This is a genomic window from Streptomyces sp. NPDC127197 (genome assembly GCF_042672405.1).
GTDB lineage: Bacteria > Actinomycetota > Actinomycetes > Streptomycetales > Streptomycetaceae > Streptomyces > Streptomyces flavusporus.
The window spans coordinates 1-55478 of sequence record NZ_JBHXVG010000021.1; the positions used below are offsets into that span (position 1 = coordinate 1).

Below are 55478 nucleotides of genomic sequence, written 5' to 3' on the forward strand. Positions count from 1 at the left end.
GGGTGTGTGCTTGGGGGGTCCGTGGGGGGGGGTGGGGGGGCCGGTTTCGGGGCTTAGGGGGGGGCGGGGGTGGGTTTCGGTCCGGTTCGGCTGGGGGGGGCCCCCCCCGGCGCGGCGGGCGCCCCCAGTGACGTACGGGCTAAGGAACCCTCACCCACTGCGCCTCGGACGGCGTCCCCTCGTCATCGGCCACGAACAGCATGTACCACCCCGCCTGCACCAGGTTCCGGTTCTCCGGCACCGTCACGGTGACCTTGTTGCCGGACGTCTTGAAGTCCAGCGCGATCGACCGCTGGTCGACATCCGTCACGTGCGTCGAAGCGCTGGGCCGGATCAGCCGCACCTTCTTGATCGACGACGCATGCTGCGAGGTGAACGTGCCCGTCTCACCGCGTTCGATGGTCTGCGGCCCGCCGGACAGCGAGGGGCGCGCGTCGCGGAAGAGATACGGCGGGCTGTAGATCTCGATCCGCTGCTCGAACTTCCCCGGCTTGGTGTTCGCCTTGTCACTGAAGAGGGAGTCCGAACCGAAGAACATCACCCGGCCGTCGGGCAGGAGCAGCGAGCCCGAGTGGTAGTTACGGCCTACCAAGGGGTCGGCGACCCGGTCGAGTTCGTTGCTCTCCGGGTCGTACAGCCGCGCCTCGAGGATGTTGGAGTCGCTGCGCCCGCGGTAGTCCTCCGAACCGCCGGCGACCAGCACGCTGTCGTCCGGGAGGACCGAGGCCTGCGGATAGCGGGTGCCCTTGCCCAGCGACGGCCCGTCCACGAACCGCGGGTTGTCGGCCTTCAGATCGACGATCCGGGTCTTTTCACTCGACAGCTTGGACTCACCGACGCCACCACCGCCGATCACCATGTACTTCTCGTCCTGCGCCGGCGGCAACAGCACGGTGTTCGCGGTCTCCAGCATGTTCGCGTCGCTCATGCCGGGCACCTTGGTGAACTTGTTGGTGTCCACGTCCCAGACGCCGGGATCACGCCCCACGTCGTCCGGCCCGTATCCCGCGTTCGCTCCCGAGTAGAAGACCTTGCCGTTCTGCATCAGGAACAGCGCCGGGTACGTCGGGAACTGCCGGACCTTGTCGGTGTAGGTCCACTTCTTGGTCTCGGGGTCGTAGATCTCGTTCTTGCCCGGCACCAGCTGGCCGATGTCGTCGAGGCCGGAGACGCTGAGGATCTTCCCGTCGCTCAGGGTGGTGAGCGTCGGGTACCAGCGGGCCTCCTTCATCGGGTCGACCTTGATGTACTTCTCGGCGACCGGGTCGAACTCGTAGGCGTCCCGGATCCCCTGGAAGTCCTTCTTGTCCAGGGCGAGCTTCTGCGCGATGCCGTACGTGTTGCGCGCGTCGGCGCCGGTCAGGCCCTGGACGGTGTAGTTGTCCTGGGTGCCGGTCTCGTACTTCGCGCCCTCCTTGGCGGCCTCGACATAGATCCGGCCGACGCCCGGGTCGTTGCCCAGGAACTTGCCGGTCTCCTTGTCGAACTGCTTCTTGGCACGCGGAACGAGGACCGGGTCCTTGGAGACGAAGGTCTTGCCGTTCTCCTTGCCGGTGAACTTGGTGCCCGCGGGCAGGGTGATCGGCTTGTCCGGGTTCTCGTTGTAGACGATCATCAGGCCGCCGGCCTTCTTCACGTCACCCTTGAGTTTCTCGTACCGCTTGGTGCCGCCCGCGATCAGCAGGTTGCCGTTGGCGAGCTGGGTGTGGCCGGTGCAGAACAGGTCGTTGGGCGTCGGCACCTTCTTGATGGTGTTCTTGACCGGGTCCCAGATCCGGGTGTCGAACTTCTTCGCGTCGAAGTTGTCCTGGTTGTTGCCGGACCCGGCCACCAGCAGGATCTTGCCGGTGCGCAGCAGCGCCGCGTGGATGGTGTTGAGGCGGTACTCCTCCGGGAACTCGACGATCTTCCAGTGGCCGTTGTCCGCTTTGTACTCGGGTCTGTTGATCTGGTACTGGTGGTACTTCTCGGTCCCGACCCGGTAGAGCCATGGCCCGTTCATCCCGGCCAGCGCGATTACCACCGCCGTGCCTATCGCGAGTCGACGGGCGCGGCGGCGGCCGGCACGGTCGTTCATTCCTTACGTCCCCCAAGTCCACCAAGGGCGATCTGCATGGTCTGGTCGTTGCCCTCGTTCGAGGCCGCCCAACTGGGCCGCTGCTGCGGGGCGTGCGGCGCGTACGGAGCGGGCACTCCGTGCGCCGGCGTCGGTGTGGGTACCGCGTCCTGCGGCTCCGGCGCGGCCGGGGCGGCGGGCTTCTTCTTCTCCTGCCGCAGCTGCCAGCGCCAGGCGAAGATCGGCGTGGCGGTGATCAGCATCGCGAACGACGCCCAGATGATCATCGCGGGATGGGAGTTGCCGAAGTAGAAGCCGGCCGCGATCGAGGCACCGAAGATCAGGATGAAGTACCAGTGGTACCGGAAGGTCCCGAACCACCGGTCCGGGCTCGCCGAGTCGCCCTTGGGCGTGACCACGAACTTGCTCTTGCGACGCAGCACCGAGTCGATCAGCGCCTTGGCGTAGAGCGGCGCCGACAGCGCGGACATCACCATGCCGGCCACACCGCCGGAGCCCTCCGGCTCGTGCGGTGAGACGTTGTGGCGGCGGTTCCAGACGTACAGACCGATCTGCAGGGCGGAGGCGTTGCCGTAGAGCATCAGCCAGATCGTCGGGTCGATGTTCACACCCGAGGCGCCCAGACCCAGGAACAGCGCACAACTCAGCGCCGCGAGGATCCAGTTGAGGGCCGACATCGGGTAGAAGATGATCATCATCGTGTAGTTGAAGAGCTTGCTCGGCGGCAGCGAGTACCAGCCCTTCCAGTACTGCTTGAGGATCGTCTCGTACGTCCCTCGCGACCAGCGCATCTGCTGGGTGAAGAAGTCCGTCCAGGCGCTGGGGCCCTCACCGACCGCGAGCACGTCCGGGGTGTAGACCGAGCGCCACTTCTTCCCCGTGGCCGGGTTCTTGTGCCGGTGGATCTCGAAACCGGTCGCCATGTCCTCGGTGATCGAGTCGTACAGACCGCCGATCTGCTTCAGCGCCTTGATCCGCACCGCGTTGGAGGTGCCGACGAACATCGGGGCGCCGTAGCGGTTGCCGGCGCGCTGGATCAGCGCGTGGAAGAGGAACTGCTGGGACTCGGCGGCCTTGGTGACGAACGTGTCGTAGTTGCCGTAAACCTGCGGGCCGATCACGAAGCCGACGTCCGGGTCGCGGAAGAAGCCCAGCATCCGCTCCAGGTAGTTCGGCAGCGGTACGTGGTCGGTGTCGACGGACGCGAAGAAGTCGTAGTCGTCGCCGTGTGCGTCGAGCCAGGCGTTGTAGTTGCCGTGCTTGGTCTTGGCGCGGTGCGGGCCCTTGGCCTGGTTCCACTTCGCGATGCCCTTGCGGGAGAAGTGGTGCACGCCGAGCCGGGCGCAGACCTCCTTGACCTCCGGGTCGTCGCCCTCGTCGAGCAGCCACACGTGCAACAGGCCCCGGTGGCGCAGCTTCACGGCCGCCTCCAGGGTCTTCGTCACCATCTCCAGCGGCTCCTTGCCGGGCACGAAGGAGGTGAGGAAGGCCACTCTCGTGCCGGTCTCCGGAACCACCGGGATCGGGTCGCGGGCGACCAGCGTGGCGTGCGCGTTGGACAGCACGTTCATGCAGCGGAAGAACTCGATCAGACCGATCGAGACCAGCATCACGATGTCCAGCGCGGGCAGGAAGTCGTAGGCCGGGTAGTCGCGTTCGGTCCAGTGCTCGGGCTGCAGCAGCCAGGCCAGCAGCACCAGCGAGAGCAGCGGTGCCGCGGCGAGCATCAGGGCCACGCGTATCCGGTGCGGCTCCTGCGAGATCAGGGAGCGGTACTGCACCCGGTACGGCTTGTTCGGATCGGGCTGGGTGAGGGGGCCCGCCAACCGGCTGTAGTGCTCGTAGTCGTACCTCGGCAGCGTCTTCTTGATCCGGCGGAAGGTCCCCGTGTTGCCGGTCCGGTGCGAAGGCACCCTGAGCTGGGTGGTTTGTGACGGGTCGAAGTTCTGCCGGGCGCCCGTCGGCGTCGACGTCATGAGTCATCCCCCCACACGCGGTTCAGCGCGTGTCTGTCGGTTCCTTTCGCCTGCTCAGGGCCCCCTCGGCCGTCACAGACGTGTCAGTGGTGCGCCGCAGTCACCACGTCATCCACACTCTATAGACATGGAACTACGACGTTCCGGTTGCATGATGCCCCCCTCGGCATCGCTTCACGAACGGGGCCCCTCTCCCCGCAGCACCGGCAACCGGTTTCGTGCCCCCCAATTGGCGCGTATCCGCAGCCTCTTGCAAACCAGGGTTCTACGCCGTTCAGCATGATCGCAAGATGCGATACACGGTATTTACCGGCTATACGCGCTCATTGGGACGCAAGTTGGCGTCCGTTGGTGCGCTTGAGGCCAGTCGTGCACGAATGTTGCCGAAGTGGTCCCTTATGGCCTCCTCCGCTCGGATCGAGTCACCGGACCGCACCGCGTCCAGGATCTCCCGATGCTGCCGGCAGGTGACCCTCGGGTCCTGCGGCACCTCCACGAGATCCCTGCTCACGCGGTGGAAGGCGTCCCAGAACGCCTCGAGCACCTCGCTCAGCAGCACATTGTCCAGCCCCCGGTAGAGGGTGGCGTGAAAGGCACGGTCGGTCTCGGCGAGGCCGGCGCCCTGCGCGGCCTGCTCATCCATACGGTCCACGAGGACGTCCAGTTCAACGAGGTCCGCCTGCGGGAGCCGGCCCGCGAGCCGGGAGACCAGTCCCGTCTCCACCGCCTCGCGCAGCTCGAGCAGCTGAAGCAGGGAGTCCTCCCCGCGGTAGTGCCCGGTGACCGTGCGGAACGCGAGGCCCTCGATCATCGGGGCGAACGACATCCGGCCGACGTAGGTGCCGAAGCCGTGCCGTATCTCCACGATCCCCATCGCCTGGAGCCCTTTCAGGGCCTCCCGCACCGAGTTCCGGCTCGCGCCGAGGAACTCCATCAGCTCGGGCTCGGTCGGCAGCGGGGACCCGGAGGTCAGCCGGCGGTCGACGATGAGCTTCTTGATCCTCTCCTGGAGGTCACGCGCTGCCATGGCCAGAGGGTAACCGGCCAAATGAGGGGAGGCCCCTCTTCCGGTCACGCAAAAGGCCCCTCGCTGCTGCGAGAGGCCTTCCGGTCGGTGCGCCGCCAGGGACTCGAACCCCGGACCCGCTGATTAAGAGTCAGCTGCTCTAACCAACTGAGCTAGCGGCGCGTGCTGACGTCGTTAACTCTACATGACGTTCCGGGGTGCTCCTGACCACCGGTTTCCGGCCGGCCCCGGCCCTCCGGAGGGCCCTGTACATCATTCGGACCGTCAACATGCGCACCCCGAAGACAGTTGTGAAACTGATCAACGTGCACAGGCCTGGATATTTCCATCTGGAGTGTGAGGGGAATCGCATGGAGACTCCGGTATTCGAGGAATTCGATCCCACGAGCGACTGCGACTGCCCCGGCTGCGCCCACTGGCGCCGCTTCCCCCGCGTATCGCCGCATTCCACCGTCGGCCGCCCGGCCGCAACCCGTGCGCTGGCCGTCGCCGCCATGGCCTCGGCGGCGCTCGGCGTGAGCCATGCCGTCCCCGCCCCGGCCGCCCCCCACGCCCCCCATCGACCCGGCGTTCCCGCAGGTGAAGCGCCCGACACCCCCCAGGGCGGCAGGGCCCCGCTGCACGGCCCGGGCGGGGCACCGACCAAGCCGGCGGGCGCCGCCCCGCTGCCCGAGATCACCCGCGCGGAGATCATCAACCGCGCCAAGAAATGGGTCGCGGAGAAAGTGCCGTACAGCATGACCGACTACTGGACCGACGGTTACCGGCAGGACTGCTCGGGCTTTGTCTCGATGGCCTGGAAGCTGCCGGGAAACGAGTGGACCGGCTCCCTCCACGAGTTCGGGGTGCGGATCACCAAGGAGGAACTCCAGCCCGGCGACATGCTGCTGTTCCACAACCCGGACAACCCCCAGAACGGCTCGCACGTGGTCCTTTTCGGTGGCTGGACGGACTACACCCACACGTACTACATCGCCTACGAGTCGACCCGCCCGCATGCCCCCAGGCAGACCACGCCGTACGCCTACTGGAACAACTCCGACCGTTATGTCCCCTATCGCTACAAGGGCGTCAAGGCGGACGTGACCGGTGTGGAGGAGACCGCGGCGCCGCAGGACACCGCCGTGCCGCAGGACACCGCCGTGCCGCAGGGCACCAAGGGAGAGGGCAAGGCCGTCCACGCCGGAGCGGCCGGTCCGCTCGCGCCCGCCCCGCGGGTCCCGGCCTACCCCGGCCGGGGCATGTTCCGGCCGGGGGCGGACAACGCGCATGTCACGCTGCTCGGGAAACAGCTCGTGAGGAAAGGGTTCGGCAAGCACTACGCCGGCACCGGGCCGGGACCGCGTTGGGGCGAGGCGGACCAGCGGAACGTCGAGGCCTTCCAGCGCTCCCAGGGCTGGCGGGGCGGGGCGGCGGACGGCTACCCGGGGCCGGAGACCTGGCGGCGGCTCTTTTCCTGACCACCTGTACCACCTGCTGCACCACCTGTTCTGACGCATCTGGCGCGGAGGCTGGAGACACACATGACCACGACCACTCCCCAGCCGCCCGGGTCCGGCGGCGCCGACGGGGCCCCGGCCCGGCCCGCCCGGGTGATCCAGAACGAGACGACCACCGAGATCCCCGTCCATCTGCTGTTCCGCGACGACCCCGACCCGGTGTCCGTGCCGCTCAGGCCGACCGTGGTGAACCGCCGCCAGGGCACGGGCGAGCAGCCGCGGCTGCGCCGCCCGGCGCCCGCGCAGGCCCGCCCGGTGGCACAGGTCGACCCCGACCTGGTGGAACGGCCCGCGCGGGCGCTGCCCGGGGCGGTCGGGGTGCTCGCCGGTGCCGCCGGGCTGGCCGGGTGCGCGGTCACCTCCTGGTGGGCGGGCACGCTGCCGCCGTCCGCGGCGCAGGCGCTGGGGCTGCCGGCGTTCGCGGGGGCCGGGCTCGGGCCGGCGCAGTGGGCGGCGTACGCCGGGGCTGGGGCGCTCGGCCTGTTCGGTTTCGGGGGGCTGTCCCGGGGCCGCACCGGGCGGGCCTGGGTGCTCGATCTGTTCGGCCGCTACCGGGGGACCGTGCGGCGCACCGGCCTGATGTGGGTCAACCCGCTGTTGCTGCGCCGCCGGGCCGATGTGCGGCTACGGCACTGGCGCAGCGAGCCGATGCCCGCGGCCGACCGGAGCGGGGTGGCGCTGCGGGTGGTGGTCCTGGTGGTGTGGCGGGTGCGGGACACCGCGCGGGCCGTGCTGGGCGTGGAGGACCACGAGACGTATCTGCGTGAGTGCGTGGAGGCGGGGCTCCTGCGGGTGCCGGTGGAGATGCCGGCCGGTGCGCGGGCCGACGTGGAGGCGGCCACGGACGCACTGACCCGGCTGGTGGCGGCGGACGTGGCGCCGGTCGGGCTGGAGATCTTCTCGGTGCAGCCGGTGCGGATCGAGTACGCCCCTGAGGTCGCCGCCGCGATGCACCGCCGCCGGATCGCCGCGCTGGACGCACAGCACCGGGCGAGCGTGCTGACGTCGGTGGTCGACTCGGTGGAGGACACGGTGACGCGGCTGACCATGCGCGGGCTGGTGGAGCTGGACGACTACGAACGCAAGGTGCTGGTCAAGGACTTGACGGTGGCGTTCTGTGCGGGGCGGGGAGAAACAGGTCCGTGATTGGTATGGACACGTCTTTGATATGGACACAATCAACTAACGGCAATACGCTCAGACTTGGTCTAGACCTGCAAGCTCACTGAACTTCCCCCACGTTCTCCAGGAGCGGCAGTATGCGTAAAAAGACCAAGTTGTCCGCCGCGATGGTAGGTCTGGCGACCACCGGCGCCCTCGTGCTCTCCTCCGGCGGCGCCAGCGGCCACGGCTACACCGACCTGCCCATCAGCCGGCAGAAGCTCTGCCAGAACGGCACGGTGACCAACTGCGGCCCCATCCAGTGGGAGCCGCAGAGCGTCGAGGGCCCGAAGGGCTTCCCGGCCGCCGGCCCGGCCGACGGGCAGATATGCAACGCAGGACTGAGCCAGTTCGCCCAGCTCAGCGCACCGCGGACACCGTCCGGCGCCGCCTGGCCCGCCACCAAGGTGAACGGCGGTCAGAGCTACACCTTCCGCTGGCAGTTCACCGCCATGCACGCCACGACCGACTTCAAGTACTACATCACCAAGCCGGGCTGGAACCAGAACCACAACCTGGCCCGCTCCGACCTCAACCTGACCCCGTTCCTCACGGTCCCCTACGGCGGTCAGCGCCCGCCGCAGACCCTCTCGCACAGCGGCACGCTGCCGTCCGGGCTCAGCGGTCGGCATGTGATCGTCGCGGTGTGGACGATCGCTGACACGGCCAACGCGTTCTACGCCTGCTCGGACGTCACCTTCTGATCCCCGAGCATCTCTGAGGCTCCCTTGAGCCAACAGCACGGCCGGCGTGGGTAGGTTCCTCCCACGCCGGCCGGACCGGGTCGGCGTACTGACCTCGGGGGAGTGTGATGGACGCGCTGTTCTATGTCGTGCCCGGACTGATCATGGGCGTGGCCCTCTTCATGGCGTACCGCGTGGTGCGCCGCTCGCTGCAGCTCAGGAGCGCCTGGACCAGCGGCCTGACGGCCGAGGCGCGCTGTCTGCGGATGTTCACGACGACGCAGGGCGGCAGTCATGACACCTCCGTGCGTACGACGCTGCACCATGTGTACGAGTTCACGGCCCGCGACGGCCGCCTGATCAGGTTCGAGGAGGAGGACGGCCCGGCGACGGTCGTCGAGGGCGACATCGTGACCGTGTACTACGCGGAGGGCCGGGAGCTCGTCGCCACGGCCCGTCGGCCGAGCCCGGTCAGGAACGCGGCGGGCACGCTGGGAGTCCTGGCGTTCCTCGGGGTGATCGTCGTGTTCTGCGTCGGCTTCATGGCCTCGTTCAGCACGGCCCTCCATGTCTGAACGCGCGGCGCGGCCGCGCGGAAACGACGATGGCGGGTCCTGTTCGCGCTTTCTGCGAACAGGACCCGCCATCGTCATCGTGCGCCGCCAGGGACTCGAACCCCGGACCCGCTGATTAAGAGTCAGCTGCTCTAACCAACTGAGCTAGCGGCGCATGACTCCCGCCGTCCGCTCTCGCGGTCGGCGACACAGAAAATACTACCTGGTCCAGAAGGGTGCTCCGGACCAGTGGCCCGGAGCTAGGACCTGCCCGGCGGATCAGGTCGCAGGACAGGCCCTAGATCGCCAGCGACAGCAGTACCGGCGCCGCGTTGCGGTTCAGGGTGTCCGCGGCCTCGCGCAGGCGGTGGGCGCGCTCGACGGGCAGGGACAGGGCCAGGCAGCCCACCGAGGAGCCGGCCGTGATCGGGACGGCCGCGCAGACCGTGCCGACCGCGTATTCCTGCAGGTCCAGCACGGGCACCGTGGGCGGCTGGGCCTCCAGCCGGGACAGCAGCAGCTTGTCGCTGGTGATGGTGCGCGAGGTGAGGCGGGCCATCTTGTGGCGGGAGAGGTGCTCGCGACGGCTGTTGTGGTCGAGCTGGCCGAGCAGGCTCTTGCCGACCGCCGTGGCATGGGCGGAGTAGCGGAAGTCGACCCACTCGTTGACCGCCGGAGTGGCGGGGCCGTCCGCGTACTGGGTGACCTTGACCTCTCCGTCGACGTACCGGCTGATGTAGACGGCGGCGCCGACGGAGTCGCGCAGTCGGTCGAGGGTCCGCTGGAGCTGCTCGTGCAGGGCTTCCTCGCGGTTCTGGGCGGAGCCGAGGCGGGCGAGGGCGACGCCCGTCACGTACGCGCCGTCGGTGACCTGCTCGACGTAACCCTCGCGGCGCAGCATCCGCAGGAGGCCGGTGAGCCGCTCCGCGCCGAGGCCGGTGTGGCGGGCTATCTCGGTGTCGGTGACACCGGAGGTGTGCCGTGCCACCGTCTCCAGGACGCGCAGGGCGTCCTGAGCCGAGTGGTACGGCGCGGTCGGCTCGTGCGTCAGCGCCACGGTGTATCCCCCCTGCGCTTACTGTCTGGCCGTAAGTCCGGACGGCGGATCCCCTCCACGATAGCCGTCAAGGGGCTGGTGGTGAGCGGTAGTTGACGAGATTACGACCCCCTCAGCAGGGGCGTAGGCGGTTGGCATATGCCAGTGGCAGTCTCCTCAGAGCACCGCTCCGAGGAACTCCCTGGTCCGCTCGTGGTCCGGATCGCCGAAGATCTTCTCCGGGGTGCCGGACTCGATGACCTTGCCCTTGTCGAACATCATCACCCGGTCCGAGATGTCCCGGGCGAAGTTCATCTCGTGGGTCACGCAGAGCATGGTGATGTCCGTGGTGTGCGCGATGTCCCTGAGCACGTCGAGAACGCCGTGCACCAGCTCCGGGTCCAGGGCCGAGGTCACCTCGTCCAGCAGCAGGATCTCCGGCCGCATGGCCAGCGCACGGGCGATCGCCACCCGCTGCTGCTGACCGCCGGACAGCTGCGTCGGATGCGCGGTGGCCTTCTCCTCCAGGCCCACCAGCTGCAGCAGGTCCCGGGCGCGTTCCTCGGCCTCGGCGCGGTCGAGGCCGAGCACGTTGACCGGGGCCTCGGTGATGTTCTGCAGCACGTTCATGTTCGGGAACAGGTTGAACTGCTGGAAGACCATCCCGATCTTCTTGCGGATCTCCCGCTGGTGCTTCTCGTTGGCGGGCCTGAGGGAGCCGTTCGGTCCCGGCACATGGGTCAGGGACTGCCCGTCCACCATGATCACGCCATCGCTGACCTGCTCCAGGGTCATCAGCAGCCGCAGGATGGTGGTCTTGCCGGAGCCGCTGGGGCCGATCAGGGTGACGTGCTGTCCGCGGTCGACGGTGAAGTCCAGGTGGTCGAGGACCACATGGTCGCCGTACCGCTTGACCACCTGGTCGAACTCCACCAGGTGGCCGGATACGGCGGTGTCGGCCACGGACGGCTCGGGATTCGTCTTCTGCAGGGGGTCAGTGGCCAAGGCGCTTCTCCAGCTTTCTCATCAGCAGCGAGGTCGGGTAGCTCGCCGCCAGGAAGATCAGGCCCGCGAGCGTGAAGGTCTCGGCGTAGACGAAGTGGGTCGCGCCGTACTCCCGGGCCTCGGCGACCATCTCCGAGACCGTGATGACGGCCAGGAAGGGGGTCTCCTTGAACATCGAAATCGCGTAGTTGCCCAGCGCGGGCAGGACGTTGCGCACCGCCTGCGGCAGGATCACGGCCTGCCAGGTGCGGCGCGGCGACATCGACAGCGCCCGGCAGGCCTCCCACTGGCCCTTCGGTACGGCGTCGATGCCCGCCCGGTACACCTCCGACAGGTACGAGGCGTAGTGGATGCCGAGCACCGTGATACCGATGGTCAGCGGCTCGACCGTGTTGAACACCGCGTACGCGCCGGCCAGCTGCACCAGCAGCGGGGTGGACCGGACGAACTCGGTGACCGCCCGCACCGGCACCGTCACCAGCCGGCTGGGCGCCCGCCCGGCCATCGCGACGATCAGCCCGAGCACGGCGGCCACCAGGGTGCCGAGCACCGTGGCCAGCAGCGTGGTCTTGAAGCCCTCCCACAGCAGCGGCAGCGAGTCGCCTACGGAGGCCCAGTCCCAGTTGTAGTTCACAGGGAGCCTCCCGCGGTCGTCCCGGCCGCCTGGGCGGGCTGCGCACTACGGCTGCGCAGCAGCCCGCGCATGCCGGTGTGCTGTCCCAGCCGGGCCTTGGCGTGCCGCTCGAGGGCGTTCATCAGCAGCGTCAGCGCGTAGGCGAGGACGAAGTACATCACCAGCAGCGTCAGATACGCCCAGGTCGTCTCGCCCGTGCGGTCCCGCATCTGCTGGACCACGGTCGTCAGGTCGGCGGCCGAGATCAGCCAGAGCAGCGGCGTGCACTTCAGCAACTGGATCAGCAGGTTGGTGAACGACGGGATCATCTGCACCCACGCCTGTGGCAGGATCACCCGGCGCATCCGCTGCGCCGGTGTCATGTTCAGCGCGACGGCCGCCTCCCACTGCGCCTTCGGTACGGCGTTCAGCGCGCCGCGCACGACCTCGGAGCCGTAGGCCCCGTAGTTCATGCCGAACGCCACGACGCCGCAGAACAGCGGGGTCAGTTCGTATCCGAACAGGAGCGGAAACGCGTAGTACAGCCAGAACAGCTGGACGTACAGCGAGGTGCCGCGGAAGAACTCCACGACGACCCGTGACACCCCCCGCACGAGCACGGACCCGCTGCGCGCCATGAAGCCGAACACGAACGCCAGGGCGAGCGCCACGGCCGAGCCGAGGACCGTCGCCGCCAGTGTCGTGCCCAGCCCGGACCAGACGTCCGGCAGATGGTCGAAGAAGTATGTGAAGAAGTCACCCATGGGCAGCCGGGTCCCGTCAGCCCTTGCACAGGTCGGCGGTCTTCAGGTCCGCCGGCGGGATGGTGTCCTTGCCGAAGCCGTACTCGCCGATCAGCTGCACATAGCGGTCCGGATCCGAAGTGATCTTCTTCAGCTCCCTGTTGAAGGCGTCCCGCAGGTCCTCGCTGCCCTGGCGGAAGACGGCGCCGCCCGGGCTGTACTGCTTGACGCCGTCGAGCTCCGGGATGAACGAGTCGGTGACCTCCAGGCCCGAGTTGTTCTTGGCGAGCCAGTTCAGGGAGATACCGGTGAGCAGGAACGCGTCGATCCGGCCGCCCTTGACCGCGTCCGCGCCGTCCTGCGGCTTCTGCAGCGTCTTGATGTCGCCGTCGGCGATACCGGCGCCGGTGGCGTAGTTCTTCTCGACCGCACCCGACATCACGCCGATGGTCGCCCCGGCCTTCTTCACCGACGCCAGGTCGGTCAGGTTCTCGGGGTTGCCCTTCTTCACCATCAGCGCGGTGGGCGAGATGAACTCCGGCTCCGAGAACAGCGCCCGCTCACAGCGCTCCGGGATGATCGCCATGCCGGCACTGATCACGTCGTACTTGCCGGCCTGCAGCCCGGGGATCAGACCGTCCCACTCGGAGAACGTCGGCCGCAGTTCGTCCACGCCGAGGGCCTTGAAGATCTCCCGGTGCAGGGTGGGCGCCTCGCCCTTGAGCTTCCCGTCCTCCTCGTAGCCGTAGGGGGCCTCGTTGGCGTAGGCCACCCGTACGTAGCCCTGCTCCTTGAGCTTGTCCAGGGTCGAGCCCTCGCCGGAGCTGCCGGCGTCCGTCTTGCTGCACGCGGCGAGGAGTCCGGGGACGGTCAACACGCCGCCCACGGCCGCGGTTCTGGTGAGGAAGCCCCTGCGGGACAGGTTCGGGAACTCGGTCATGGACGTGCAACCTCCAGAGTCGTGCCTGACATGCGGCCGCGGCCAGTGGAGGCGCCTGCCCGATCGGCGGGGGGTATGCAGTGCCACGGCGCGATGTGATGCAACGGTGACCGGAGCGTGACCGGTCCGTTTTCGAGAGTGGGCGGGTGTGAGACCCGTGCGGCCGGGGAGGGAACAGGGCATGGCCGACCGTTATGTGGAAATCTCCCTCGCCGAGCGCGACGTCCGCTGCACCGCGCAACTCCTCGACGACCGCGCCCCGATCACCTGCGCCGCCGTCTGGGATGCCCTGCCGCTCGCCGGTGACGTCTACCACGCGAAGTACGCCCGCAACGAGATCTACGCGCTCTTCACGCCCTTCGCCGCCGCCGAACCGCCCCTGGAGAACCCGACGGTGACCCCGATCCCGGGCGACCTGTGCTACTTCTCCTTCGCCGGTTCGGAGTTGGGGACCCGGGCGTACGGCTACGACCGCGAGGTGCGCGCGGGAACCACGCTGGTGGACCTCGCCCTGTTCTACGAGCGCAACAACCTCCTCCTCAACGGGGACGTGGGGTGGGTGCCGGGCATCGTGTGGGGGCAGGTCGTCGAGGGTCTTGAGGCCATGGCGGAGGCGTGCAACGACCTGTGGCGCACCGGTGCGGCGGGGGAGACGCTCAGCTTCCGCCGCGCGTGACCCCCGCCTCGTACAGCGCATGGGCCGCGCGCAGCACGAGGTCGTCGCGGTGGCGGGCGGCCACCAGCTGCATTCCCACCGGCAGCCCGTCCCCGTCCGCCCCCACCGGGACCGTCGCGGCCGGCTGCTGCGTCATGTTGAACGGGTACGTGAACGGCGTCCACCCCGTCCAGCGCCGGTGGCCCGAGCCCTTCGGTACCTCGGCGTCCGCCTCGAACGCCGTGATCGGCACGGTCGGGGTGACGAGGAGGTCGTAGGAGGTGTGGAAGCGGCCCATCCGGCGGCCCAGCTCCATACGGACGTCCACCGCGGCCAGATAGTCCAGCGCCGAAAGGCTTTCACCGACCGCGCAGATCTCCCGCAGCCCCGGGTCGAGCAACCCCCGCTGGTGCGGCCCGAGATGCTGGATCACCCGGGCCGCCCCGGTGAACCACAGGGTGTGGAAGGCGTCCACCGGGTCGGTGAGGTCGGGGTCGGTCTCCGTGACGTACGCGCCGAGGTCGGCGAGCCGCTCCACCGCCCGCCGTACCGCCGTCGTGACGGCCGGACGCACCGCGACCTGGCCGCCCAGGGACGGCGAGTAGGCCACCCGCAGCCCGTGCACCCCGCCCCGCAGTCCCGCGGTGAAGGATCCGGGCGGCGGGCCGAGCGCCGACCAGTCGCGCTCGTCGGGTACGCCGATGACGTCCAGGAGCAGCGCCGCGTCGGCGGCGTCCCGGGTCATCGGCCCCACGTGCGCCAGCGTGCCGAAGGCGCTCGCGGGGTAGAGCGGGACGCGGCCGTACGTCGGTTTCAGCGCGAAGATCCCGCAGAACGCCGCCGGGATACGGACACTGCCCCCGCCGTCCGTGCCCAGCGCCAGCGGCCCCGCGCCGAGCGCCACGGCGGCCGCCGCGCCCCCGCTCGATCCGCCGGCGGTGCGGGAGAGGTCGTGCGGGTTGCGGGTCACCCCGGTCAGCGGGGAGTCCGTGACGCCCTTCCAGCCGTACTCGGGTGTCGTGGTCTTGCCGAGGAACACCGCGCCGGCCTCGCGCAGCCGGGCGACGGAGGGCGCGTCCTCGTCCCAGCGGCCCTCCGGGTCGATGGTCCGCGAGCCGCGCAGGGTCGGGGTGCCGCGCAGCAGCAGCAGGTCCTTGACCGTGACCGGGACCCCGTCCACCGCTCCGGCCGGTTCCCCGCGCCGCCAGCGCTGCGCCGACTCCGCTGCCCGGGCGAGGGCGTCCTCGGCGGTGAGGCGGACGAAGGCGTTCACCTCCGGCTGGATCCGCTCGGCCCGCTCCAGTGCCGCGCGGGTCGCCTCCACGGGGCTGAACTCGCCCTTGCGGTAGCCGTCGACGAGTTGTACGGCGGTCAGTTCGGTGAGCTCGGTCTGGGTCATCCACCCTCCCGGGGCGTCAGTGTCCGGGTACGTATCCGCGCTTCTTGTCGACCACGTTCGGCAGCGGTCTGCCCGCCTCCCATCGCTCGTACAGCTCCACGAACTGGGCGCCCAGCTCGTCCCGCCAGCCGACCGTGTCGCCGCTCATGTGCGGGGACACGATCAGGCCCGGCGCCTGCCACAACGGGCTGTCCGCCGGAAGGGGTTCGTCCGTGAAGACGTCCAGCGCGGCGCCCGCGATCCAGCGCTTGGCCAGTGCCTCGGCCAGCGCGTCCTCGTCGACCAGCTGCCCGCGCCCGACGTTGACGAACCGGGCGGAGGGCTGCATCACCCCGAACCGCCGGGCGTCGAACATGCCCTGCGTCTGCTCCGTCAGCGGCGCGGCCGCGATCACCCAGTCGGCGCGGGAGAGTAGCCGGTCCAGGTCGTCGGGGCCGTGGACGCCGGTGCGCGGAGTGCGGCCGACCAGCGCGGTCGTGATGTCCAGCGCCTTGAGCGTACGGGCGATCGCGCGGCCGATCGGGCCGGAGCCGACGACGCAGGCCCGGGTCCCGGCGACCTTCCGGGACTCGCGGTGCCGCCAGGTCCGCTCCCGCTGCAGCTCCCAGGTGCGGGGCAGGTCCTTGGCCATCGCCAGGACGAGCGCGGCGACGTACTCGGCGATCGGCTGGTCGAAGATGCCGCGCGCGTTCGTGACCACGGTGTCCGAGGTGACGAGCTCGGGGCACAGCAGATGGTCCACGCCCGCGCTCGCCGTGTGCACCCAGCGCGGCCGCGGGCCGCCGCCCGGCCAGGCCTCCCGGACCGCGCGCGAGGTGAAGTCCCACACCAGCAGCACATCGGCGTGCGGCAGCCGCTCCGCGAGCCCTGGCTCGTCGGTGTGCTCGATCCTGGCGCGGCCCGTGAGACGCCCGAGGCGGGGGAGCGGATCGGCGTCCAGGACGAGCAGGGTGGGAGTGCCGGTGGGCGGGGGAGCGACGGTCATGCGGAAGCCGTTTCTCGGGGCGAAAGGGAGGGATTGGCGGCCGTCTGACATGCGAGGTTTGACCACGCTCGCACCCGAACCTACCTTCGTCAACACGGGCGTGTGTGCGGTCCGTTGCTCACCCCTTTTCCCCGCGTGAGGGCGGTGCCTGCCATGGACGTCTCCTTTCTCGGCGGACCAGGTCCACAGCGCGGCGTCGGCGTCGTCGCCCCCTTCGACTTCGCGCTGGACCGGGAGCTGTGGCGCTGGGTGCCGGACGAGGTGTCGCTGCACCTGACCCGGACGCCGTTCGTGCCGGTCGAGGTCAGTCTCGACCTGGCGCGCCTGGTGAGCGAGCACGAGACGCTGGGCGACGCGGTGCGCACGCTGAACGCGATCACGCCCGAGGTCGTCGCCTACGCCTGCACCTCGGGCAGCTTCGTCGGCGGGATCGCCGGCGAGCGGGCGATGTGCGAGGCGATGACCCGGGCGGGCGCGGTGCCCTCCGTCACCACCTCGGGCGCACTGCTGGAGGCGCTCGGGGAGCTGGGCGTGCGCCGGGTGGCCCTGGTGACGCCGTACACCGTGTCGGTGACCCGGTCGCTGCAGAAATACGTCGCCGAGGCGGGCGTCAAGGTCACCGGATGCGCGTTCATGGGGCTGACGCGGGACATCTGGAAGGTCCCCTACTGCGACGTGGCCGACATGGCGCGGCAGGCGGTGCGCCGGCGGGCCGGCGCGGAGGCCCTGTTCATCGCCTGCACCAATCTCCCGACGTACGACGTGATTCCCCAGCTGGAGGCCGAACTGCGGATGCCGGTCCTCTCGGCCAACCAGGTGACCGTGTGGGCGGCACTGCGCCGGCTGGGTACCTGGGCGGTGGGGCCGTATCAGGCGCTGATCGATCCGGCGGCACGCACCGGTCCCGTACTGCCTGAGGCAGGTGCCGGTCCCGTACTGCCCGAACCCGTACTGCCCGAAGAAGAACAGCAGCAGGAAGGCTCGACATGACCGCACTCGGATTTCTCTACCCGGGCCACTCCGCCGAGGACGACTATCCACGCATCGAGCAGCTGCTGGGGAGCGACATCCGGGTCGACCTCGTCCACACCGACATCGGTGAGGACGCCCACCGGGTGGATGCGCTGCGCGAGATGGGATCGGCCGAGCGGCTCGCGGCGGGCGTCGAGGAGCTGCGCCTCGCGGGCGCCGAGGCGGTGGTGTGGGCCTGCACCAGCGGCAGCTTCGTGTACGGCTGGGAGGGCGCCCACGAGCAGGTACGCACCCTGGCCCGCCGCGCCGGCATGCCGGCCTCCTCGACCGCCTTCGCCTTCGTGCACGCCGTGCAGGAGCTCGGCGTACACCGGGTCGCGGTCGGGGCGACCTACCCGGACGACGTGGCGTCGCTGTTCGCGGACTTTCTGCGGGCGGGCGGTGCGGAGGTGGTCGCGGTCCGCAGTTCCGGCATCATCACCGCCGCCGAGGTCGGCACCTGGGGGGAGGCGGAGCTGCTCGCCCTGGCCCGCGCAGCCGACCACACCGACGCGGAGGCGGTACTGCTCCCCGACACGGCCCTGCACACCGCCGCCCACATCCCGGCCCTGGAGAAGGAGCTCGCCAAGCCCGTCCTCACCGCCAACCAGGTCACCGTCTGGGAGGCCCTGCGCCTGACCGACCGCCGGGTGAACGCGCCGGAGCTGGGGTCTCTGTTCACCAAGGAGCCGATCGTCCAGGTGTGACGAATACATGCACAGGAATAGATGGAGACGTCCGTCTGTTGACGCCAGGAGGACCTGAGGACAGCGCAACACACAAGGAGGACCCCCGTGGCGGCAGACGAGATCCGCGGTACCAGCCAGGGCACCGCCCCCGTGCCCCTCTCCGTACTGGACCTGGTCACCGTGGGTGCCGGCCGGACCGCCACCGATGCCCTGCGCACCAGCGTCGCGATCTCCCGTCTCGCGGAGTCCCGTGGCTTCCACCGGTACTGGGTCGCCGAGCACCACTCCATGCCGGGCGTCGCCTCGTCCTCCCCCGCCGTGATCCTCGCCCACCTCGCCGCCCACACCGACCGCATCCGGCTCGGCTCGGGCGGCGTGATGCTGCCCAACCACGCCCCGCTGGTGATCGCGGAGCAGTTCGGCACGCTGGAGGCCATGGCCCCCGGCCGTATCGACCTCGGCCTCGGCCGCGCGCCGGGCACGGACGGCGCCACCGCGGCCGCCCTGCGCCGCACCGACAACCCGCACGAGGTCGCCGACGCCTTCCCCGAGCAGCTCGCCGAGCTGACCCGCTTCCTCGACGACGACTTCCCCGACGGCCACCCCTACCGCCGGATCCACGCCGTCCCCGGCCCCGTCCAGGCCACCTCTCCGGGCGGCGTCCAGTCCCCGCACCGCCCGCCGGTCTGGCTGCTGGGTTCCTCCGGGTTCAGCGCCCGTCTGGCCGGCCTGCTCGGCCTGCCCTTCGCCTTCGCGCACCACTTCTCGGCGCAGAACACGATCCCCGCCCTCGACCTGTACCGGGAGACCTTCAAACCGTCCGAGGTGCTCGCCGAGCCGTACGCCCTCATCGGCGTCTCCGCGCTCGCGACCGAGGACGAGCGGGAGGCCCGCCGGCAGGTCCGCGCCGCCGCGCTCAACATGATCCGGCTGCGCAGCGGCCGCCCCGGTCTCGTCCCCACCCCCGAGGAGGCCGAGGCGTACGCCTTCAGCCAGCTGGAGCAGGAGTTCGCCGACTCCTGGAACGCCAACGTCATCCACGGCACCCCCGACGAGGTCCGCGCGGGCCTGGACGACCTCCAGAAGCGCACCGGCGCCGACGAGCTGATGATCACCGCCAACGCGCACACCGGCGAGGTACGGCTGCGTTCCTACGAACTCATCGCCGACGCCTACGCGTTGCCGACCGCCTGACCCGCCTGGTCCGACGGACAGTCCAGCAGCTCGGAGATGCGATCCGGCGACACCGGCCGGGAGTACAGCCACCCCTGCCCGGTGTCGCACCCGATCCGGCGCAGCCGCCCGGCCTGCGCGGAGGTCTCCACGCACTCCGCGGTGACGGTCAGCCCCAGCCGATGGGCCAGCTGGATCATCGCCTCGACGATGACCTCGTCGGCCGGGTTGGGATGGGCACCGGAGTCCTCGTACTGGAATCCCCGTACGAAGGACCCGTCCAGCTTCAGCACGGACACCGGCAGCCGGCTCAGATACGCGAGGTTCGAGTAGCCGGTGCCGAAGTCGTCGATGGCGATGCGCACACCCATCTCGCTGAGCGCCTGCAGGGCCTGCAGCGGGCGGCCCGCCGAGCCCATCACCGCGGACTCCGTGAGTTCGAGCTGGAGCAGGTGCGGTTCCAGGCCGGTCTCGGCGAGGATCTCCGCCACGTCCTCGACCAGGTCGGAGTCCCAGACCTGGCGCACGGCCACGTTGACCGACACGAAGATGGGCGGCTCGTCGGGGTGTTCCAGCTGCCAGCGGCGGGCTTGACGGCAGGCGGTGGCGAGCACCCAGCGGCCGAGCGGGACGATCGCGCCGTCCTCTTCCGCCAATCCGATGAACCGATTCGGCGTCAGCATCCCGAACTGCGGGTGGTTCCAGCGCACCAGCGCTTCCACCCCGCTCAGCCGCCCGTTCGCCATGCCGACCAGGGGCTGGTACTCGAGGGTGAACTCGCCGCGGTCGATGGCCGGTCGGAGGGTGGAGGCGAGCGCCTGACGGGTCATGCGGTGCGCGTTGCGCTCGGGGTCGAACAGCGTCCAGCGGGACTTGCCGTCCGCCTTCGCCCAGTACAGCGTCGTGTCGGCGGCCTGCATCAGACCGGTGGCGGTCGTCCCGGCCGCCTGCCGCTCCACGACCCCGATCGACGCCGACAGCGACAGCCGCTGGCCGGCCAGGTCGAACGGGGCCTGAAGGGCCGTTAGCACCGACTCGGCGAGGTCGGCGAGCTGCTCGGTGCCCGTCGAGTCCTCGACCAGCAGGGCGAATTCGTCGCCGCCCAGCCTGGCCACGAGCGGCACGCTCGCCCTGCCGTACCCGGCCTCGTCCGCGCAGCGCGTCAGACGTTCGGCCACGGCCGCCAGCAGCCGGTCGCCGACGCGGTGGCCGAGGGTGTCGTTGACCGCCTTGAAGCCGTCCAGGTCCAGGTAGCACAGGCCGATCCGGCCGGTGCCGCCGCGCTCGTACGCCTCCACGTCCAGCGCGGCCGACAGGCGCTCGAAGAACAGGGTGCGATTGGCCAGCCGGGTCACTGGGTCGTGCATCTGCAAGTGCCGCAGCCGGGCCTGGAGTTCACGCCGGGCGCTGATGTCGGCGGCGGCCAGCAGCACACCGTCCGTGCCCTCGGGGAGCGGGGAGACGGTGACCTGCACCCAGACGCTGTGCCCCTCGGGCTGTTTCAGGCGCCGGGTGCAGCGCAGCCGGGCCTCACGGCCGCGCAGCAGCTCGCGGTACGCGTGCCAGGTGCGGGCGTCGGACGCCAGGTCCACCAGATCGGCGGCGACCCGTCCGGCCAGTTCCCCGGGGGTGGCGCCCAACAGGTCGGCCAGCGCGTCATTGGCGGTGACGACCAGGCCCTCGCGGTCGACGACCGCCATCGCCAGTGGGGCGGAGACGAAGGCCGACCGCAACGGGTCGGAGACCTCGCCATTCGTACGACGAGACGCCTGGTGATTACTGTCTGTGACGGCTGGCCGGATGAGGTCTGCCGCGGGCGTCGGCCCTTCGGACGTTCCGCTCACCGCTCGCTCCCGCAGTGCACTCGATCTGCTCGATCTCTGTCTGGGCAGGAAAGGTCAGGAAAGTGTGCCGATCATAGAGGTTCGCCCCGGACCCTTGCAGCCACTGTCCAGTGTCCCGGAACCGACGCGGAACCACCCGTCGTCCTGACAGATCGTTTCTGCCCGCCCGGGCACCGGTTCCATCGGCGACGGACCGGTTGTGACGGTCCGTGAGCACTTCCGGAGACGCTGCCGCCGTTCCCTCGAACGGCCGTCACTCGTCCGATGCAGACAAACATGGCATACAACATTTAATACGCACAATCTGGGTGCGGTGTCCCATAACCGCACCCGGAGGTCCCCGTGCCGCGTCTGCTCCCGCGTCCCCGACTGCGCAGCACCGCGGCCGTGTTCACCACCCTCTCGGCGCTCGCCGCGACCTCCCTCGTCACCGGCCCCTCGGTCGCCGAGCCCCTCTGGGCGGCGCCCTGCGCGCTCACCCGCACCGAGGCCCACCACTCGGAGGGCCTGGACACCTGGAACGCCGACTATCCCCGGCCGACCCGCACGCTGGACGCGGTGATGGTCTTCCTCTCCTTCCCGGACTCGGCCCCGGCGGTCACCCCCGCGGAGCTGACCGCCGACCACTTCCCGGCCACCAGCCGCTACTTCACCCGCGCCTCCTACGGCAGGTTCCAGCTCCGCCCGCATTCGCTGCGGCACTGGATCCGGATGCCGCGGCCGTCCACGGCGTACGGCATACAGCGCGACTGGTCCGCTCCGCACCGGGCCGCCTACCTGCGCGACGCGTTCGCCGCCGCCGACGGACGGGTCGACTTCTCGCGCTACGACATCGTCTACTTCGTCGCCGATCCGGACGCGCCCGGCGTGGACTCGGACGCCACGAAGGTGGTCAACCTGGAGGGCCCGCTACGGGTGGACGGCACCGACATCCGCCGGGTCGTCACGGTGTTCGAGAACCACCCGCCGGACCGGCTCGTCCTCGCCCACGAGACCGGCCATGTCTTCGACCTGCCGGACCTCTACCACCGCCCGGCGGACGGCAAGGGCGACTGGGACACCCACGTCGGCGACTGGGACCTGATGGGCAGCCAGTTCGGACTCGCCCCCGATCTCTTCGGCTGGCACAAGTGGAAGCTGGGCTGGCTGGAGCGGCGCCAGGTGGCCTGCGTGCAGGGCGCCGGGCCGGTGCGGCTGACGCTGGAGCCGCTGGGCGCCGGGCCGGGAACGCCCATGACGGCCGCGGCGGGCGCCCCGGCCTTCGGGCTGGGCCGGGGAACCAAGCTGGCGGTGGTGCGCACCGGGGCCGACAGCGTCCTCGCCTTCGAGGCGCGCGGCTCGGCCGGTAACGATCACGGCGCCTGCCGGCAGGGCGTCCTCGTCTACCGCGTGCACAGCGGCGCCGAGTCCGGTGGCGGCCCGGTCCAGGTGATCGACGCCCACCCGCACACGGAGGCCTGCTGGGAGAACTCGGTCTACCCGCCCCTCGCGGACGCCCCGGTCGACCTCGGCGAGACCTTCACGGTCCCCGGCGAGGCCGTCCGCGTCGAGGTGGAGGGGCGTACGGTGACGGGGGCGTGGACGGTGAAGATCACAGTGGGATGAGTTTTCGGCCGACGGCATGCAAAAAGCCCCTCGCCTGCGCGAAGGGCTTTTCACTGTCGTGCGCCGCCAGGGACTCGAACCCCGGACCCGCTGATTAAGAGTCAGCTGCTCTAACCAACTGAGCTAGCGGCGCCTGCTGACGTCGTAGACATTAGCACCCTGGTCCGGGGGAGGAAAAATCGATATCCGCACCGCCGAACGGGCGGCCCGTACCGCCGCCCACAGCAGGATTTCCGGGCCCGGTAGCCAGGGGTGACGGGTGTCCGGGGCAACCAGCCAGCGGGAGTCGGACGGGTCGGTGGGGGCGGACGGGGCGGACGGGGCGGACGGGGCGGTGGAGGCGGAGCGGCCGGGGGAGGTGGACTGGCCGGTCAGGGCGGGCGTCGGGGCGGTCGGGGCGGGTGCCGGGACGGTGATCGCGTCGCCGGTGCCGTGGCAGAGCAGGGGTGGGATGGCCGCGGTGCGGCCGTGGGAGCCCCACTCCTCCCACTCCAGCAGCGAGGGGAGCCGCTGGGCGGTGCCCGGCGCGGCGAACAGCAGCATCCGCCCCCGGAACGCGGCCACCGGCCCCGACCCCGGCCCTTCGTCCCACAACCGGTCCAGCATCCGGCGCCCGAAGATCGCGGGCGTGCTCACCACATCGAAGGCGGAACCGCAGGGCAGGACGACCGGGGCGTCCGGACGCTCCTCCCAGAGGGCGAGCGTGCTGCGCGGATACGCTCCGGCCGAGGCGAGCCAGGCGGCGCCGTCCGAGGTCAGTGTGCTGCTGCTCATACACCCACATCTACGGGGTGTGAGCATTCCCCTCCTGTGGGTTGCCGAAAATCGGGACGCGGGAGGGTGAGAGGGAGTATTTTGCGCGCCCGGCATATGCCACGCAGGTGGGGCCGCCCCGGCAGCCCCGGCCGCTCACACGGGATCGGGTCCCCGCCCGTCGGCCCCCCGCATCAGGTCCCGCCCGAACTCCACCATCTTCTTGGCGTAGTCCTCGGTCCACTCGGCCCGCTCGGCGATGTCCGCGGGCGTCAGCCGGTCGAACCGCCGCGGATCGGCGAGCTGTGCCGCCGCGATCGCCTGGAACTCCACCGCCCGGTCGGCCGCCGCCCGGAAGGCCTGCGTCAGCTCCGTCGCCCGCGCCAGCAGCGCGCGCGGGTCGTCCATCGACTCCAGGTCGAAGAAGTGCTCCGGGTCGCCGGCCGCTTCCGCGGGCTCGAAGAGCAGGGGCGCGGGGCGTAGCCGCGGTTCGTTCCGACGCGGCGTGGGCTCCGCCATGTCTTGTCTCCTCCTCGTACGGTTCCGATGGCGCCGCCTGTGGGGGTGGGCCACCCTCAATTGTCTCGCGCCTGCGCAAGAGGGCCCTCGGTCACCTCTGGCGTTCAGCGTCGCCAGGCCACCCGGTGTTCCGCCAGATGGGCGAGCACCGCATGGTTCGCCTCCCATCCGTCGGGAAACTTCACGACCGTGCCCAGCTGGACCGGCTCCGTCGACGGGTAGTCGTCCAGCAGATCGCTCACCCCCGCCCGGCACACGACGATGCACGCCTGCCGGTGGCGGGAGGCCAGGACGCACAGGCGGCCGGTTTCCAGGTGGAAGGCGGTGGCGTCGGGGCGGCCGGAGAGGGGGTGCAGGACCACGGTGACGTCGTACTCCCGGCCCTGGAGACGGTTCGCCGTGTCGACGGTGACGTCCGACACGTCCAGTTCGGCCAGGGCCGCCCGGACCGCCGCCGCCTGGTCCCGGTGGGCCGTGCCGACGGCGATCCGGTCGGCGGTCAGCGGCGCGGCTTCGGGTGAGCGCTCCGACGTGGCCGCCCCGCCGCGGTCCAGCAGGCGTCGTACGACCGTCGCCACCGCCCGCACCGCCTCCGGGTCGGTACGCGGCGTGTGCCGGGCGGGCAGCTCCAGTAGGCCCCAGCCCGACTCCGCCGCCTCGTCGATCACCCGGTCGGGGCCGGAGCCGTCCGACGGGACGCCGAAGGTGAGCCGTCGGTCACCGTGGTCGGTCCCGCTGCGGAACGGCGTGTACGGATAGAAGGCGTCCGAGACCAGGGGCGCCGCCGAGGCGGGCAGCCGCCAGGAGACCGGCAGGCGGTGCTGCGGCAGGTCGGGGTTGTGCGCCAGCAGGGTGCTCACCGCGGAGGCCGAGGGGTCGTACGACAGGCCCGCCCACTGCTCGCTGCCCACGATCGCGAACGGGTCCAGCTGGCCCGGGTCGCCCACGAACAGCGCCCGCTCGAAGAGACCGGCCACGGCGAGCAGCGAGTCGGAGCGCATCTGGTACGCCTCGTCGACGATCGCGTGCCGCCACGGCTCGTCGGTCTTGACGTGGCCCCATTTGGCGGCGGTCGAGATCACGACGGGCAGCCCCGTGAGGTCGGCCGCCTTCGCCGACTTCCGTACGTGCGGCAGGTTGTCGAGCGCCTTGTCGTACGGGTCGGCGTCGCTGCTGTGCAGGCGGCCCACCGGCAGCTCGGGGTTCTTCTCGGCGAGCCTCAGCACCAGGTCGTCGACCTGGGCGTTGGTCTGCGCGATCACCATCAGTGGGCGCCCGGTGTCGGCGAGTTCGAGCGCGGCGCGGACCACGAGTGTGGACTTGCCGGCGCCGGGCGGGGAGTCGACGACGACGCCGCGGTGCGGGCCGTGCAGCGTGTCGTGGAGGATCGCGTCGGTGGCCCGCGCCGCCGCGGCACCGGGGTCGAAGGCGGTCTGCGTGGTCACAGGACGTCCTCTTCGGTCACGGGGTCGGCGGGCTCGGGGGCGGTGTCCGCGCCGGGCGGACCGCCGTGCGTCCACGGCGTGTCCTCCGGGTCGGGCAGCTTCGCGCCGCCCCGCTGCTCGTGCTCGAACAGCGTGAAGCACACCGCGTCGCCCTTCTCCGGCACGGACCCGGCCTCGGGCTCCTTGCCGCGGCCCATCTTGTCGAGGATGCGCAGGACGACGAGCGTGCCGTCCTCCTCGTACCCCACGAACTCGGCCGCCTGCGGTTTTCCGTTGTACGACCGGTACACCTTCGCCCGCTCGCCCAGATGCGGCCGGTCGCCCGTGCGGACCGTGACGAGGGGGCGCGGGCTCGGGCGCTTGCCCTCGCTGTACGCCATGACGACATCCGTGACCTCTCCCGCGAACGCCTCCCCGGTCAGCCGTCGCCCGGCCATCACCAGCGGGTCGTCGAGCGCCTCCTGGGCCTCCAGGCGGGCCTGTTCACGCTCGCGGGCGGCGAGCTTGTTCGCCGCGGTCACCGCGTCGTCGCGGCGGGGCTGCGGGGGCTCACCGGCCAGGACGCGGTCCCGGTGGCCGGTGAACGACCAGCGGTCGCGGGTCCACCGCTCCTCGACGTGCGCCCCCTCGGGCAGCTCCCGCAGCAGGTCGAGCCCGCGCCACACCGCGTCCCAGGTGGGCCGGGTCACCCGCTCGACGAGGGCGCGGATCTCCCGCTCGGCGGCGGTGAGGTCCCCGAGCCGGTCGTCCGCCTCCATGCCGTCCTCGGCGGTGGCCAGGGTGGTGCGGGCGCGGTCGTAGCGCTCGATGGCCGGGGCGAGGAGCTTGTTGTCGAACGCCGGGTCGGTGGCGGGGCCCGCGGGCGGGCAGGTGAGCTGGCCCTGCGCGTCCCTGTGCAGCTCGGCCCGCAGGGCCGCCTCGGCGCCGGTGGCGCCCTCCGGCGGGTCGATCCAGGCGAGCAGGGCACCGAGGTGCTGGTCCTCCAGGCTGGACTGGCCGGTCGACCAGTGCCGGGCGAGCACGTCCGTCAGGGCCAGCAGCAGGGAGGAGCCGGGCACCCGGGCCCGCTCCCCGAAGTGGGTCAGCCACCGGCCGAGCAACGGCACCCTGGGCGGTGCCGGGTGCGGGGTCTCCGGGTCCTGTTCCGCCGTGCGGCGAAAGCGCATGGAGCGCCCGAGCAGCCGTACGAAGTCGATGCCCGCGCGGCTCGGCACGACCAACTGAGGGGCGTCCGCGCACAGTTCGACCTCGACCTTGACCCGCTTGCCGGTCTCCGGGTCGGTCTCGGTGCGCTCGGCCGCCTCGACGCTCTCCGCGTGCGCGTCGATGTACGGCAGGACCACATCGGCCAGTTCGGCCAGGAACGCGAACCTGAGGTCGCGGTCGCGGGGCTGCGGGACGACCAGCAGGCGCGGCGCGTCCGGGTCGGTGCCGACGAGCGCGCCGAGCGGTGCGCCGGCTTCACCGGCGGTGGTCAGCGGCACGAGGACCAGCGGACGCTCGGACAGATGCCGGTGCCGGACCGTGGCGGTGGGCTGCGCGCGTCCGGTGTCGAAGGCCTCGAGACGGGCGAGCGTGGAGATCAGCGACACGGGGCTGCCTCCAGGGACTCGGGGTGTTCGGGGGTCCTTGGCTCGGGGGCGTCGCCCAGTGCCTCGGCGCGCAGGTGTGCCGCCCGGCGTAGGGCCGCCACCGCCGGGTCCTGGGGATCCCCGGCCTCCCCGCGGGCCGCCGCGAGGACGTCCTCGACCGTCGACAGGCCGCCCAGCTCGGAGCGGACCGAGCGGCCGAGGGAGGTCACCGCGCCGGCCGCGCGGGAGCGGTCCCGGCAGTGGAAGGCCAGCTCGCACGCCGACAGGCACTCCGGCGCGTACGTCGCCGGCACCGCCTCGACCGCGGCGGTCAGCTCGGCGGCCGGCAGCTCGGGGGAGAAGCACGTGCCCTCGGGGAGCGCGTCGGCGATGTCCTGGATGCGGGTGAGGCGGGCCAACTGGCGGCGGGTGACCGCCCGCTGCTTGCGCACGTCGACGGCGGAGGCGGTGGGGAGGTTGGAGAAGTCCTTAGGGCAGACAAGCAGGATCCGGTGCCGGACCGGCGGGGCCGGCCGGAGCCTCGCGGCGACCTCCTCGAGTGCCAGCACGTACACCGCCGCCTGCCGGGCCGCCGCGCCCACCTTCGCCGGGTCCGCCGAACCGTCCAGCATCGGGAACGACTTGATCTCCACGACCGTCCAGCTGCCGTCCGGGTGCACGACCACCGCGTCCGGCTCCAGGAACGCGGGGGTACCGGCGACGTCGAGTGCGAGCATCGGATGGTCGAGCAGCGTCCAGCCGCCCGCCTCGACGGCCTCGCGCAGCGCCAGCGCGGTGCGGGCGGCGCGGCCCTCCGGACCGATCGCGGACAGCTCCGGCACCCGCGCGTGTGCGGGCGGTTCGGCGCCCGGATCCAGCTTCTCGTGCGCCAGCCGCAGCAGCTCCGCGCCACCGTCCGCCTTGACCCGGCTCTCGAACGCGTTGCCGCGCGTGAAGGCGAACTGGGACTGCCCGAAGACGGACGGCGAGCCCAACGCACCGGCCAGTGCCGCCTTGTTCACCCCGGCGCCGTCGAGGATGGCGCGCCGCTTGCAGCCGGGATTGGCGGCCAGGGCCGCGAGGGCGCGCGCGTCGAGTGCCTTGGCCGGTACGTCGGGACCGCGCAGCTCAGCGAGCTGCTGCCGGAGCGCCGCCCCCCGTGTCCGCGGGGGAGGCACCCGGCTCGGCTCCCGGTCCGAGCCGTGACTCGCGCTGCCGTGGAATTCGCTCACCCGCCGAAGTCTGGCATCCGCCACTGACAATTGAGGCAGGTGCGGCACGAGAGCCCGGTGTGGAGGAGGCGGAAGCCGCGACCGGCGAAGCGGAACCCGCCGAGGTGGCGACGCGCGCCACCAGTCGCGTCCGGACCCGGTTCGCGCAGCGCATCACATACGGCGCCAGCAGCAGCCCGGCACCCATGACGGCGGCACCCGCGACGGCGTCGAGGAAGTAGTGGTTGGCGGTGCCCATCACCACGATCGTCGTCACCAGCGGATACAGCACGCCCGCCACCTTCGTGAGGCGCGTCCCGCCGTACCGCCACAGGATCACCCCGCACCACAGTGCCCAGCCGACGTGCAGGCTCGGCATGGCGGCGTACTGGTTCGTCATGCTGCCGAGCCCCCGCGGCGCGCTCGCCTCGCCGGCCCACCAGCCGTACGAGCTGTACTGGGCCATCGTGTCCACGAAGCCGTACCCGGCCGACAGCAGCCGGGGCGGGCAGGTCGGCATCAGTGTGAAGCCGATCAGGCCGATGAACGTCGAGGTCATCAGCCAGGTGCGGGCCGCGCGATAGTGCTTGGTGCGGGATCTGAACAGCCAGATCAGCAGGGCGGGGGTGACCAGGTAGTGCAGCGACGCGTACCAGAAGTCAGCCGGTATGCCGAGCCAGGCCTCGCGCGTGAAGAGGCGGTTGAGGGGGTGCTCGGCGTTGATGTGGAGGAACTTCTCGATGCGCAGGATCGCCAGGCCGTGGTCGACGGCGGTGGAGACATCGCCCCGGGCGAGGAGCCGGCCCGCCGAGTAGCAGGCGTACACCAGGAGGATCAGCGGCAGTTCGGTCAACCAGCGGAGCCGGGGTCGCGGGGCTGCCTCGATGCCCGGTGTCACGGCCTGCATCCGATCGCCCTCCCCCTTCTCGTCGCGTGGCGCCCCGGCCGTCGGACCGGTCGTACACCATAGGGCGTACGGGTGGGCGCCTTGAGGGGGCGCCTCCCGGCCCTGATAGACGCTGAGATCGCCCCCCGGGTTGCCCCCGGACAGCGTGCGCGATGATGGAGGGGTTCCGCCTCTGATTTCTCCGTTCTCCCGGAAAGGTCCCGTCCTCTCATGGCACCGCGCATCCTGCTGGCCCGGCACGGACAGACGCAGTGGTCGCTGTCCGGCAAGCACACCGGCAGGACCGACGTCCCCCTGCTCGACGAGGGGCGGCGCGGTGCGAAGCTGCTGGGCGAGCGACTGCACCAGCCGCCGTACGAGGGGCTCCCCGGGATCGAGGTCCGCACCAGTCCGCTGGCACGCGCGCGTGAGACCTGCGAACTCGCCGGTTTCGGCGCACGCGCGCGTACCTGGGACACGCTCATGGAGTGGGACTACGGCGCCTACGAGGGCATGACCCCGGCCGACATCCAGGCCGTCCGCCCCGGCTGGCTGATCTGGCGCGACGGTGTGCCCGAGGGCGAGACCCTGGCCGAGGTGACCGCCCGCGCGGACGAGGTCGTCACCTGGGCGCGCTCACAGGACCGTGACGTCCTCCTCTTCGCCCATGGCCACATCCTCCGCTCGATCGCCGCCCGCTGGCTGAGCCTCCCCCTCGACTTCGCAGCCCGCATCCGCCTGAACCCGACGTCACTGTCGATACTGGGCTGGGCATACGGCGAACCGGCAATCGAAACCTGGAACGACGTGGGGCATATGGCGGGCTCGGCGTAGCTGCGGGCAGTCGTGCCGCTGGGGCGGCACGGGTGGCGCAGCGGCACCTCGCAGCGCCGAGCTGCGCGACCACCCCCACCCCAGCGACAACGCCGGGCACCCCGCAAACCCGCCCAGCCCAGACGCCCGCTCAAACGGACCGCGGCAAAGAAGCATGCCGCTCCAAGAAATCCCCCACCCCCGAAGCCCGCCGATGCGGCAGCAACACCCGCGCCGTCCCCGCCAACATCGCCTGAATCCGCGACGACTGAACCTCGTCCAGCAGATCCAGCACCCGCATCCCCGCAACAGCCGCCTCATCCGGCCGCCCCCCACGCGCGAGATCATCCGCAAGCTCCGCCGTGTACAACGCGATGTTCCGGCTGAAGTGCGGATCCTGCAGATGCGCCGCCCGCCGCGCATGCCGCGCCGCCCGCGGCCAGTCGCCCAGCGTCGACCAACACTGCGCCTCCAGCGCCTCCAGCTCGGCCTCGCCGTAGAAGCTCATCCACTCGGGGTCGGCGTCCGAGGCGCCCCGCTCGTAGAGGGCATGCGCGCGGGTGAGCGCCTGTGCGCAGCCGGTCCGGTCGGCGAGCCCCGCCCAGCCGCCCGCCTCGCGCAGCGCGAGCAGCGACATCAGCCGGGCGGATCCCAGAGGGCGCGCGATGCGCTGTGCAGCCTGCGCCGCGCGCACCGCCTCGCGGGGGCGCCCGGCGTCCCGCGCGAGAAACGCCGTGTTGCAGAAGGCGTGCGCCTCCAGTCCCGGGTCTCCGGTCATCCGGGCGGTCGCGAGCGCCTCGGCATAGTGTGAACGCGCGTCGTCGAACCGACCCGAGTCGTGCGCCAGCCAGCCCACGGAGATCGCCAGTTCACCGGCGCCCGAGTGCAACCGGTCGGCGGTCGCCTGCCGCGTGGCGCCGGCGTCCAGCAGCGCGTACGCGGCGCGTAGCGGTGCCGCCGCGCGCCGGTAGAGGCCGTCGGCGCCGTGCCGGTCGTCGAGCAGCCGGATCCTGCGGACGGCTTCTTCGAGGGCGCCCACCTCGCTCGTCCCGACGCGGCGCACGGGGCGCCCGGCGGCCGACGCGTCGAAGGCGAGCCCCAAGGGGCCCAGCGAGGCGGCGGCAACCGTGGCGCCGCCGCCGGTCATGAATGCGCGACGCAGCACGTCGCTCTCCTCGTAGTTGATGTGCGTGTCGTACGGGTCCTGCGTGTCATACGGCTCATGGGCCCCGCGTGCCTCAGTGGTGGGCGCGGAACTCGGGGTGGGCATGGGGGGCGGGTCGGCGGCGGTGCGCGCCCCGCGTCCGCGTACGGATGCGCGGGGCGCGAACCCCAGGTCGGTGAGCGTGCGTCCGGGGAACATGTGCAGGAACACCCGCTCGTAGGCGTAGTTGGGGCAGCGGATCTCGCCCGCCTCCACCCGGCCGATGTAGCGCGCGTCACAGCTGACCTGCTCGCCGATCTCCCGGGCGGCCCGACGGACCGCCGCGGCGAACTCGGCGGCCGAGCGCTTGCCGCGCAGACGCCGGAAGGCGAGGTTCGGCCGCGGTGGCCGGTTGGGCTGGGACGAGGTCACCGTTGACGACGCCATGGCCGGGTCCTCTCGTGCGAACCGTCGAACCATGCCGGATCCGGGTCGAGTGGACTTGAGTGGTCACTGTGGTGCCCTGATTTCCGGCGGGCAAGAACGTACCTGCTGTGACGGGCCCGGCACGCAGTGTTTAGCTACAAACCGGATATCTCATACGCGATCTGCCATGAACTGCCATCCTTTGCGGCACACTTCCGCCGTAGCCGTTGACGCCGCCACGGCGTTGAACCCTGTGGACCGGGAGCCGCCCGACTCCCGACCTGCTCGCCCAAGGAGGGGTTCCGTAGTGGAGGCCGGGATGGAGACCAGCCGGAGCATCGATCCTCGTACGCCGCTGCCCGCATGCGATCTCGTGACGGTACCCGCCCGGCAGGGGCTGGAAGCGGTCGACATTCTCCGGCGCGGCGAGGCCGAGGCCGTCGGGCCCGTTCTGCACGACGACGGCGGCGACACCCTCGGCTTCGTGGTGCCGGCGGGGACGGCGGCGGCGTGGGACGTCCCGGGCAGTACGTGTACACAGACCAACGGGCGCGGTCTGAGTCTGGCCCCCGAGCCGCCGGCCGGCGATGCGGAGGCCGCCGGTTCGGAGTGGCTGCTGCCCCCGGACGAGGCGGAACTGGCGACGGATCCGGCGGTGCTGCGGCGGGCGCTGGGAGAGGCGGCCCGGATGATCGAGGCGGCGGACAGCTGCCGCTGACGTGCGCCGGCCGGCCGGGCGGGCGCGGCCGCTCGCGGCTTGCGAAAATGGCCGAATGGGAAAGTCCGGGAAGGCCCGCCGAGCGCAGGCCGCCATCGAAGCCGTCACCGAGGCCGTCGACGGTGGACTTGCTCAGCTGATCCCCGACCGGGACCGGGCGCGGGCCTGGACGCTGCTGATCGACGGGGCGCCGCAGTCGCACGTCGATCTCGACGATCCGGCGTATCTGTCCTTCGAGTACCAGCGGCGCTTCGGCCATGTCGTCGACCTCGCCGCCCCGCCCGGCAAACCCCTTCGGGCCGTGCACCTCGGAGGCGGCGCCCTCACCCTCGCCCGCTACGTGGCCGCCACCCGCCCCCGCTCCACCCAGCAGATCGTCGAGCGGGACGCGCCCCTTGTCCAACTGGTTCGCCGTGAGCTGCCGTTGGCGCCGAACGCCCGCATACGGGTGCGGTCCACGGACGCGCGCGAAGGCCTCGGCAAGGTGCCGGACGGCTGGGCCGACCTCGTGGTCGCCGATGTGTTCAGCGGGGCCCGTACGCCCGCCCATCTGACCTCGACGGAGTTCCTCGACGAGGTGCGCAGGGCGCTCAGGCCCGGCGGGCTGTACGCCGCCAACCTCGCCGACGGCCCGCCGCTCGCCCACCTGCGTGGCCAGATAGCCACCGCGGCCGCCCGGTTCGCCGAACTCGCGCTGGTCGCCGACCCGGCCGTACTGCGCGGCAAGCGTTTCGGCAACGCGGTCCTCGTCGCCTCCGACCATCCGCTCCCGCTCGCCGAACTGACCCGCCGCGCCGCCTCCGACCCGCACCCCGGCAGGGTCGAGCACGGCCGCACACTCACCGACTTCACGGGCGGCGCCGCCCCGGTCACGGACGCGGCAGCGGTCGCGTCCCCCGCACCACCGGCGTCGGTGTTCCGCTGAGCCGGTAGCTAGTAGGTGCCGATGTCCACCCGAGGCGGACCGTCGTGCCAGGTGCAGAACACCGACACCCGCTCGGCGCCCGCGCTGAACTCCACCCGGATCCACGTCTCCGTCTTCCACACCTGCATCGACCAGCCGGCGTCCGGGGTGGCCGACACCAACGTCGCGGAGCGCTCGCCGAGATCGAAGACGACCCGGCCGCCTTCGGTGGCGTAGCTCTTGACCTCTCCCGCGGTGGAGGCGGCAGCCGTGGGGGTGGGGGGCGCGTCCCCGGTGCTCGGGGTGGCGGAGGGAGTCGGGGTCGGCTTGCGGGTGGCCGACGGGGTCGCGCTCGGCGACGGCTTCGGCCGACGGGTGCTCGCCGACGTGGACCGCGGCTCGGGCGCGGTCGGGTCGGCCGCGGTGACCGGGAGGGCGCGCGGCGGGTCGTACGCCGTGTCCGCCATCACCGTGTGGACACCCCACCACGACAGCGTGGTCGCCGCGCCCGTGGCGAGCGACCAGGCCAGTACGTGTACGACTCCTCTGAGCATCGCGGGCCATCCTGCCTCACACGGGTCACGGGCGTCCCACGGGTCACGAACGGTGTGGAGTTTTCCACAGGCGAGAGTTGTCCACAGGCGCCGGACCGCTCTCTCCCGCATGGCGTACGGTGCGGCGCATGGCAAGTGTGCTCGTGGTCGAGGACGACCAGTTCGTACGCTCGGCGCTCATCCGGCATCTGACCGACGCCTCGCACACCGTGCGCAGCGTCGGTACGGCACTGGAGGCGCTGCGCGAGGTCGCCCATTTCCGTTTCGACCTGGTCATCCTGGACCTCGGTCTGCCCGACCTGGACGGCTCCGAGGCGTTGAAGATGCTGCGCGGCATCACGGACGTACCGGTGATCATCGCCACCGCACGGGACGACGAGACGGAGATCGTCCGGCTGCTGAACGCCGGCGCGGACGACTATCTGACCAAGCCGTTCTCCGTCGAGCACCTGTCCGCCCGGATCGCCGCCGTGCTGCGCCGCTCCCGCGCCGCCGCCGGCGAGGCCCCGCCCTCCCCGGTGCTGCGGGTCGGCGGACTGACGGTGGATCCGCTGCGCCGCCAGGCCGAACTGGACGGCGTGCGACTGGACCTCACCCGGCGCGAGTTCGACCTGCTGGCCTTCCTGGCCGGGCGGCCCGGTGTCGTCGTCCCGCGCCGGGAACTGCTCGCCGAGGTGTGGCAGCAGTCGTACGGCGACGACCAGACCATCGATGTCCATCTGTCCTGGCTGCGCCGCAAGCTGGGCGAGACGGCGGCCCGGCCGCGCTATCTGCACACCCTGCGGGGCGTCGGCGTGAAGCTGGAGCCGCCGGGAGCGGAGGCGCAGCCATGAGGTGGGCACTGGTCAAGGTCTCCCTCGCCGTCACCGCCATGGTCGTGGTCGCCTTCGCGGTGCCGCTCGGGCTGGTCATCAAGGAGATGGCCCGTGACCGCGCCTTCTCCAACGCCGAGCGGGACGCCGCGGAGATCGCCCCCGCGCTGTCCATCACCACCGACCGCGCCCAGCTCGAACGGGTCGTCGCCTCCGCGGGCTCCGACGCCGGGATGGCCGTGCACATACCGGGCGGCGACGGCACGGACGCCGTGGAGATCGGCCGGCAGCGCGCCGCCGACGCGGACGTGGCGGCCACCCGGAAGACGGGGCGCGCCTCCACCGCCGAGGTGCCCGACGGCTCGGCCCTGCTCCAGCCGGTCGCGTTGAGCTCCGGTCAGATCGCCGTCGTCGAGGTGTTCATCCCCGACGCCGCGGTCGCCAAGGGCGTGGGCACGGCCTGGGCGGTGCTGGCCGGAGTCGGTCTCGCGCTGATCGTCGGCTCGGTCGCGGTCGCCGACCGGCTGGGTGCACGGATGGTGCAGCCGGCGCAACGCCTGGCCGAGGGGGCGCACGAGCTGGGGGAGGGCAAGCTGGGCGCCCGGGTGCCCGAGGCGGGACCGAGAGAACTGCGGCTGGCGGCCGTGGCGTTCAACTCGATGGCCGACCAGGTCGTCCAACTGCTCGCCAACGAGCGCGAGTTGGCGGCCGACCTGTCCCACCGGCTGCGGACCCCGCTGACCGTGCTGCGGCTGAACGCCGCCTCCCTCGGCGACGGACCCTCCGCCGAGCAGACCAGGGCCGCGGTGGCCCAACTGGAGCGGGAGGTCGACACCATCATCCGGACCGCCCGCGATGCCAGACCGCAGACCGCGGCGGCCGGTCCGGGCGCCGGATGCGACGCGGCCGAGGTCGTGCGGGAGCGCATGGAGTTCTGGTCGGCGCTGGCCGAGGACGAGGGCCGCAAGGTGCGCATGGCCGGCGTCGACCGGCCGGTGCGGATACCCGTGGCCCGCGCCGACCTGGCCGCCGCGCTCGACGCGCTGCTCGGCAACGTCTTCCGGCACACCCCGGAGGGCACCGCCTTCGCGGTCGACGTGCACAACGGCGAGGACGCGGTGATCGTGCTCGTGTCCGACGCGGGGCCCGGCATACCCGACCCCGAGGCGGCGATGGCGCGCGGCCGGGGCTCCGGCAGTGACGGCTCCACCGGACTCGGGCTGGACATCGTGCGCCGGCTCGCGGAGTCGACCGGCGGCGACGTACGCATCGGGTCGTCGGTGCTCGGCGGCACGGAGGTGCGGATCTGGATCCAGCTGGACGGGCGCGAGCTGGCGCCCCTCCGGCGCGGTCACCGAGGGTCCGTCAGACGCCGCCGGCCGGGCAGATCGCTCTCCGCCTTTAACCGTCCCCGATCCCTTCCTTAAGCGCACCATAAGATCCCCAACGCCGGTCTGGATCAGGCGCTTTGCCCGATTCGGCCTCGCTAGCGTGCTGCCGCACCCCAACCCCCGTGAACAGCGAAGGCAGGCACGCGATGAGCACGCACCGGCGCAGGATCAGTGGCAGGAGCAAGGCGATCGGTGCAGTGGTCGCCGCGTCCGCCGTCGCAGGCGGGGCCGTCCTGTTCACCGGCACCGCGCAGGCGGCCGGGGTCGGCGCCGCGTACACCAGGACCAGCGACTGGTCGACGGGGTACACGGCGCAGTACGTCGTCACCAACAACAGTGGCCAGGCGAAGGCCGACTGGACGCTGGCGTTCGATCTGCCCTCCGGTGCGAAGCTCAGCTCCCTGTGGAACGGCGAGTCGAGCGTGAGCGGCCGGCGCGTCACCGTGCGGCCGCCGGCCTGGGACAAGGACGGCCTGGCCGCCGGCGAGTCGGTCACCGTCGGTTTCGTCGTCAACGGCTTCGGCGACACGACGGAATTCGCGAGCCCGACGGCCACAAGGACGCCCATCCAGAGCGCGACCGCCACGCCCACCGTTACCCCCTCGGAGAGCTCCGGCAGCGGCACCGCCACCAGCGCCGACTTCGACGTCGAGGGCGGCGTGCTGCCGGACACGGCGGCGAACGCGCGTGGCACCTAGGCCACCGCCCAGCTCCAGCAGAAACCCGGACCTGGACGTCTCCTTCACCGTTCCTGAGCAGTGAGCGAGGGTAAGCCCGCGCACTGGCACGCCCCGAACGGTCTTGGGCGCACTGGTCGTCCGCTTTCGCATCCCGGGCGGCGACACGGATCGCGTCCGTGGTCCGGGCCGGGCGGGCGGAGTCCCTCACGATCTGGCCTGGTTGGCGTGGTCAGAGGCGACGGGGAGGCCCTGACCCATCACTCTGGTGGAGCAGGGGCCCCGCACGCTGGCACCGCACCCGGCGTCCCAGATCGCAGATTGACGCTACCCCGACCAGCCCAGTGTGCTGCAAGCCCGCAAGCTGAACGTCACACTATCGAGCTAAGTCGCCGTTCTGCACGCTCCCATGCAGCAGTAGCCACCCTCCCCGTCATGCCCGAGGGCCTGACCCAGGACGGCGTCAACCTCCTGTCCGACGCCAAGAAGAACGGCGTCGACATCGACACCGTCAACATCATGGCGATGGACTACGGCCCGGCGTACAGCGGCGACATGGGCACCTACGCCGAACAGGCCGCCACCGCCACCCAGGCCCAGATCAAGAGCGTCCTCGGCCTGTCCGACAGTGCCGCCTGGAAAACGGTCGCCGTCACCCCGATGATCGGCGTCAACGACGTCGTCACCGAGATCTTCAAGGTCGACGACGCCACCCAGCTGGTGAACTTCGCCAAGTCCAAGGGCCTCGGCTGGCTGTCGATGTGGTCCGGCACCCGCGACAAGGCATGCCCCGGCGGCCCGAAGCCGGCGGCCGACGCGACCTGCAGCTCCATCGACCAGGACAAGTTCGCCTTCACGAAGGCGTTCGCGACCTACAACTAGCCCCTTCGAGCAGCCACTTCCCCGAGAGAGCACCAGCCACTTCCCCGGGAGAGAAACGGGGCGCGACACCCCCACAGTGTCGCGCCCCGCCCCCCGTCTAGGCCTCCGCGACCGGAGGCAGCACCCCCGTCCGGGCGGCCTGGGCATACCACCGTGCGCTCGACTTCGGTGTCCGCTCCAGCGTCGCGTAGTCGACGTACACCGCGCCGAAGCGCTTGCCGTAGCCGTACGCCCACTCGAAGTTGTCCATCAGGGACCACAGGTAGTAGCCGCGTACGTCCGCGCCGTCCGTGATCGCGCGGCGGACCTCCGACAGGTGGCCGTGCAGATACGCGATGCGCTCCGGGTCGTGGACGCGCCCCTCGGAGTCGGGCTTGTCGTCGTATGCCGCGCCGTTCTCGGTGATGTACAGGGGCAGGCCCGGTGCCTCCCGCGTGTAGCGCATGATCAGCTCGTGCAGGCCGGTCGGGTCGATGGTCCAGCCCATCTCCGTGCGCTCTCCCGGAGACTGATGGAACATCACGTCGTCCGCGCCCGGCCACGGCGAGTGCTCGCTCGCCCCGTGGCCGTCCGCGCGCGGACCGGTCACCTCCGTGTCCCCCGCCGAGACAAGCGTCGGCGTGTAGTAGTTGAGGCCCAGCGCGTCGAGCGGCTGGTTGATCGTGGCCAGGTCGCCGTCCTGTACGTGCGACCAGTCGGTCACCAGCTCCGTCGCCGCGAACAGCGTTTCCGGGTACGCGCCGTGCAGGATCGGGCCGTGGAAGACGCCGTTGGCCAGGTCGTCGATCCTCCGGACCGCCGCCAGGTCCGCCGGGTCCTGCGAAAGCGGCCGTACCACCGAGGAGTTGAGGCTGATCGCCACCGAGTTGCGGGCCGGCATCACCGAGCGCAGGGCCGAAGCGCCCAGGCCGTGCGCCAGGTTCAGATGGTGGGCGGCGCGCAGCGAGGCCGCCGGTTCCGTACGGCCCGGCGCGTGCACCCCGGAGCCGTAGCCGAGGAAAGCGCTGCACCAGGGCTCGTTCAACGTGATCCACTGCTCCACCCGGTCGCCCAGCGCCTCGCCGACGATCTGCGCGTACTCTGCGAACCGGTACGCCGTGTCGCGCTCCGGCCAGCCGCCCGCGTCCTCCAGCTCCTGCGGCAGGTCCCAGTGATAGAGGGTGACCGCCGGCTTGATGCCGTGGGCCAGCAGCTCGTCCACCAGACGGCGGTAGAAGTCCAGGCCCACCTGCACCGCCGGGCCCCGGCCCGTCGGCTGCACCCGTGACCAGGAGATCGAGAACCGGTATGCGGTCAGGCCCAGCTCGGCCATCAGTGCCACGTCGTCGCGGAAGCGGTGGTAGTGGTCGACAGCGATGTCACCGGTGTCGCCGTCGGCCGTCTTCCCGGGCGTATGGCTGAAGGTGTCCCAGATCGACGGGGTGCGGCCGTCCTCCCGCACTGCCCCCTCGATCTGGTAGGCGGAGGTGGCCGCGCCCCAGAGGAAGGCGGAAGGGAAGGACACCGGCGTGTGGGGCTCAGGCATGGAAGCGCTCCCATTGGAGGTCGTGGAGACCGACGGGTAGATGGGGGGAAGGAAGGGGCCGAGGCGGCGGTGACCCGGCCCCCGGGAAAGCAGGAGGTCAGCCCTTGACGGCGCCCTGCATGATGCCGCCGACGATCTGCTTGCCGAAGATCGCGAAGACCACCAGCAGGGGCAGCGTGCCGAGCAGCGCGCCCGCCATGATCAGGGACTGGTCGGGCGTGTAGCCGCGGCCCAGACCCGCGACCGCGACCTGCACGGTCGGGTTGCCGTTCTGGGTCAGGACCAGGAACGGCCACAGGAAGTCGTTCCACGTCTGCACGAACATCAGCATGCCGAGCACGGCCATCGCGGGGCGTGCCGCCGGGAACACGATGTGCCAGATCACCCGCCAGCTGTTCGCGCCGTCCACCCGGGCCGCCTCGATCAGTTCGTCCGGCAGCGCCTGGATCAGGTATTGCCGCATGAAGAACACGCCGAACGCGCTGACCAGCGAGGGCAGGATCACCGCCTGCAGCTGGTCGGACCAGTCGAGCTTGGCGACCATCATGTACAGCGGGATCACGCTCAGCTGCGGCGGCACCATCATCGTGCCGATCACGATCAGCATCATGGCGTTGCGGCCCTTGAAGCGCAGCTTGGCGAAGGCGAACCCGGCGATCGTGGACAGGATGACGATGGTGATCGCCGAAACCCCCGCCACGAACGTGGTGTTGATGAACGCCTCGCCCAGGTTGGCGTCGGTCCAGGCGATTTCGAGCTTGTCGAACAGGCCGGAGCCGAACCAGAACGGCGGCGGGTTCTGTGCCAGCCGCTGGTTGTCGCGCGAGGCGGCGATCGCCGTCCACACCAGCGGGAACAGCGAGCCGATGGTGAACAGGGCGAGGATGAGGTACGCGATCGGCCCGGCGTGCAGGGTGCCGCCGGCACGGGCGGCTTTGGGGCGCCGTACGCGCCCCGGCTTCTGTTCCGGCGGGGTCGGCGGAGTCAGTGTCGTCGTCACGGCCGGTTCTCCTAACTACTGGCGCGCAGCCGGCGCGAGATGACGTAGTTGATGATCCCGATGACGATGAGGATCAGGAACATCGTCCAGGCGATCGCGGAGGCGCGGCCCAGGTGCTGGTTGACCCAGCCCTGCTCGTACAGATACAGGCCGAGCGTCTGGAACTGGTGCTGGGCTCCGCCGGAGGCACCCTTGTTGGCGTCGAACAGCAGCGGTTCACCGAAGAGTTGGGAGGCGCCGATGGTCGAGACGACCACCGTGAACAGGATCGTCGGCCGCAGCGACGGCAGCGTCACATGGAAGAACTGCTGCCAGCGGTTGGCCCCGTCGAGGGCCGCGGACTCGTACAGGTCCTGCGGGATCGCCTGCATCGCCGCCAGGTAGATCAGCGCGTTGTAGCCGGTCCAGCGCCAGATGACGATCGTGGAGACCGCGACCTGCGAGGCCCACTTGTCGTTCTGCCAGTCGATGTTGTCGATGCCGACCTGGTTCAGCGCCCAGTTGATCATGCCGTAGTCACGGCCGAAGAGCAGGACGAAGACGAGCGATGCGGCGGCGATCGACGTCGCGTACGGGGCGAGCATCGCGACCCGGTAGAAGGTCGAGGCGCGCAGCTTGTAGTTGAGGATGTGGGCGAGGCCCATCGCCATCAGCAGCTGCGGGACCGTCGAGATGATCCCGATGGTCAGCGTGTTCTTCGCCGCGTTCCAGAAGAAGTCGTCGTCGAAGATGCGCGTGTAGTTGCGCAGCCCCACCCAGCTCATGTCGGTGGGCGCGGTCAGCTCCACCGCGTGCAGCGAGGCCCAGCCGGTGTAGATCAGCGGGAACAGGCCGAACGCGAGGAACAGCAGGAAGAACGGCGAGACGAAGGCGTACGGGCTCCAGCGCACGTCCCGCTGCCAGCGGCGGGACAGCCGGGCTCGGCGGCGTTCGTCGGCCGGGGGCCCCGCGGGCGGGCGGGCCGGGGCCGCGCCCCCCTCGGCGGGGGGCGCGGCAGCGGTTTCGTGCCCAGTGGTCATACGGGTCACTGGTCCAGGTTGTTGTCGATGGTCTTGACGGCGTTGTTCCAGGCTTCCTCGGGAGACTTGCCCTGGGTCACCAGGATGACGCCGTTGTCGGTCAGGCCCTGCTGGATGATCTGGTCCTTCGGGCCGATCGTCTGGACCGGGATGTTCTCGGCGGCCTGGGCGAAGATCGTGCCGATCGGCGCGTCACCGGTCATGTCGTTCTTCGCGCTCTTCACCTCGGTCGAGTCGTACGCGGCCGGGGTGCTCGGGAAGCTGCCCTGTACGCCGAACAGCTTGGCCTGCTGCTCGGGGGCGGTCAGCCAGGCGGCCAGCTTCGCCGCCTCCTCGGTGTTCTTGCCGGACTTGGGCACGGTCAGGAAGGAGCCGCCCCAGTTGCCGGACTTCGGCGCCTGGGCGATGTCCCACTTGCCGGCCGACTCGGGCTTCGACTTGCCCTTGATGTAGCCGAGCATCCACGGCGGGCAGGACATCGCGGCGAACTTGCTGTTGGCGATCGTCGTGTCCCAGGCCGGCTGGAACTGCGTCTGGTTGCCGATCAGTCCGTCCTCGGCGGCCTGCGCGGTGAGGTCGAAGGCGTCCTTCACGGCCGGGTTCGTCTTGTAGATGACCTTGCCGGAGGAGTCGTAGAACCGGTCCTTCTCACCGCTGAGGATCGCCTGGATCAGTCCGCCGGGGGAGTCCAGGAAGGTGGTGCCCTTGGGCGCCTTGTCCTGGTACTGCTTGCCGACGTCGACGAACTTGTCCCAGCTGCCGGCCCACAGCTTGCCGACTTCCTCACGGTCGGTGGGCAGACCGGCCGCCTTGAACAGGTCCGTGCGGTAGCAGATGGCCATCGGGCCGATGTCGGTGCCGACACCGATGGTCTGGCCGTCCTTGGTGGTGGCCTGCTGCCACTTCCACTCGAGGTAGTCGCTCTTCTTGCCGTACTTCGACAGGTCGAGCAGCTTGTCCGACTGGGTCTCGACGATCTCGGCGATGTTGCCGACCTCGACCATCTGGATGTCCTGGAGGCCGCTGTTGGTGGTGAGGTGGTTGATCAGCGCCGGGTAGTAGTTCTCGTTCCGCTCCACGACGGTCTGCTGGATGTCGATGTCCGGGTGGAGCTTCTCGTACTCCTTGTACAGGCCGGACTCCTCGAAGCCGGCGGTGCCGAAGAGCCCGAGGGTGATCTTGGTCTTGCCTCCGCCGCCCTCCGACGACGAGCCTCCCTCGTCGTTTCCGTCGTCGGCACAGCCGGCCAGCAGCCCGGCGCCCAGCGTCGCGACGGCCGCCAGGACCACCGCCTTACGTGCTCGCATTGCGTCCTCCTGTTGCCCTGACGTGCCGACCCCCCGGCCAACTGCATGGTTGGGCCCGTACTTGCGTTCGCTGCGGCTCGGGCGGGGAACGTGCGGGATGTGTATGTGTCAGGTACCGTGGGAGCGCTCCCACAAGTGATGTGTTGAAGAGTCGTCGGTTCCAGCGGGGGTGTCAAGGGAGCGGACAGGGCGAGATGCGTTCAGTTATCGGGCTGTTAACTGGATGCAGCGGGCCGAGCGGACGGGGCCGCCCCCCAGCGACGGTCACTCCAGCACAGGGGACTGTTACATTCCAGGCCAGATGATGAACGGCGGCGAAAGGCGGAGCCCATGGTGCGGAGCCGGAGCGGTGGCCGGCCGACCCTGGAGGAGGTTGCCGCGCGCGCCGGTGTGGGCCGCGGCACGGTCTCCCGGGTGATCAACGGCTCGCCCCGGGTCAGCGACGCGACCCGCGCCGCCGTGGAGGCGGCGGTCGCCGAGCTCGGTTACGTCCCGAACACGGCCGCCCGAGCCCTGGCCGCCAACCGCACGGACGCGATCGCCCTCGTCGTCCCCGAGCCGGAGACCCGGTTCTTTGCGGAACCGTACTTCTCGGACATGCTGAAGGGTGTCGGCGCCGAGCTGTCCGACACGGAGATGCAGCTGCTGCTGATCTTCGCCGGCAGCGACCGGGAGCGGCAGCGGCTCGCCCAGTACCTGGCGGCGCACCGGGTGGACGGCGTCCTGCTGGTCTCGGTGCACGCCGACGACCCCCTGCCGGATCTGCTGGCCCAGCTGGAGATCCCGGCGGTGATCAGCGGCCCGAGGTCGGCGCAGGAGACGCTGACCTCCGTCGACTCGGACAACTACGGCGGTGCCCGCTCGGCCGTCGAGCATCTGCTGGCCCGGGGCCGCCGCCGCATAGCCCACATCACCGGCCGCCTGGACGTGTACGGTGCCCAGCGGCGTATCGACGGCTACCGCGAGGCACTGCGTGACGCGGGCCACGCGGTGGACGAGGACCTGATCGAGCCGGGCGACTTCACCGAGGAGGGCGGCCGGCGCGCGATGACCGAGCTGCTGGCCCGCTGCCCCGACCTGGACGCGGTCTTCGCCGCCTCGGACGTCACGGCGGCCGGCGCCCGCCAGGTCCTGCGCGAGGCGGGCCGCCGTATCCCCGAGGACGTCGCCCTCGTCGGCTACGACGACTCCGCCATCGCCCGCCACATGGAACCGCCGCTGACCAGCGTCCGCCAGCCCATAGAGGAGATGGGCCGCAGGATGATCGACCTGTTGCTGGCCGAGATCGCCGACCGGCGGCCCGCGGTGTCCCGGGGGCTGGAGCGGCGGCAGGTGGTGCTGGCCACGGAGCTGGTGGAGCGGACGTCGTCTTAGCGGCCGGTGTGCGCCGGGTGAGTCAGGCCCGGGCGCGCGGACGGCCGGTCGGAGCGCGCGCCCCCGGGGGTCGTGCTTAAGATCCGTGCGTGGCACACACCTTCGAAGAACTTGTGGAGATGCAGCGCGCCGCGGACGAGGCGCACACGAAGGTCCTGGAACTTCGGGACGCCTACGGTCCGCCGACCCAGAAGGGCGGCTGGACCGAGATCCAGACCGAGACGTACGAGACGGCATGGCGCGCCTGGCGCGATCTCGACCGCGACCTCGGCGCCACCGTCTCCGAGTATGCGAAAGAAGTGGGGCGGACGCGGCCGGAGATCGAGGCGGAACTGAGGAAGATCCTGCCGGATCCGGAATCGGGCCGGGGAACGACCGAGGGCTGACCCCTTTTCAGGAATCAGCCCTCGGTCCTCAAGGGTGAGTGACGGGACTCGAACCCGCGGCATCCTGGACCACAACCAGGTGCTCTACCAGCTGAGCTACACCCACCATGACCGGCGGTTCTCGCAGTGGTTTCCCCGACCGGCCGAGAAAAAGTGTACAGGGTCCGCAGGGGTGCTCGCGCCCGGCTTTTCCGGGACCCCCCCGGTGGGCCCCGTCGGCGCCTACTGCGCGGGCAGGACGTGCTTCGCGGCGATCGCTCTGGCGGTGTCCGAGTCCGGGCCGGGCTGCGGTACGAAGACGGCCTCGCGGTAGTAGCGCAGTTCCGCGATGGATTCGCGGATGTCGGCGAGGGCCCGGTGGTTGCCGTTCTTCTCCGGGCTGTTGAAGTACGCCCTCGGGTACCAGCGCCGGGCCAGCTCCTTGATGCTGGACACGTCGACGATCCGGTAGTGGAGGTAGTTCTCCAGGGTCGGCATGTCGCGCAGCAGGAAGCCGCGGTCCGTGCCGACGGAGTTGCCGCACAGCGGGGCCTTGCCCGGTTCCTTGACGTGTTCGCGTACATACGCCAGGACCTGCTCCTCGGCGTCCGCCAGCGTCGTGCCGTTCGGCAGTTCGGCGAGCAGTCCGGATGCGGTGTGCATCTGACGTACCACTTCCGGCATCGTCTCCAGCGCGGAGTCCGGCGGACGGATGACGATGTCGACACCCTCGCCGAGTACGTTCAGCTCGGAGTCGGTGACGAGGGCGGCCACCTCGATGAGCGCGTCGTCGGACAGCGAGAGGCCGGTCATCTCGCAGTCGATCCACACCATGCGATCGTTCATGCGACCACCCTAAAGCCGACGTCCGTTTATGAGGTCCCCGCGTCGGTGCCGGTCTCACTGGGGGCTGCGGCCGCCAGGCCCCCGCTTTCGGCCTGGACGGCCTCGTCCTCGAAGGCGGCACCGGTTGATTTCTGTCGGCCTGCGCCGAAAAGTGTGGCGGGGTCCACAGGGCGTTGCCGCCCCGTGGACCCCGCTATCACGTGATCACGTCCCGCTGCGCTGTCCCGGCAGGCTTGCCCGGGCGTAGGCGTCCCGGGCGTGGTCGGGCGACAGGGGCGCCGACGAGCCGACCGCGCTCGCGGCCGTGCGGCGGCTCTGGAGCGGGACCGGGGCCTCCGGGTGCAGGGGCGCGGCCGGCGGGCCCGCCTGGGCCGGCGGGCCGGTCATCGGTGGGGGCGGGCTGGTCGGGCCCTCGGTGTCCGACGGACGGTCGGACTGCGGGCGCCGGGCGCGGTACGCCGCCCGGTACGCGGCCGGGGACGAGCCCAGCTGGCGGCGGAAGTGGCCGCGCAGGGCGACCGGCGAGCGGAAGCCGCAGCGGCCCGCCACCTCGTCCACCGAGTAGTCCGACGTCTCCAGCAGGCGCTGCGCCTGCAGCACTCGCTGGGTGATCAGCCACTGCAGCGGCGCGCTGCCCGTCAGTGAGCGGAACCGGCGGTCGAAGGTGCGCCGGCTCATGTACGCACGTGCGGCCAGCGTCTCCACGTCGAACTGCTCGTGGAGGTGTTCCAGCGCCCAGGCGACGACCTCGGCGAGCGGGTCGGCGCCGATTTCCTCTGGTAAAGACCGATCGAGGTAGCGCTCCTGACCGCCGCTCCGGCGCGGGGGGACCACCAGACGCCGGGCCAGCGCGCCGGCCGCCTCGTTGCCGTGGTCCGTCCGCACGATGTGCAGACAGAGATCGATCCCTGCCGCGGTGCCCGCGGAGGTCAGTACGTCTCCGTCGTCGACGAACAGCTCACGCGGGTCGACGTGCACCGACGGGTAGCGCTTGGCCAGGGTCGGTGCGTACATCCAGTGGGTCGTGGCCGGGCGGCCGTCGAGCAGGCCGGCGGCGGCCAGCACGAACGCGCCGGTGCACAGGCCCACGATGCGGGCGCCCTCCTCGTGCGCCCGGCGCAGCGCGTCGAGCGCCTCCTCCGGTGGCGGTGAAGTGATCGAACGCCAGGCCGGCACGACCACCGTGCCCGCCCGGGCGATCGCCTCCAGGCCATGCGGTGCGCTGAGTTCCAGGCCCCCTGTGGTCCGCAGTGGGCCTTCCTCGCCGCCGCACACCAGCAGTCGGTAGCGCGGCACGCCGGCGTCCTGGCGGTCGATCCCGAACACCGACAACGGTATGGAACTCTCGAAGATGGGGCCGCCGCTGAACAGCAGCACCGCGACGATCTCCTTGCGGCGTCGCCCGGAGAGTTTCCGGACTGCGGCGTCGGGCGCGGCGGTGGAGTCGTGGCTCATACTGCTAAGCCCCCCTTGGTGGTCGCGGCTCCTCGGTTGTGTCGCTCCTGCACGTTTCCCCTTGGTCCTGCACGAGTCCCCCGCCGTAGACAGTCAAGATCGAATCTACTGTGTTCCGCCGTGCCGGCGTGGCCAGTTCATCACCCGGCACATTGTCGACTTGGCAACTTGGCGTAAAGCATTCGATCACGAAGCGTTGCACTCCCGGGCCGTGCAGGGAAGTGCGCCTTGTAGCAGTGGCCAATCCACGTAGGGTGCGCGAGCCCCCCGAGACCCTTTCCGTGCAGGTCGAACGGGGGTTGGGGGGTACTTGGGGCCGGTGATGCACACCCTTGAGAAGTTGGCTGAAAAGATACGGGCGCGTGCGCGGAAACCGGTCAACCGGCCGGAGTGTGTCGGTCTGACCGGCGTCCGCCCCGGTGCGCCCCCGGGCCGGACCGGTGATGCCGGCCCCGCTGGGGCGCGCCCTCCTCGGCGAGCAACCGGGCGCCGCGCTCCGAGCGGCGCAGCAGGAGCCGGCAGACGGCGGTGACGGCCGCGAGACCGAGGGCGGTGCCGGCGGCGCCGGCCAGGGAGGTTCCGTACCAGAGCAGGACCACCGGGACGAGGACGCAGCTGAAGGCGGCCCAGCGGATCAGGTCGGTCACCGGGTCCGGGCCGGGCGGGGTCCCGGGGGGCGCCTCGGGGGGCGTGGGGGGTGCGGACATCGGGCTCCCTGTGGCGATGGTCACGGGGTTCAACGCCTGTTCGACCGGTCGGTCACTCCCTGCCCCGGGTGGGGTCTGATCTGGGTCGTCGCCGGACGGAAGCCGCACCCTCATGTAATTGAATGCTGTGCAAACCGCCTGTACGGGGCAGCAACCATTGCGTTACGGGCGCCCCCTCGTGCATGCTCCGGGGAACCCGCCGCGGACGTGCGCGGGATCTGGGCTAAGGAGGCGTGCCGCCGTACCCTTGAGGGTATGGGGTTGGGAAGATGATTCCCGGACACAGCTCCGCCGCACACTGTCGTCCCTCCCATAAAGGATCACAACGCCGAGACAGCCATGGCCGGTCACGAATTCTTCGAACCCGCGGACCGCAAGCGGCCGGTCGCCGACCCGACGGCGGCCGATCCCCTGGCGGCGGAAGAGTCACGCCATTCGTGCGACCCCGCCTTCAAGCACGGCGTCGTCGTCGGCTTCGACGGCTCGACCTCCAGTGAGCGCGCCCTCGCGTACGCGATCGGCATGGCCCAGCGCTCCCGTGCGGGCCTGATCATCGTCCATGTTGCCAACCGGCTGCCCACCACGGTGTGGGCCGGCTGCGAGCCACCCGTGTTCGTGGACGTTCCCGACCACCGGACCGAGGTCCTGGGGCTGGAACTCGCCTGCGCGGACTACCTCGCCGAGGTGCCCTGGATCCTGGTCGAGCGCGGCGGTGACATCTGCCACGAACTCGAGGAGGTCGGGCGGGAGTACGAGGCGGACGCGATCGTCGTCGGCTCCACGCACGGCATCGTCGGGCGGATCTTCGGCTCGGTCGCCGGGCGGCTCGCCAAGCGGGCCAAGCGGCCCGTCGTTGTGATTCCGTAACTCGCCGTTGGCCCAGGTGAGATGCCCGGTGGGCACAGCGAACCCCCTTTGTGCGCTGGACAAATCTACTCGCGCGTAGATGTGTTTGTGCCTTTGTGAAGGGCATATACCGGTCACCGCACAACTGCACATGCATGAAGGGAGCCCGCCGTGGACAACGACGTCTCTGCGGGAAGCGGAATCACTACCGTGGTCGGCCGACTCGCCCTGGGTATCACCCTGTTGGCCTTCGGGCTGGGCCACACCGGCGTGGTCGACGGTGTGTCGGCTGCTGACGCCGTATCAATCGCCCAGTATGTGGGTGGCATTGCCCTCTTCGTCGCCGGGATGATGGCCTTCCGTGAGCGGGACTCCGTCGGTGGTACGGCGTTCTCAGCGCTCGGTGCGCTGTGGTTCACGTGGGCCGTATCCGTCGACAACCAGGTATCCGCCAACGCGGCGGGGCTCTTCCTGCTGCTGTTCGCTCTTGTGGCGCTGTCACTCACCCTCGCGGGTGGGGACCAGCTCGGGCAGGGGGCGTACGGATTGTTCTTCGTCGGCCTGTTGCTCATGGCTGTCGCCGACTTCGCCGACAGCGACGGGCTCACCAAGGTGGGGGGCTGGTTCGCCGTGGCGGCGGGGGCGGTGGCCTGGTACGCCGCGACTGCGGCGCTTGCGCACTGGCCGACGGCGCTTCCGCGGCGCGCGGCGGGTCGGGGAGCGACGGCTACTGGTTAGCTGCGCAGGCTGGGGAGTTGGGCGGCTCCCCGGCGAATAGGGCGGACCCCCGTGTTTGGTGGCAACACGTGGGGTCCGTCCTCTTTGTATGGCCTCTGCGGGTGCGTGGGGGTTGCTCGCGCCCACGCGGCGGAGCCGCATATTGATACAGCCCCGCGCCCCTAAAAGGCCTCTACTCGACCGTTACTGACTTGGCGAGGTTCCTCGGCTTGTCGATGTCCCTGCCGAGGGCCAAGGCCGTGTGGTAGGCGAGGAGTTGGAGTGGGATGCCCATCAGGATCGGGTCCAACTCGTCCTCGTTCTTCGGGACGACGATCGTCTGGTCGGCCTTCTCCTGTTCCTGGTGGGCCACCGCGAGGATCTTGCCGCTGCGGGCCTTGATCTCCTCCATCGCGGCGCGGTTCTTCTCCAGCAGGTCGTCGTCGGGGACGATCGCGACCGTTGGGAGGGCGGGCTCGATGAGGGCGAGCGGGCCGTGCTTCAGCTCCGAGGCGGGGTAGGCCTCGGCGTGGATGTAGGAGACCTCCTTGAGCTTCAGGGAGGCCTCGCGGGCCACGGGGTAGCCGCGCACGCGGCCGATGAAGAGCATCGAGCGGGCGTCGGCGTACTGCTTGGCCAGCTTCTCGATCTCCTCCTCCTGCTTCATGATCTCGGCGATCTGCTCCGGCAGCTTGCGCAGGCCCTCGATGATCCGCTTGCCGTCCCGGACGGACAGGTCGCGGGTGCGGCCGAGGTGGAGGGCGAGGAGGGCGAAGGCGACCGTGGTGTTCGTGAAGCACTTGGTCGACACCACGCAGACCTCCGGGCCCGCGTGCACGTAGATGCCGCCGTCGGCCTCGCGGGCGATCGCGGAGCCGACCACGTTCACGATGCCCAGCACCCGCGCGCCCTTGCGCTTCAGCTCCTGGACGGCCGCCAGGACGTCGTACGTCTCACCGGACTGCGAGACGGCGATGTAGAGGGTGTCGGGATCGACGACGGCGTTGCGGTAGCGGAACTCCGAGGCCGGCTCGGCGTCGGCGGGGATGCGGGCCAGCTCCTCGATCATCTGGGCGCCGATCATGCCCGCGTGGTACGAGGTGCCGCAGCCGAGGATCTTCACACGGCGGATCCGGCGTGCCTCGCGGGCGTCCAGGTTCAGGCCGCCGAGGTGCACGGTGGAGAAGCGGTCGTCGATGCGCCCGCGCAGCACGCGGTCCACGGCGTCGGCCTGCTCGTGGATCTCCTTGTGCATGTATGTGTCGTGGCCGCCCATGTCGTACGAGGCCGCTTCCCACTCGACGGTGGTCGGCTCGGCGGTGGTGCGGGTGCCCTCGGTGGTGTACGTGCGGAAGTCGTCGGCCTTGAGGGTGGCCATCTCGCCGTCGTCGAGGGTCACTATCTGGCGGGTGTGGGTGACCAGCGCGGCGATGTCCGAGGCGACGAACATCTCCTTCTCGCCGATGCCGAGGACGACCGGGGAGCCGTTGCGGGCGACGACGATCCGGTCGGGGAAGTCGGCGTGCAGGACGGCGATGCCGTACGTGCCCTCGATGAGCCGGAGGGTCTCGCGGACCTTGTCCTCCAGCTTCTCCGCCTGGGAGCGGGCGATGAGATGGACGAGGACCTCGGTGTCGGTCTCGGAGAGGAACTCGACGCCGTCCGCCTCCAGCTTGCGGCGCAGGTCGGAGGCGTTGTCGATGATGCCGTTGTGGACGACGGCGACCTTGTTCTCGGCGTCGAGGTGCGGGTGGGCGTTGACGTCGGAGGGGGCGCCGTGGGTGGCCCAGCGGGTGTGGGCGATGCCGGTGGTGCCCTTGAAGCGGGCCGGCACCTTGGCCTCCAGGTCCCGGACCCGGCCCTTGGCCTTGACCGTCTTCAGGCCGGCCGCCTTCGGGGACGTGACGACGATGCCCGCCGAGTCGTAGCCGCGGTACTCCAGGCGCTGCAGACCTTCCAGGAGCAGGGGGGCGACGTCACGCTTCCCGATGTATCCGACGATTCCACACATATATACGTATTCCTCAGCCATAGACGATGCGCCGGAGCTGCCTGAGCGTGAGCTCGGGCGGCGCCACCGCGCGATATTTCAGGTCCGCCTCGATCCGTTCGAAGATCGTCGCGTTCACCAGGCCCTGCGTCTGGAGCTCGCGGTGGCGGCGACGGACGTATTCCTCGGTCGTCTCGTCGAAGTAGGCGAGCACGTCCTGGATCACGCGCAGCGCCTCGCCCCGGCTGAGGGGCGTGGACCGCATCAGATGATCAACGAGTTCGTCGTGCACCCGGTAGATCCTGGAGTACGGGAGACGGTTTCGCAAGAATCCTGCCCGTTTCCGGGCAGGAGCTGTGTGTGACCCGTGTGTGATCCTCACTGCATCCGTTTCAGGACCGCCTGCTTGGCCAGCGTGAACTCCTCGTCGGTGAGCACGCCCGAACGGTGCAGCTCGCCCAGCTCACGCAGGCGGCGCAGCAGCGCGTCATGGTCGTCCTCGGTCGCGGGGGCGGCCTGCGCGGGAGGTGCCGCATCCGGAGCGGGGGCGTCCGCGGCGGCCGCGGCCGGATGCGGGAGGCGGGCCTGTACGGCCGCCGCGACCAGGGCCATCAGCGGGTCCTTCTTGAAGCCCCACAGCTCCACGGAGTTGGGGTCGTACTTCGGCGGGGCCTTGGTGGGGGCGTTCTTCGCGGTGAAGCGGAGGTAGCCGTTCTCCAGGCCGGCCGCCGGATGCCACTCCACGGCCGCGATGTCGGTGACCGCCAGGACGCGGGTGCCGGCGGCCGACTTGGCGTCCTCCGTCTTCCAGTTCCACTCCAGGCGCACCTGCTCGCCGTCGAAGCTCGCGGTGCCGTCGCCGGCGGCGGCCGACAGCGGGACCGCCGGGCCCGGCAGCAGGTACTGGGAGACCGGGTCGGAGGGCACCTGGTCCAGCAGAAGGGCGTTGCGCACCTCGTCCACGACGTACTCGGCGACGCCGTAGCGGTCGGAGTCGACGATCAGCTGGTACGGGTCGTGGGGTTCGGTCAGCCGGCCGCCGGTCGCGTGCAGCAGCGGGTCGGCGCCGTCCCGCAGGCGGAGCCGGAGCCGTCCCGTCTTACGGCCGTGTTCGAAGGATATGCCTGCCAACGCCCCCAGGGGCACGACGAGTTCACCCAGCGTCTTGCGCAGCAGACTGACGTTCTTGTCCCGTCCCGGAGTCAGCCGCAGGGCGTCGCCGTCGAAGACCCATGTGCCGTCCTTCTGGATGATTTCCACCATGAGGGGGATTGTTCCACCCGGCTCGCGAGAGAGTGGTCCACACCTGTCGGAGCTCAGGGAACGCTGACGGGCACCCCGGAGGACCGTACTCCGGGGTGCCCGTCCGTCCGAGGGGCTCAGAGCCCTGCGATGGGGTTCTTCAGGTTGCCGACCAGCTGGAGTGCGCCGGACGGGTCCGCGAGGTCCACCATCTGCTTGTTGTTGCGTAGCTGGAGCCGGTTGAGGCAGGACAGCGCGAACTCGGGGGCGAACATGTCGTACTGCCGGAACTTGTCGGCGAGTTCGGGCATCGACGCCTGGTACTCACGGGTGACGTCGGCGACCGTGGCCCAGAAGTCGTTCTCCTCGAGAATCCCCTCGGTGGCGAGGTTCGCGGCGAGGAAGCGGAAGAAGCAGTCGAAGACGTCCGTGAAGACGGACAGGAGTTTCTTGTCCTCGGGGACGTCCACGCGCAGTCGCTCCACCGTCGGCGGCAGTACCGCGTCCGGGTCCATGACCGCGATCTCCTCGGCGATGTCCTTGTAGATCGCGCGCTGGACGGCGCCGTCCTTCAGCACGAGGACGACGTTCTCGCCGTGTGGCATGAAGACCAGGTCGTAGGCGTAGAAGCTGTGCAGCAGCGGGGTGAAGTACGCCCGCAGGTAGCGGCGCAGCCACTCCTCCGCCGCGAGCCCCGACTGCTCGATCAGCGCGCCCGCGAAGGAGGCGCCCTCGTGGTCCAGGTGGAGCAGGGAGGCCATGGTGGCCAGGGACTCGCCCTCCTGGAGCGACGGCACCGGGCTCTCCCGCCACAGCGCGGCCAGCATCTTGCGGTACGGCGAGTAGCGGTCCGTCGCCTTCTCGTACTCCAGGTGCCGGTAGCCGACCGCCGCCCGCTCCCGGATGATCGACAGGCCCGTCGACTTCAGTACCGGGTCGCCCTCGATGAGCTGGGCGAGCCAGTCGTTGATCGCCGGGGTGGCCTCCATGTAGGCGGCGGACAGTCCGCGCATGAAGCCCATGTTGAGGACGGACAGGGCCGTCTTCACGTAGTGCTTCTCGGGGTGCGACCGGTTGAAGAAGGTGCGGATGGACTGCTGGGCCAGGTACTCGTCGTCGCCCTCGCCGAGGCACACCAGGTATCCGCGCGCCACCTCGGCGGCGAAGGTGACGGTGAGCTTGTTCCACCACTGCCAGGGGTGGACGGGGATGAGGAGGTAGTCGGCGGGGTCGAGGCCCTGGTCCGAGAGTGTGTCGCGGAAACGGTTCAGCGTCACATCGCCCAACTCGTCCCGCAGGAAGGACTCGTACTCGATCCCGACGCCTGCCGTGAACGCCGCCCGCGACCGGTGCGCGGCCAGCCACACCAGCCGGACCGGGCTCGCGGTCTCGGGGGCGTACGACAGGTACTCGTGGATCCCGAAGCCGAGCCGCCCGTTGTTGGCGACGAAGCAGGGGTGGCCCTCGGTCATGCCGGTCTCGATGTCCTGGAAGCCGCTTTTCGCGAGCTCGGCGACCGGGACCTGCGGCTTGGTGAGCTTGTAGCAGGTGCCGGAGAGCGTGGAGGAGATCTCCTCCAGGTAGACGGGCAGGATCTCGTCGCTCAGACCGAGCGCCCGCTTCAGCTCGATGAAGAAGTCCAGCGCGGCGAGCGGGAGCTCGGTGCCGTCCCGGTGGCGGGTGATGGAGCCGGCGTCGACCTGCCAGTGGTCGAGGGCGCGGCGGGTGGCGGTGAAGCGGTACCGCGTCAGCCCGTCGTCGCTGCGGACGACGTACTCGTCGCCGTCCTGCTCGGGGGTGATCAGCCGCTCGTGCGCGAACTCGGCGAGGGCCTTGCGGATCAGCAGGCGGTTGGCCTGCTCCCAGCGCTCGGGGGAGAGGTGGGCCACGGCGTCGGCGAGGCTCATGCGGCCACCCCCGTCGCCGCCAGGCTGTGTTGAATTTTAAAGAATTGCTCACGGGTGCAGAAGCTCAGCAACGCCTTCTTCTCCGGCTTCTGGATCTCACGCTCGGCCACGAAGCCGACGGCCTCGTTCAGGGCGTGCACGGCCTTGTTGGAAACGTCCGGCTCGACGACGACGCGTTCCACCGCCGGGTCCTCGAAGAGGTACGCCATCACGGCGGTGATGACGGACCGGGTGAACCCGTGGACCGGTGTGTCCGTCGGCGGCACCAGGAAGTGCATGCCGACGTCTCCGGGCCGGGGCTCGTAGAGGCCGACCAGTTCGCGGTGGGCGGGGTCGTACTTCTCCATGAGGAAGGCGGGTTCGCCGCCCTGCAGCCCGAGCAGCGCATGGTGGTGCTCGTCGGCCGCGATCCGCATGTACTCGCGCTCGACGTCCTCCAGCCTGGCGCCCTGCATCATCCAGAAGGCCGCCTTGGGGTGCGTCACCCAGGCGTGCAGGAGCTCCGCGTCCTTCAGCGGGTCGAGGGGGCGGAAGGTGAAGGTCATACGGCGAACTCCTGGAACGCGATGGTCTTCTCGACCGGGTAGTACTCCGAGCCGAGCAGCTCGCGGATGATGTAGCTGTTGCGGTACGCGCCCATGCCCAGGTCGGGGGACGTGATGCTGTGGGTGTGGACACCGGCGTTCTGGAGGAAGACACCTCTGCCGGTGACGTCGACGGCGTAGTTGCGGGCGACGTCGAAATTGCCCTGGGAGTCGTAGACGAGCCGGTCGCGGATCGGTGCCAGGAACTCCGGCTCGACGTACTTGTAGCCGGTGGCGAGGACCAGGCCCTGCGAGGTGATCTCGAAGTCCCGCTCCTGCTCCTCCTGACGGAAGCCCAGGGTGTACGTGCCGTTGTCGTACGACGCGCTGTTCAGGGACGAGTTGGTGAGCAGCCGCGTCGGGACCGGGCCGCCGAGGTTCTTCTGGTAGAGCAGGTCGAAGATCTCGTTGATCAGGTCGCCGTCGATGCCCTTGAACAGGCCCTTCTGCTCGGCCGTGAGGCGGTAGCGGGTCTTCTCCGGCAGCGCGTGGTAGTAGTCGATGTACTCCGGGGAGGTCATCTCCAGCGTGAGCTTGGTGTACTCGAGGGGGAAGAAGCGCGGGGAGCGCGTCACCCAGTTCAGCTGGTAGCCGTGGACGTCGATCTCGCTGAGCAGGTCGTAGTAGATCTCGGCGGCGGACTGGCCGCTGCCGACCAGCGTGATCGACTCCTTCTGCTGCAACTCCGCCTTGTGCTGCATGTAGCGGGAGTTGTGGAGGAAGTCGCCGCCCAGGTCACGGCAGGCCTCGGGGATGTACGGCGAGGTGCCGGTGCCGAGGACCAGGTGACGGGCGCGGTACACGTCGCCGGTCTGCGTCTTCACGACATACAGGTCGTCCTCGTACGTCACCTCGGCGACCGTCGTGTTGAAGCGGATGCTGCTCGTCCTGTTCGCGGCCCAACGGCAGTAGTCGTCGTACTCGACGCGCAGCGGGTAGAAGTTCTCGCGGATGTAGAACGAGTACAGCCGGCCCTGCTCCTTCAGGTAGTTGAGGAAGGAGTACGGGGATGTCGGGTCGGCCAGGGTGACCAGGTCCGACATGAACGGCGTCTGGAGGTGGGCGCCGTCGAGGAACATGCCGGCGTGCCACTCGAAGTCGGGCTTCGACTCCAGGAAGACCCCGTCGAGTTCGGCTATGGGCTCGGTGAGGCAGGCGAGGCCGAGGTTGAACGGGCCGAGCCCGATGCCCACGAAGTCGTAGGTCTTGTTCG

General features: G+C 70.4%; 50 protein-coding genes, 4 tRNA genes and 1 pseudogene (1 of these 55 running past the window's edge). 19 read left to right on the forward strand and 36 right to left on the reverse strand.

Annotation, left to right across the window (positions count from 1 at the left end; translation table 11 throughout):
• Nucleotides 1–139: 139 nt before the first annotated feature.
• The 4 genes from ACFVJQ_RS28240 to ACFVJQ_RS28255 all read right to left on the reverse strand — a co-directional run bounded on the left by ACFVJQ_RS28240 (nt 140) and on the right by ACFVJQ_RS28255 (nt 5242).
• On the reverse strand, nt 140–2077 hold the full coding sequence (locus tag ACFVJQ_RS28240; RefSeq protein WP_385510125.1) for a galactose oxidase-like domain-containing protein: 1938 nt from the start codon (nt 2075–2077) through the stop codon (nt 140–142).
• Entirely contained in the window at nt 2074–4053 is a 1980-nt protein-coding gene (locus tag ACFVJQ_RS28245; protein ID WP_224735301.1) for a glycosyltransferase family 2 protein, read from the reverse strand. Before ACFVJQ_RS28245 ends, ACFVJQ_RS28240 begins: the two co-directional genes overlap by 4 nt.
• A 313-nt stretch (nt 4054–4366) precedes the next feature.
• Nucleotides 4367–5080 (reverse strand): FadR/GntR family transcriptional regulator, encoded by a 714-nt coding sequence (locus ACFVJQ_RS28250; protein WP_385510127.1) that lies wholly within the window; start codon nt 5078–5080, stop codon nt 4367–4369.
• Between the two features lie 88 nt (nt 5081–5168).
• A tRNA-Lys gene (locus tag ACFVJQ_RS28255) sits at nt 5169–5242 on the reverse strand.
• Between the two features lie 188 nt (nt 5243–5430).
• On the opposite strand from ACFVJQ_RS28255, the gene ACFVJQ_RS28260 reads away from it, so the two are divergent.
• From ACFVJQ_RS28260 to ACFVJQ_RS28275, 4 genes are all read left to right on the forward strand, one after another.
• Nucleotides 5431–6540 carry a peptidoglycan-binding protein gene (locus ACFVJQ_RS28260; RefSeq protein WP_385788121.1) on the forward strand — a complete coding sequence of 370 codons (1110 nt, stop codon included), beginning with the start codon at nt 5431–5433 and terminating at the stop codon, nt 6538–6540.
• Between the two features lie 63 nt (nt 6541–6603).
• Entirely contained in the window at nt 6604–7725 is a 1122-nt protein-coding gene (locus ACFVJQ_RS28265; RefSeq protein WP_385510129.1) for an SPFH domain-containing protein, read from the forward strand.
• Nucleotides 7726–7838: 113 nt separating this feature from the next.
• Nucleotides 7839–8444, forward strand: coding sequence for a lytic polysaccharide monooxygenase (locus tag ACFVJQ_RS28270; protein WP_385510131.1), 606 nt, complete (start codon nt 7839–7841; stop codon nt 8442–8444).
• Between the two features lie 107 nt (nt 8445–8551).
• Nucleotides 8552–8998, forward strand: coding sequence for a hypothetical protein (locus tag ACFVJQ_RS28275; RefSeq protein WP_385510132.1), 447 nt, complete (start codon nt 8552–8554; stop codon nt 8996–8998).
• A gap of 80 nt (nt 8999–9078) precedes the next feature.
• Here the strand turns inward: ACFVJQ_RS28275 and ACFVJQ_RS28280 are convergent.
• The 6 genes from ACFVJQ_RS28280 to ehuB all read right to left on the reverse strand — a co-directional run bounded on the left by ACFVJQ_RS28280 (nt 9079) and on the right by ehuB (nt 13314).
• Nucleotides 9079–9152 (reverse strand) — tRNA-Lys (locus tag ACFVJQ_RS28280).
• A 123-nt stretch (nt 9153–9275) separates the two neighbouring features.
• Nucleotides 9276–10034 carry an IclR family transcriptional regulator gene (locus ACFVJQ_RS28285; protein WP_385510133.1) on the reverse strand — a complete coding sequence of 253 codons (759 nt, stop codon included), beginning with the start codon at nt 10032–10034 and terminating at the stop codon, nt 9276–9278.
• 156 nt (nt 10035–10190) lie between these two features.
• Nucleotides 10191–11018 carry an ectoine/hydroxyectoine ABC transporter ATP-binding protein EhuA gene (ehuA, locus tag ACFVJQ_RS28290; RefSeq protein ID WP_385510134.1) on the reverse strand — a complete coding sequence of 276 codons (828 nt, stop codon included), beginning with the start codon at nt 11016–11018 and terminating at the stop codon, nt 10191–10193.
• The gene (gene ehuD, locus ACFVJQ_RS28295; RefSeq protein ID WP_129799645.1) at nt 11008–11652 is read right to left on the reverse strand and encodes an ectoine/hydroxyectoine ABC transporter permease subunit EhuD; all 645 of its coding nucleotides are present in this window, start codon (nt 11650–11652) and stop codon (nt 11008–11010) included. Before ehuD ends, ehuA begins: the two co-directional genes overlap by 11 nt.
• A complete protein-coding gene (gene ehuC, locus ACFVJQ_RS28300; protein WP_385788128.1) occupies nt 11649–12395 on the reverse strand; it encodes an ectoine/hydroxyectoine ABC transporter permease subunit EhuC in 747 nt (248 codons plus the stop codon). Before ehuC ends, ehuD begins: the two co-directional genes overlap by 4 nt.
• Nucleotides 12396–12411: 16 nt before the next feature.
• Nucleotides 12412–13314: an ectoine/hydroxyectoine ABC transporter substrate-binding protein EhuB gene (ehuB, locus tag ACFVJQ_RS28305; protein WP_385510136.1), complete on the reverse strand. Its 903-nt coding sequence runs from the start codon at nt 13312–13314 to the stop codon at nt 12412–12414.
• Nucleotides 13315–13495: 181 nt separating this feature from the next.
• Between ehuB and ACFVJQ_RS28310 the strand changes: the two genes are divergently transcribed.
• Nucleotides 13496–13990, forward strand: coding sequence for a DUF3830 family protein (locus ACFVJQ_RS28310; protein ID WP_385510137.1), 495 nt, complete (start codon nt 13496–13498; stop codon nt 13988–13990).
• On the opposite strand, the gene ACFVJQ_RS28315 is transcribed toward ACFVJQ_RS28310, so the two are convergent.
• Together ACFVJQ_RS28315 and ACFVJQ_RS28320 are read right to left on the reverse strand one after the other, a co-directional pair.
• Nucleotides 13971–15368 carry an amidase gene (locus tag ACFVJQ_RS28315; protein ID WP_385788132.1) on the reverse strand — a complete coding sequence of 466 codons (1398 nt, stop codon included), beginning with the start codon at nt 15366–15368 and terminating at the stop codon, nt 13971–13973. The two genes, ACFVJQ_RS28310 and ACFVJQ_RS28315, sit on opposite strands and share 20 nt — an antisense overlap.
• A gap of 16 nt (nt 15369–15384) precedes the next feature.
• A complete protein-coding gene (locus ACFVJQ_RS28320; RefSeq protein WP_385788135.1) occupies nt 15385–16353 on the reverse strand; it encodes a D-2-hydroxyacid dehydrogenase in 969 nt (322 codons plus the stop codon).
• Nucleotides 16354–16506: 153 nt separating this feature from the next.
• On the opposite strand from ACFVJQ_RS28320, the gene ACFVJQ_RS28325 reads away from it, so the two are divergent.
• From ACFVJQ_RS28325 to ACFVJQ_RS28335, 3 genes are all read left to right on the forward strand, one after another.
• On the forward strand, nt 16507–17343 hold the full coding sequence (locus ACFVJQ_RS28325; protein WP_385510140.1) for a decarboxylase: 837 nt from the start codon (nt 16507–16509) through the stop codon (nt 17341–17343).
• Nucleotides 17340–18071 (forward strand): aspartate/glutamate racemase family protein, encoded by a 732-nt coding sequence (locus tag ACFVJQ_RS28330; RefSeq protein ID WP_385510141.1) that lies wholly within the window; start codon nt 17340–17342, stop codon nt 18069–18071. Before ACFVJQ_RS28325 ends, ACFVJQ_RS28330 begins: the two co-directional genes overlap by 4 nt.
• 87 nt (nt 18072–18158) lie before the next feature.
• The gene (locus tag ACFVJQ_RS28335; RefSeq protein WP_385788139.1) at nt 18159–19247 is read left to right on the forward strand and encodes an LLM class flavin-dependent oxidoreductase; all 1089 of its coding nucleotides are present in this window, start codon (nt 18159–18161) and stop codon (nt 19245–19247) included.
• On the opposite strand, the gene ACFVJQ_RS28340 is transcribed toward ACFVJQ_RS28335, so the two are convergent.
• Nucleotides 19226–21070, reverse strand: a complete 1845-nt coding sequence (locus tag ACFVJQ_RS28340; RefSeq protein WP_385788142.1) for a putative bifunctional diguanylate cyclase/phosphodiesterase — start codon at nt 21068–21070, stop codon at nt 19226–19228. The two genes, ACFVJQ_RS28335 and ACFVJQ_RS28340, sit on opposite strands and share 22 nt — an antisense overlap.
• Nucleotides 21071–21412: 342 nt before the next feature.
• On the opposite strand from ACFVJQ_RS28340, the gene ACFVJQ_RS28345 reads away from it, so the two are divergent.
• A complete protein-coding gene (locus ACFVJQ_RS28345; RefSeq protein WP_385510144.1) occupies nt 21413–22675 on the forward strand; it encodes a M6 family metalloprotease domain-containing protein in 1263 nt (420 codons plus the stop codon).
• 59 nt (nt 22676–22734) lie between these two features.
• Here ACFVJQ_RS28345 and ACFVJQ_RS28350 read toward each other — a convergent pair.
• The 7 genes from ACFVJQ_RS28350 to ACFVJQ_RS28380 all read right to left on the reverse strand — a co-directional run bounded on the left by ACFVJQ_RS28350 (nt 22735) and on the right by ACFVJQ_RS28380 (nt 29081).
• Nucleotides 22735–22808 (reverse strand) — tRNA-Lys (locus tag ACFVJQ_RS28350).
• Nucleotides 22799–23476 carry a bifunctional DNA primase/polymerase gene (locus ACFVJQ_RS28355; RefSeq protein ID WP_385788146.1) on the reverse strand — a complete coding sequence of 226 codons (678 nt, stop codon included), beginning with the start codon at nt 23474–23476 and terminating at the stop codon, nt 22799–22801. Before ACFVJQ_RS28355 ends, ACFVJQ_RS28350 begins: the two co-directional genes overlap by 10 nt.
• Nucleotides 23477–23584: 108 nt before the next feature.
• The gene (locus ACFVJQ_RS28360; protein ID WP_385510146.1) at nt 23585–23947 is read right to left on the reverse strand and encodes a hypothetical protein; all 363 of its coding nucleotides are present in this window, start codon (nt 23945–23947) and stop codon (nt 23585–23587) included.
• A 104-nt stretch (nt 23948–24051) separates the two neighbouring features.
• Nucleotides 24052–25392 carry an AAA domain-containing protein gene (locus ACFVJQ_RS28365; RefSeq protein WP_385788149.1) on the reverse strand — a complete coding sequence of 447 codons (1341 nt, stop codon included), beginning with the start codon at nt 25390–25392 and terminating at the stop codon, nt 24052–24054.
• Nucleotides 25389–26984, reverse strand: a complete 1596-nt coding sequence (locus tag ACFVJQ_RS28370; protein WP_385510149.1) for a hypothetical protein — start codon at nt 26982–26984, stop codon at nt 25389–25391. Before ACFVJQ_RS28370 ends, ACFVJQ_RS28365 begins: the two co-directional genes overlap by 4 nt.
• The gene (locus tag ACFVJQ_RS28375) at nt 26975–28141 is read right to left on the reverse strand and encodes a hypothetical protein (protein ID WP_385510150.1); all 1167 of its coding nucleotides are present in this window, start codon (nt 28139–28141) and stop codon (nt 26975–26977) included. The genes ACFVJQ_RS28370 and ACFVJQ_RS28375 overlap by 10 nt, the downstream gene beginning before the upstream one ends.
• A complete protein-coding gene (locus ACFVJQ_RS28380; RefSeq protein WP_385510151.1) occupies nt 28092–29081 on the reverse strand; it encodes a phosphatase PAP2 family protein in 990 nt (329 codons plus the stop codon). The genes ACFVJQ_RS28375 and ACFVJQ_RS28380 overlap by 50 nt, the downstream gene beginning before the upstream one ends.
• Before the next feature lie 210 nt (nt 29082–29291).
• Here ACFVJQ_RS28380 and ACFVJQ_RS28385 point away from each other — a divergent pair, with 210 nt between their 5' ends.
• Nucleotides 29292–29894 carry a histidine phosphatase family protein gene (locus ACFVJQ_RS28385; RefSeq protein WP_385788154.1) on the forward strand — a complete coding sequence of 201 codons (603 nt, stop codon included), beginning with the start codon at nt 29292–29294 and terminating at the stop codon, nt 29892–29894.
• 130 nt (nt 29895–30024) lie between these two features.
• Here ACFVJQ_RS28385 and ACFVJQ_RS28390 read toward each other — a convergent pair whose 3' ends face one another.
• Nucleotides 30025–31464: a hypothetical protein gene (locus ACFVJQ_RS28390; protein WP_385510154.1), complete on the reverse strand. Its 1440-nt coding sequence runs from the start codon at nt 31462–31464 to the stop codon at nt 30025–30027.
• A gap of 298 nt (nt 31465–31762) precedes the next feature.
• Between ACFVJQ_RS28390 and ACFVJQ_RS28395 the strand changes: the two genes are divergently transcribed.
• Together ACFVJQ_RS28395 and ACFVJQ_RS28400 are read left to right on the forward strand one after the other, a co-directional pair.
• On the forward strand, nt 31763–32161 hold the full coding sequence (locus tag ACFVJQ_RS28395) for a hypothetical protein (RefSeq protein WP_385788157.1): 399 nt from the start codon (nt 31763–31765) through the stop codon (nt 32159–32161).
• A gap of 55 nt (nt 32162–32216) precedes the next feature.
• Entirely contained in the window at nt 32217–33086 is an 870-nt protein-coding gene (locus ACFVJQ_RS28400; RefSeq protein WP_385788160.1) for a spermidine synthase, read from the forward strand.
• Nucleotides 33087–33094: 8 nt separating this feature from the next.
• Here ACFVJQ_RS28400 and ACFVJQ_RS28405 read toward each other — a convergent pair whose 3' ends face one another.
• On the reverse strand, nt 33095–33619 hold the full coding sequence (locus tag ACFVJQ_RS28405) for a hypothetical protein (RefSeq protein ID WP_385510158.1): 525 nt from the start codon (nt 33617–33619) through the stop codon (nt 33095–33097).
• 128 nt (nt 33620–33747) lie between these two features.
• Between ACFVJQ_RS28405 and ACFVJQ_RS28410 the strand changes: the two genes are divergently transcribed.
• The 3 genes and pseudogenes from ACFVJQ_RS28410 (at nt 33748) to ACFVJQ_RS28420 (ending at nt 37381) form a co-directional block, all read left to right on the forward strand.
• Complete coding sequence (locus ACFVJQ_RS28410; protein ID WP_385510159.1) at nt 33748–34452, forward strand: response regulator transcription factor; 705 nt, start codon at nt 33748–33750, stop codon at nt 34450–34452.
• Nucleotides 34449–35858, forward strand: a complete 1410-nt coding sequence (locus ACFVJQ_RS28415) for a sensor histidine kinase (RefSeq protein ID WP_385788163.1) — start codon at nt 34449–34451, stop codon at nt 35856–35858. Before ACFVJQ_RS28410 ends, ACFVJQ_RS28415 begins: the two co-directional genes overlap by 4 nt.
• Before the next feature lie 110 nt (nt 35859–35968).
• A pseudogene (locus tag ACFVJQ_RS28420) lies at nt 35969–37381 on the forward strand (cellulose binding domain-containing protein).
• Nucleotides 37382–37478: 97 nt separating this feature from the next.
• Here ACFVJQ_RS28420 and ACFVJQ_RS28425 read toward each other — a convergent pair.
• The 4 genes from ACFVJQ_RS28425 to ACFVJQ_RS28440 form a co-directional block, all read right to left on the reverse strand.
• Nucleotides 37479–38906 (reverse strand): GH1 family beta-glucosidase, encoded by a 1428-nt coding sequence (locus ACFVJQ_RS28425; RefSeq protein WP_385510161.1) that lies wholly within the window; start codon nt 38904–38906, stop codon nt 37479–37481.
• 97 nt (nt 38907–39003) lie between these two features.
• A complete protein-coding gene (locus ACFVJQ_RS28430) occupies nt 39004–39906 on the reverse strand; it encodes a carbohydrate ABC transporter permease (RefSeq protein WP_385788166.1) in 903 nt (300 codons plus the stop codon).
• Nucleotides 39907–39917: 11 nt separating this feature from the next.
• Nucleotides 39918–40925: a carbohydrate ABC transporter permease gene (locus ACFVJQ_RS28435; RefSeq protein WP_385510163.1), complete on the reverse strand. Its 1008-nt coding sequence runs from the start codon at nt 40923–40925 to the stop codon at nt 39918–39920.
• 5 nt (nt 40926–40930) lie between these two features.
• Nucleotides 40931–42232, reverse strand: coding sequence for an extracellular solute-binding protein (locus ACFVJQ_RS28440; RefSeq protein WP_385510164.1), 1302 nt, complete (start codon nt 42230–42232; stop codon nt 40931–40933).
• A gap of 330 nt (nt 42233–42562) precedes the next feature.
• On the opposite strand from ACFVJQ_RS28440, the gene ACFVJQ_RS28445 reads away from it, so the two are divergent.
• Together ACFVJQ_RS28445 and ACFVJQ_RS28450 are read left to right on the forward strand one after the other, a co-directional pair.
• Entirely contained in the window at nt 42563–43606 is a 1044-nt protein-coding gene (locus tag ACFVJQ_RS28445; protein ID WP_385510165.1) for a LacI family DNA-binding transcriptional regulator, read from the forward strand.
• A gap of 89 nt (nt 43607–43695) precedes the next feature.
• A complete protein-coding gene (locus ACFVJQ_RS28450; protein ID WP_385510167.1) occupies nt 43696–43992 on the forward strand; it encodes a hypothetical protein in 297 nt (98 codons plus the stop codon).
• Between the two features lie 33 nt (nt 43993–44025).
• Here the strand turns inward: ACFVJQ_RS28450 and ACFVJQ_RS28455 are convergent.
• The 4 genes from ACFVJQ_RS28455 to ACFVJQ_RS28470 all read right to left on the reverse strand — a co-directional run bounded on the left by ACFVJQ_RS28455 (nt 44026) and on the right by ACFVJQ_RS28470 (nt 46979).
• Nucleotides 44026–44098: transfer RNA gene (locus ACFVJQ_RS28455), tRNA-His, on the reverse strand.
• A 116-nt stretch (nt 44099–44214) separates the two neighbouring features.
• On the reverse strand, nt 44215–44817 hold the full coding sequence (orn, locus tag ACFVJQ_RS28460) for an oligoribonuclease (RefSeq protein ID WP_385261227.1): 603 nt from the start codon (nt 44815–44817) through the stop codon (nt 44215–44217).
• A 204-nt stretch (nt 44818–45021) separates the two neighbouring features.
• Entirely contained in the window at nt 45022–46272 is a 1251-nt protein-coding gene (locus ACFVJQ_RS28465; protein WP_385510168.1) for a helix-turn-helix domain-containing protein, read from the reverse strand.
• A gap of 377 nt (nt 46273–46649) precedes the next feature.
• Nucleotides 46650–46979 carry a hypothetical protein gene (locus ACFVJQ_RS28470; protein ID WP_385510169.1) on the reverse strand — a complete coding sequence of 110 codons (330 nt, stop codon included), beginning with the start codon at nt 46977–46979 and terminating at the stop codon, nt 46650–46652.
• A gap of 339 nt (nt 46980–47318) precedes the next feature.
• Here ACFVJQ_RS28470 and ACFVJQ_RS28475 point away from each other — a divergent pair, with 339 nt between their 5' ends.
• Both ACFVJQ_RS28475 and ACFVJQ_RS28480 read left to right on the forward strand, forming a co-directional pair.
• Nucleotides 47319–47846 (forward strand): universal stress protein, encoded by a 528-nt coding sequence (locus ACFVJQ_RS28475; protein WP_385510170.1) that lies wholly within the window; start codon nt 47319–47321, stop codon nt 47844–47846.
• Between the two features lie 150 nt (nt 47847–47996).
• Complete coding sequence (locus ACFVJQ_RS28480) at nt 47997–48563, forward strand: GPR1/FUN34/YaaH family transporter (RefSeq protein WP_385510171.1); 567 nt, start codon at nt 47997–47999, stop codon at nt 48561–48563.
• A 172-nt stretch (nt 48564–48735) separates the two neighbouring features.
• On the opposite strand, the gene glmS is transcribed toward ACFVJQ_RS28480, so the two are convergent.
• From glmS to ACFVJQ_RS28510, 6 genes are all read right to left on the reverse strand, one after another.
• Nucleotides 48736–50553 (reverse strand): glutamine--fructose-6-phosphate transaminase (isomerizing), encoded by a 1818-nt coding sequence (gene glmS, locus ACFVJQ_RS28485; RefSeq protein ID WP_385788174.1) that lies wholly within the window; start codon nt 50551–50553, stop codon nt 48736–48738.
• Nucleotides 50554–50566: 13 nt separating this feature from the next.
• Entirely contained in the window at nt 50567–50824 is a 258-nt protein-coding gene (locus tag ACFVJQ_RS28490; RefSeq protein WP_385510175.1) for a hypothetical protein, read from the reverse strand.
• 86 nt (nt 50825–50910) lie between these two features.
• On the reverse strand, nt 50911–51795 hold the full coding sequence (locus ACFVJQ_RS28495) for a DUF4429 domain-containing protein (RefSeq protein WP_385510176.1): 885 nt from the start codon (nt 51793–51795) through the stop codon (nt 50911–50913).
• Nucleotides 51796–51911: 116 nt separating this feature from the next.
• Entirely contained in the window at nt 51912–53681 is a 1770-nt protein-coding gene (locus tag ACFVJQ_RS28500) for an IucA/IucC family protein (protein ID WP_385510177.1), read from the reverse strand.
• Nucleotides 53678–54226, reverse strand: coding sequence for a GNAT family N-acetyltransferase (locus ACFVJQ_RS28505; RefSeq protein WP_385510178.1), 549 nt, complete (start codon nt 54224–54226; stop codon nt 53678–53680). Before ACFVJQ_RS28505 ends, ACFVJQ_RS28500 begins: the two co-directional genes overlap by 4 nt.
• On the reverse strand, nt 54223–55478 hold the 3' portion of the coding sequence (locus tag ACFVJQ_RS28510; protein WP_385788179.1) for a lysine N(6)-hydroxylase/L-ornithine N(5)-oxygenase family protein. It continues 49 nt past the right edge of the window; the window shows 1256 of its 1305 coding nt (coding positions 50–1305); its start codon lies beyond the right edge, outside the window; it ends in the stop codon at nt 54223–54225. The genes ACFVJQ_RS28505 and ACFVJQ_RS28510 overlap by 4 nt, the downstream gene beginning before the upstream one ends.

Excerpts from the sequence above, each read along its gene's own strand:
- ACFVJQ_RS28410 (WP_385510159.1), top strand. The coding sequence starts at position 33,748 with ATGGCAAGTGTGCTCGTGGTCGAGGACGACCAGTTCGTACGCTCGGCG.
- ACFVJQ_RS28470 (WP_385510169.1), bottom strand. The coding sequence starts at position 46,979 with ATGTCCGCACCCCCCACGCCCCCCGAGGCGCCCCCCGGGACCCCGCCC.
- ACFVJQ_RS28250 (WP_385510127.1), bottom strand. The coding sequence starts at position 5,080 with ATGGCAGCGCGTGACCTCCAGGAGAGGATCAAGAAGCTCATCGTCGAC.
- ACFVJQ_RS28275 (WP_385510132.1), top strand. The coding sequence starts at position 8,552 with ATGGACGCGCTGTTCTATGTCGTGCCCGGACTGATCATGGGCGTGGCC.
- ACFVJQ_RS28260 (WP_385788121.1), top strand. The coding sequence starts at position 5,431 with ATGGAGACTCCGGTATTCGAGGAATTCGATCCCACGAGCGACTGCGAC.
- ehuB (WP_385510136.1), bottom strand. The coding sequence starts at position 13,314 with ATGACCGAGTTCCCGAACCTGTCCCGCAGGGGCTTCCTCACCAGAACC.
- ACFVJQ_RS28360 (WP_385510146.1), bottom strand. The coding sequence starts at position 23,947 with ATGGCGGAGCCCACGCCGCGTCGGAACGAACCGCGGCTACGCCCCGCG.
- ACFVJQ_RS28445 (WP_385510165.1), top strand. The coding sequence starts at position 42,563 with ATGGTGCGGAGCCGGAGCGGTGGCCGGCCGACCCTGGAGGAGGTTGCC.
- ACFVJQ_RS28380 (WP_385510151.1), bottom strand. The coding sequence starts at position 29,081 with ATGCAGGCCGTGACACCGGGCATCGAGGCAGCCCCGCGACCCCGGCTC.
- ACFVJQ_RS28440 (WP_385510164.1), bottom strand. The coding sequence starts at position 42,232 with ATGCGAGCACGTAAGGCGGTGGTCCTGGCGGCCGTCGCGACGCTGGGC.
- ACFVJQ_RS28465 (WP_385510168.1), bottom strand. The coding sequence starts at position 46,272 with ATGAGCCACGACTCCACCGCCGCGCCCGACGCCGCAGTCCGGAAACTC.
- ACFVJQ_RS28395 (WP_385788157.1), top strand. The coding sequence starts at position 31,763 with ATGGAGACCAGCCGGAGCATCGATCCTCGTACGCCGCTGCCCGCATGC.
- ehuC (WP_385788128.1), bottom strand. The coding sequence starts at position 12,395 with ATGGGTGACTTCTTCACATACTTCTTCGACCATCTGCCGGACGTCTGG.
- glmS (WP_385788174.1), bottom strand. The coding sequence starts at position 50,553 with ATGTGTGGAATCGTCGGATACATCGGGAAGCGTGACGTCGCCCCCCTG.
- ACFVJQ_RS28270 (WP_385510131.1), top strand. The coding sequence starts at position 7,839 with ATGCGTAAAAAGACCAAGTTGTCCGCCGCGATGGTAGGTCTGGCGACC.
- ACFVJQ_RS28310 (WP_385510137.1), top strand. The coding sequence starts at position 13,496 with ATGGCCGACCGTTATGTGGAAATCTCCCTCGCCGAGCGCGACGTCCGC.
- ACFVJQ_RS28400 (WP_385788160.1), top strand. The coding sequence starts at position 32,217 with ATGGGAAAGTCCGGGAAGGCCCGCCGAGCGCAGGCCGCCATCGAAGCC.
- orn (WP_385261227.1), bottom strand. The coding sequence starts at position 44,817 with ATGAACGATCGCATGGTGTGGATCGACTGCGAGATGACCGGCCTCTCG.
- ACFVJQ_RS28425 (WP_385510161.1), bottom strand. The coding sequence starts at position 38,906 with ATGCCTGAGCCCCACACGCCGGTGTCCTTCCCTTCCGCCTTCCTCTGG.
- ACFVJQ_RS28500 (WP_385510177.1), bottom strand. The coding sequence starts at position 53,681 with ATGAGCCTCGCCGACGCCGTGGCCCACCTCTCCCCCGAGCGCTGGGAG.
- ACFVJQ_RS28385 (WP_385788154.1), top strand. The coding sequence starts at position 29,292 with ATGGCACCGCGCATCCTGCTGGCCCGGCACGGACAGACGCAGTGGTCG.
- ACFVJQ_RS28355 (WP_385788146.1), bottom strand. The coding sequence starts at position 23,476 with ATGCTCACACCCCGTAGATGTGGGTGTATGAGCAGCAGCACACTGACC.
- ACFVJQ_RS28390 (WP_385510154.1), bottom strand. The coding sequence starts at position 31,464 with ATGGCGTCGTCAACGGTGACCTCGTCCCAGCCCAACCGGCCACCGCGG.
- ACFVJQ_RS28495 (WP_385510176.1), bottom strand. The coding sequence starts at position 51,795 with ATGGTGGAAATCATCCAGAAGGACGGCACATGGGTCTTCGACGGCGAC.
- ACFVJQ_RS28475 (WP_385510170.1), top strand. The coding sequence starts at position 47,319 with ATGGCCGGTCACGAATTCTTCGAACCCGCGGACCGCAAGCGGCCGGTC.
- ACFVJQ_RS28435 (WP_385510163.1), bottom strand. The coding sequence starts at position 40,925 with ATGACCACTGGGCACGAAACCGCTGCCGCGCCCCCCGCCGAGGGGGGC.
- ACFVJQ_RS28265 (WP_385510129.1), top strand. The coding sequence starts at position 6,604 with ATGACCACGACCACTCCCCAGCCGCCCGGGTCCGGCGGCGCCGACGGG.
- ACFVJQ_RS28505 (WP_385510178.1), bottom strand. The coding sequence starts at position 54,226 with ATGACCTTCACCTTCCGCCCCCTCGACCCGCTGAAGGACGCGGAGCTC.
- ACFVJQ_RS28245 (WP_224735301.1), bottom strand. The coding sequence starts at position 4,053 with ATGACGTCGACGCCGACGGGCGCCCGGCAGAACTTCGACCCGTCACAA.
- ACFVJQ_RS28240 (WP_385510125.1), bottom strand. The coding sequence starts at position 2,077 with ATGAACGACCGTGCCGGCCGCCGCCGCGCCCGTCGACTCGCGATAGGC.
- ACFVJQ_RS28415 (WP_385788163.1), top strand. The coding sequence starts at position 34,449 with ATGAGGTGGGCACTGGTCAAGGTCTCCCTCGCCGTCACCGCCATGGTC.
- ACFVJQ_RS28325 (WP_385510140.1), top strand. The coding sequence starts at position 16,507 with ATGGACGTCTCCTTTCTCGGCGGACCAGGTCCACAGCGCGGCGTCGGC.
- ACFVJQ_RS28405 (WP_385510158.1), bottom strand. The coding sequence starts at position 33,619 with ATGCTCAGAGGAGTCGTACACGTACTGGCCTGGTCGCTCGCCACGGGC.
- ACFVJQ_RS28320 (WP_385788135.1), bottom strand. The coding sequence starts at position 16,353 with ATGACCGTCGCTCCCCCGCCCACCGGCACTCCCACCCTGCTCGTCCTG.
- ACFVJQ_RS28330 (WP_385510141.1), top strand. The coding sequence starts at position 17,340 with ATGACCGCACTCGGATTTCTCTACCCGGGCCACTCCGCCGAGGACGAC.
- ACFVJQ_RS28315 (WP_385788132.1), bottom strand. The coding sequence starts at position 15,368 with ATGACCCAGACCGAGCTCACCGAACTGACCGCCGTACAACTCGTCGAC.